51 protein-coding genes, 1 tRNA gene, 1 pseudogene and 1 riboswitch (2 of these 54 only partly in view) are annotated in these 55,901 nt (G+C 72.1%); of the genes and pseudogenes, 31 read left to right on the forward strand and 22 right to left on the reverse strand.

The features are described from left to right. Nucleotides 1-394, forward strand: partial view of a sacsin N-terminal ATP-binding-like domain-containing protein gene (locus tag ACFV9Q_RS20360; RefSeq protein ID WP_377235898.1) — the 3' portion only. 2,981 nt of this gene lie to the left of the window's left edge; the window shows 394 of its 3,375 coding nt (coding positions 2,982-3,375); its start codon lies off the left edge, out of view; it ends in the stop codon at nt 392-394. Nucleotides 395-448: 54 nt separating this feature from the next. Here the strand turns inward: ACFV9Q_RS20360 and ACFV9Q_RS20365 are convergent, their stop codons facing one another. The 3 genes from ACFV9Q_RS20365 to ACFV9Q_RS20375 all read right to left on the reverse strand — a co-directional run bounded on the left by ACFV9Q_RS20365 (nt 449) and on the right by ACFV9Q_RS20375 (nt 2,653). Continuing rightward, a complete protein-coding gene (locus tag ACFV9Q_RS20365; protein ID WP_377229816.1) occupies nt 449-685 on the reverse strand; it encodes a DUF2530 domain-containing protein in 237 nt (78 codons plus the stop codon). 73 nt (nt 686-758) lie between these two features. Next, on the reverse strand, nt 759-1,712 hold the full coding sequence (locus ACFV9Q_RS20370; protein WP_377235899.1) for a hypothetical protein: 954 nt from the start codon (nt 1,710-1,712) through the stop codon (nt 759-761). Then, entirely contained in the window at nt 1,709-2,653 is a 945-nt protein-coding gene (locus ACFV9Q_RS20375) for a sulfotransferase family protein (protein WP_377235900.1), read from the reverse strand. The genes ACFV9Q_RS20370 and ACFV9Q_RS20375 overlap by 4 nt, the downstream gene beginning before the upstream one ends. A 236-nt stretch (nt 2,654-2,889) precedes the next feature. Between ACFV9Q_RS20375 and ACFV9Q_RS20380 the strand changes: the two genes are divergently transcribed. From ACFV9Q_RS20380 to ACFV9Q_RS20400, 5 genes are all read left to right on the forward strand, one after another. Further along, nucleotides 2,890-3,732, forward strand: a complete 843-nt coding sequence (locus ACFV9Q_RS20380) for a CAP domain-containing protein (RefSeq protein ID WP_377235901.1) — start codon at nt 2,890-2,892, stop codon at nt 3,730-3,732. A gap of 73 nt (nt 3,733-3,805) precedes the next feature. Then, the gene (locus ACFV9Q_RS20385) at nt 3,806-4,336 is read left to right on the forward strand and encodes a CAP domain-containing protein (protein WP_377230146.1); all 531 of its coding nucleotides are present in this window, start codon (nt 3,806-3,808) and stop codon (nt 4,334-4,336) included. A 179-nt stretch (nt 4,337-4,515) separates the two neighbouring features. After that, entirely contained in the window at nt 4,516-6,582 is a 2,067-nt protein-coding gene (locus ACFV9Q_RS20390) for an acyltransferase family protein (protein WP_377235902.1), read from the forward strand. A 37-nt stretch (nt 6,583-6,619) separates the two neighbouring features. Next, nucleotides 6,620-8,083: an NCS2 family permease gene (locus tag ACFV9Q_RS20395; RefSeq protein ID WP_377235903.1), complete on the forward strand. Its 1,464-nt coding sequence runs from the start codon at nt 6,620-6,622 to the stop codon at nt 8,081-8,083. Nucleotides 8,084-8,434: 351 nt separating this feature from the next. Then, nucleotides 8,435-9,454 (forward strand): hypothetical protein, encoded by a 1,020-nt coding sequence (locus ACFV9Q_RS20400; RefSeq protein WP_377235904.1) that lies wholly within the window; start codon nt 8,435-8,437, stop codon nt 9,452-9,454. 143 nt (nt 9,455-9,597) lie between these two features. On the opposite strand, the gene ACFV9Q_RS20405 is transcribed toward ACFV9Q_RS20400, so the two are convergent. The 4 genes from ACFV9Q_RS20405 to serC all read right to left on the reverse strand — a co-directional run bounded on the left by ACFV9Q_RS20405 (nt 9,598) and on the right by serC (nt 13,592). Further along, nucleotides 9,598-10,905, reverse strand: coding sequence for an MFS transporter (locus ACFV9Q_RS20405; RefSeq protein WP_377231926.1), 1,308 nt, complete (start codon nt 10,903-10,905; stop codon nt 9,598-9,600). Next, the gene (locus ACFV9Q_RS20410; RefSeq protein WP_377235905.1) at nt 10,902-11,357 is read right to left on the reverse strand and encodes a MarR family winged helix-turn-helix transcriptional regulator; all 456 of its coding nucleotides are present in this window, start codon (nt 11,355-11,357) and stop codon (nt 10,902-10,904) included. Before ACFV9Q_RS20410 ends, ACFV9Q_RS20405 begins: the two co-directional genes overlap by 4 nt. 154 nt (nt 11,358-11,511) lie before the next feature. Further along, nucleotides 11,512-12,363 carry an MHYT domain-containing protein gene (locus ACFV9Q_RS20415; RefSeq protein WP_377231924.1) on the reverse strand — a complete coding sequence of 284 codons (852 nt, stop codon included), beginning with the start codon at nt 12,361-12,363 and terminating at the stop codon, nt 11,512-11,514. A 119-nt stretch (nt 12,364-12,482) separates the two neighbouring features. Continuing rightward, a complete protein-coding gene (serC, locus tag ACFV9Q_RS20420) occupies nt 12,483-13,592 on the reverse strand; it encodes a phosphoserine transaminase (protein ID WP_377235906.1) in 1,110 nt (369 codons plus the stop codon). A gap of 82 nt (nt 13,593-13,674) precedes the next feature. Between serC and ACFV9Q_RS20425 the strand changes: the two genes are divergently transcribed. The 3 genes from ACFV9Q_RS20425 to ACFV9Q_RS20435 all read left to right on the forward strand — a co-directional run bounded on the left by ACFV9Q_RS20425 (nt 13,675) and on the right by ACFV9Q_RS20435 (nt 16,676). After that, nucleotides 13,675-14,391, forward strand: a complete 717-nt coding sequence (locus ACFV9Q_RS20425; protein WP_036964626.1) for a metal-dependent transcriptional regulator — start codon at nt 13,675-13,677, stop codon at nt 14,389-14,391. A gap of 151 nt (nt 14,392-14,542) precedes the next feature. Beyond that, nucleotides 14,543-14,735: riboswitch (cyclic di-AMP (ydaO/yuaA leader) on the forward strand. A 152-nt stretch (nt 14,736-14,887) separates the two neighbouring features. Further along, nucleotides 14,888-15,532 carry a C40 family peptidase gene (locus ACFV9Q_RS20430; RefSeq protein ID WP_377231922.1) on the forward strand — a complete coding sequence of 215 codons (645 nt, stop codon included), beginning with the start codon at nt 14,888-14,890 and terminating at the stop codon, nt 15,530-15,532. A gap of 163 nt (nt 15,533-15,695) precedes the next feature. Next, nucleotides 15,696-16,676, forward strand: coding sequence for a universal stress protein (locus tag ACFV9Q_RS20435; protein ID WP_377235907.1), 981 nt, complete (start codon nt 15,696-15,698; stop codon nt 16,674-16,676). 74 nt (nt 16,677-16,750) lie between these two features. On the opposite strand, the gene ACFV9Q_RS20440 is transcribed toward ACFV9Q_RS20435, so the two are convergent. From ACFV9Q_RS20440 to ACFV9Q_RS20455, 4 genes are all read right to left on the reverse strand, one after another. Next, a complete protein-coding gene (locus ACFV9Q_RS20440; protein ID WP_377232079.1) occupies nt 16,751-18,028 on the reverse strand; it encodes an aminotransferase class I/II-fold pyridoxal phosphate-dependent enzyme in 1,278 nt (425 codons plus the stop codon). Nucleotides 18,029-18,044: 16 nt separating this feature from the next. Next, nucleotides 18,045-19,592, reverse strand: a complete 1,548-nt coding sequence (rocD, locus tag ACFV9Q_RS20445; RefSeq protein ID WP_377235908.1) for an ornithine--oxo-acid transaminase — start codon at nt 19,590-19,592, stop codon at nt 18,045-18,047. An 84-nt stretch (nt 19,593-19,676) separates the two neighbouring features. Next, nucleotides 19,677-20,456, reverse strand: a complete 780-nt coding sequence (locus ACFV9Q_RS20450; protein WP_377235909.1) for a hypothetical protein — start codon at nt 20,454-20,456, stop codon at nt 19,677-19,679. Between the two features lies 1 nt (nt 20,457). Next, nucleotides 20,458-20,937 carry an OsmC family protein gene (locus ACFV9Q_RS20455; protein ID WP_377235910.1) on the reverse strand — a complete coding sequence of 160 codons (480 nt, stop codon included), beginning with the start codon at nt 20,935-20,937 and terminating at the stop codon, nt 20,458-20,460. Between the two features lie 190 nt (nt 20,938-21,127). Between ACFV9Q_RS20455 and ACFV9Q_RS20460 the strand changes: the two genes are divergently transcribed. From ACFV9Q_RS20460 to ACFV9Q_RS20470, 3 genes are read left to right on the forward strand one after another with little or no spacing between them, the layout of a single operon-like run. Then, on the forward strand, nt 21,128-21,715 hold the full coding sequence (locus ACFV9Q_RS20460) for a hypothetical protein (RefSeq protein ID WP_377235911.1): 588 nt from the start codon (nt 21,128-21,130) through the stop codon (nt 21,713-21,715). Nucleotides 21,716-21,768: 53 nt separating this feature from the next. Further along, on the forward strand, nt 21,769-22,572 hold the full coding sequence (locus ACFV9Q_RS20465; RefSeq protein WP_377235912.1) for a thymidylate synthase: 804 nt from the start codon (nt 21,769-21,771) through the stop codon (nt 22,570-22,572). Beyond that, nucleotides 22,572-23,087: a dihydrofolate reductase gene (locus ACFV9Q_RS20470; RefSeq protein ID WP_377232085.1), complete on the forward strand. Its 516-nt coding sequence runs from the start codon at nt 22,572-22,574 to the stop codon at nt 23,085-23,087. Before ACFV9Q_RS20465 ends, ACFV9Q_RS20470 begins: the two co-directional genes overlap by 1 nt. 30 nt (nt 23,088-23,117) lie before the next feature. Here the strand turns inward: ACFV9Q_RS20470 and xylB are convergent, their stop codons facing one another. Both xylB and xylA read right to left on the reverse strand, forming a co-directional pair. Further along, nucleotides 23,118-24,599: a xylulokinase gene (gene xylB / locus ACFV9Q_RS20475; protein ID WP_377235913.1), complete on the reverse strand. Its 1,482-nt coding sequence runs from the start codon at nt 24,597-24,599 to the stop codon at nt 23,118-23,120. Nucleotides 24,600-24,736: 137 nt separating this feature from the next. Then, nucleotides 24,737-25,891: a xylose isomerase gene (xylA, locus tag ACFV9Q_RS20480; protein ID WP_377235914.1), complete on the reverse strand. Its 1,155-nt coding sequence runs from the start codon at nt 25,889-25,891 to the stop codon at nt 24,737-24,739. 90 nt (nt 25,892-25,981) lie between these two features. On the opposite strand from xylA, the gene ACFV9Q_RS20485 reads away from it, so the two are divergent. Beyond that, nucleotides 25,982-27,211: an ROK family protein gene (locus ACFV9Q_RS20485; protein ID WP_377235915.1), complete on the forward strand. Its 1,230-nt coding sequence runs from the start codon at nt 25,982-25,984 to the stop codon at nt 27,209-27,211. Between the two features lie 6 nt (nt 27,212-27,217). Here ACFV9Q_RS20485 and ACFV9Q_RS20490 read toward each other — a convergent pair whose 3' ends face one another. Continuing rightward, nucleotides 27,218-27,985 (reverse strand): GntR family transcriptional regulator, encoded by a 768-nt coding sequence (locus ACFV9Q_RS20490; RefSeq protein WP_377235916.1) that lies wholly within the window; start codon nt 27,983-27,985, stop codon nt 27,218-27,220. A 238-nt stretch (nt 27,986-28,223) separates the two neighbouring features. Between ACFV9Q_RS20490 and ACFV9Q_RS20495 the strand changes: the two genes are divergently transcribed. Genes ACFV9Q_RS20495 through ehuA form a run of 4 tightly spaced genes read left to right on the forward strand, consistent with a single transcriptional unit; the run spans nt 28,224 to nt 31,306 of the window. Beyond that, entirely contained in the window at nt 28,224-29,153 is a 930-nt protein-coding gene (locus ACFV9Q_RS20495; protein ID WP_377235917.1) for a transporter substrate-binding domain-containing protein, read from the forward strand. Nucleotides 29,154-29,173: 20 nt separating this feature from the next. After that, the gene (gene ehuC, locus ACFV9Q_RS20500; protein ID WP_377235918.1) at nt 29,174-29,896 is read left to right on the forward strand and encodes an ectoine/hydroxyectoine ABC transporter permease subunit EhuC; all 723 of its coding nucleotides are present in this window, start codon (nt 29,174-29,176) and stop codon (nt 29,894-29,896) included. After that, nucleotides 29,893-30,534, forward strand: coding sequence for an ectoine/hydroxyectoine ABC transporter permease subunit EhuD (ehuD, locus tag ACFV9Q_RS20505; RefSeq protein WP_377235919.1), 642 nt, complete (start codon nt 29,893-29,895; stop codon nt 30,532-30,534). Before ehuC ends, ehuD begins: the two co-directional genes overlap by 4 nt. Continuing rightward, the gene (ehuA, locus tag ACFV9Q_RS20510) at nt 30,527-31,306 is read left to right on the forward strand and encodes an ectoine/hydroxyectoine ABC transporter ATP-binding protein EhuA (protein ID WP_377230017.1); all 780 of its coding nucleotides are present in this window, start codon (nt 30,527-30,529) and stop codon (nt 31,304-31,306) included. Before ehuD ends, ehuA begins: the two co-directional genes overlap by 8 nt. A gap of 135 nt (nt 31,307-31,441) precedes the next feature. On the opposite strand, the gene ACFV9Q_RS20515 is transcribed toward ehuA, so the two are convergent. Beyond that, the gene (locus ACFV9Q_RS20515) at nt 31,442-31,891 is read right to left on the reverse strand and encodes a MarR family winged helix-turn-helix transcriptional regulator (RefSeq protein WP_377235920.1); all 450 of its coding nucleotides are present in this window, start codon (nt 31,889-31,891) and stop codon (nt 31,442-31,444) included. A 158-nt stretch (nt 31,892-32,049) separates the two neighbouring features. Between ACFV9Q_RS20515 and ACFV9Q_RS20520 the strand changes: the two genes are divergently transcribed. Continuing rightward, on the forward strand, nt 32,050-32,946 hold the full coding sequence (locus ACFV9Q_RS20520; RefSeq protein WP_377235921.1) for an aldo/keto reductase: 897 nt from the start codon (nt 32,050-32,052) through the stop codon (nt 32,944-32,946). A gap of 60 nt (nt 32,947-33,006) precedes the next feature. Continuing rightward, complete coding sequence (locus ACFV9Q_RS20525) at nt 33,007-34,260, forward strand: MFS transporter (RefSeq protein ID WP_377235922.1); 1,254 nt, start codon at nt 33,007-33,009, stop codon at nt 34,258-34,260. A gap of 1 nt (nt 34,261) precedes the next feature. Here ACFV9Q_RS20525 and ACFV9Q_RS20530 read toward each other — a convergent pair. Beyond that, a tRNA-Arg gene (locus ACFV9Q_RS20530) sits at nt 34,262-34,334 on the reverse strand. Between the two features lie 239 nt (nt 34,335-34,573). Between ACFV9Q_RS20530 and ACFV9Q_RS20535 the strand changes: the two genes are divergently transcribed. The 5 genes from ACFV9Q_RS20535 to ACFV9Q_RS20555 all read left to right on the forward strand — a co-directional run bounded on the left by ACFV9Q_RS20535 (nt 34,574) and on the right by ACFV9Q_RS20555 (nt 40,311). Next, nucleotides 34,574-36,343 (forward strand): ABC transporter substrate-binding protein, encoded by a 1,770-nt coding sequence (locus ACFV9Q_RS20535; RefSeq protein WP_377235923.1) that lies wholly within the window; start codon nt 34,574-34,576, stop codon nt 36,341-36,343. A gap of 3 nt (nt 36,344-36,346) precedes the next feature. Next, nucleotides 36,347-37,342: an ABC transporter permease gene (locus ACFV9Q_RS20540; RefSeq protein ID WP_377235924.1), complete on the forward strand. Its 996-nt coding sequence runs from the start codon at nt 36,347-36,349 to the stop codon at nt 37,340-37,342. An 85-nt stretch (nt 37,343-37,427) separates the two neighbouring features. Continuing rightward, a complete protein-coding gene (locus tag ACFV9Q_RS20545) occupies nt 37,428-38,366 on the forward strand; it encodes an ABC transporter permease (protein ID WP_377235925.1) in 939 nt (312 codons plus the stop codon). Beyond that, nucleotides 38,366-39,316 (forward strand): ABC transporter ATP-binding protein, encoded by a 951-nt coding sequence (locus ACFV9Q_RS20550; RefSeq protein WP_377235926.1) that lies wholly within the window; start codon nt 38,366-38,368, stop codon nt 39,314-39,316. Before ACFV9Q_RS20545 ends, ACFV9Q_RS20550 begins: the two co-directional genes overlap by 1 nt. Further along, nucleotides 39,316-40,311 (forward strand): ABC transporter ATP-binding protein, encoded by a 996-nt coding sequence (locus tag ACFV9Q_RS20555; protein ID WP_377235927.1) that lies wholly within the window; start codon nt 39,316-39,318, stop codon nt 40,309-40,311. Before ACFV9Q_RS20550 ends, ACFV9Q_RS20555 begins: the two co-directional genes overlap by 1 nt. 13 nt (nt 40,312-40,324) lie before the next feature. Here the strand turns inward: ACFV9Q_RS20555 and ACFV9Q_RS20560 are convergent, their stop codons facing one another. Continuing rightward, on the reverse strand, nt 40,325-41,191 hold the full coding sequence (locus ACFV9Q_RS20560; protein WP_377235928.1) for a L,D-transpeptidase: 867 nt from the start codon (nt 41,189-41,191) through the stop codon (nt 40,325-40,327). A gap of 213 nt (nt 41,192-41,404) precedes the next feature. On the opposite strand from ACFV9Q_RS20560, the gene ACFV9Q_RS20565 reads away from it, so the two are divergent. Further along, on the forward strand, nt 41,405-42,739 hold the full coding sequence (locus ACFV9Q_RS20565) for a winged helix-turn-helix domain-containing protein (protein ID WP_377235929.1): 1,335 nt from the start codon (nt 41,405-41,407) through the stop codon (nt 42,737-42,739). Between the two features lie 173 nt (nt 42,740-42,912). On the opposite strand, the gene ACFV9Q_RS20570 is transcribed toward ACFV9Q_RS20565, so the two are convergent. Further along, nucleotides 42,913-44,154, reverse strand: coding sequence for an MFS transporter (locus ACFV9Q_RS20570; protein WP_377235930.1), 1,242 nt, complete (start codon nt 44,152-44,154; stop codon nt 42,913-42,915). A 472-nt stretch (nt 44,155-44,626) separates the two neighbouring features. On the opposite strand from ACFV9Q_RS20570, the gene ACFV9Q_RS20575 reads away from it, so the two are divergent. Then, nucleotides 44,627-48,688 (forward strand): hypothetical protein, encoded by a 4,062-nt coding sequence (locus tag ACFV9Q_RS20575; RefSeq protein WP_377235931.1) that lies wholly within the window; start codon nt 44,627-44,629, stop codon nt 48,686-48,688. A 113-nt stretch (nt 48,689-48,801) separates the two neighbouring features. After that, nucleotides 48,802-49,044, forward strand: a complete 243-nt coding sequence (locus ACFV9Q_RS20580; RefSeq protein WP_377235932.1) for a hypothetical protein — start codon at nt 48,802-48,804, stop codon at nt 49,042-49,044. A gap of 26 nt (nt 49,045-49,070) precedes the next feature. Here ACFV9Q_RS20580 and mscL read toward each other — a convergent pair whose 3' ends face one another. Beyond that, complete coding sequence (mscL, locus tag ACFV9Q_RS20585) at nt 49,071-49,508, reverse strand: large conductance mechanosensitive channel protein MscL (RefSeq protein WP_377235933.1); 438 nt, start codon at nt 49,506-49,508, stop codon at nt 49,071-49,073. 163 nt (nt 49,509-49,671) lie between these two features. Beyond that, nucleotides 49,672-50,538 carry a Flp pilus assembly protein CpaB gene (locus ACFV9Q_RS20590; protein WP_377235934.1) on the reverse strand — a complete coding sequence of 289 codons (867 nt, stop codon included), beginning with the start codon at nt 50,536-50,538 and terminating at the stop codon, nt 49,672-49,674. Between the two features lie 294 nt (nt 50,539-50,832). Between ACFV9Q_RS20590 and ACFV9Q_RS20595 the strand changes: the two genes are divergently transcribed. Next, on the forward strand, nt 50,833-51,141 hold the full coding sequence (locus ACFV9Q_RS20595) for a hypothetical protein (RefSeq protein ID WP_377235963.1): 309 nt from the start codon (nt 50,833-50,835) through the stop codon (nt 51,139-51,141). 14 nt (nt 51,142-51,155) lie between these two features. On the opposite strand, the pseudogene ACFV9Q_RS20600 reads toward ACFV9Q_RS20595, so the two are convergent. Beyond that, nucleotides 51,156-51,302 (reverse strand): annotated as a pseudogene (locus ACFV9Q_RS20600) (FmdB family zinc ribbon protein); the annotation flags it as partial. Nucleotides 51,303-51,616: 314 nt separating this feature from the next. On the opposite strand from ACFV9Q_RS20600, the gene ACFV9Q_RS20605 reads away from it, so the two are divergent. Next, nucleotides 51,617-54,151: a penicillin acylase family protein gene (locus ACFV9Q_RS20605; RefSeq protein WP_377235962.1), complete on the forward strand. Its 2,535-nt coding sequence runs from the start codon at nt 51,617-51,619 to the stop codon at nt 54,149-54,151. A gap of 95 nt (nt 54,152-54,246) precedes the next feature. Here ACFV9Q_RS20605 and ACFV9Q_RS20610 read toward each other — a convergent pair whose 3' ends face one another. After that, complete coding sequence (locus ACFV9Q_RS20610; protein ID WP_377235935.1) at nt 54,247-54,891, reverse strand: 5-formyltetrahydrofolate cyclo-ligase; 645 nt, start codon at nt 54,889-54,891, stop codon at nt 54,247-54,249. Between the two features lie 227 nt (nt 54,892-55,118). On the opposite strand from ACFV9Q_RS20610, the gene ACFV9Q_RS20615 reads away from it, so the two are divergent. Together ACFV9Q_RS20615 and ACFV9Q_RS20620 are read left to right on the forward strand one after the other, a co-directional pair. Next, nucleotides 55,119-55,730, forward strand: a complete 612-nt coding sequence (locus ACFV9Q_RS20615) for a GNAT family N-acetyltransferase (protein WP_377230813.1) — start codon at nt 55,119-55,121, stop codon at nt 55,728-55,730. A gap of 60 nt (nt 55,731-55,790) precedes the next feature. Then, nucleotides 55,791-55,901: the beginning of a hypothetical protein gene (locus tag ACFV9Q_RS20620; RefSeq protein ID WP_377235936.1), read on the forward strand. Its footprint extends 1,056 nt past the window's final position; the window shows 111 of its 1,167 coding nt (coding positions 1-111); it begins with the start codon at nt 55,791-55,793; its stop codon lies off the right edge, out of view.

Raw genomic sequence — 55,901 nt, forward strand, 5'->3', positions numbered from 1 at the left:
GGCCCAGCTCGGCCCGGTGGTCCCCGCGCCCGCCGACGTCGCCGAGGCTCTCGCCGACCTGCTCGACCTCCCGCTGGAGGCCGGCGCCGACGTGGGACCGGACGCGCCCGGGGAGCCGGTCGCGCTCGACCCGCGGGTCCGGGCGGTCGTGCCGGCCGCGCCGGAGACCTGGCGCCGCCACACGACGTTGACGGTGGAGGGCCGGCCGGTCACGTGGTGGGTGTCCGCCGGCGCACCGGGCGAGGGGTCCGCAGCCGTCGCGCACGCAGTCTCGGTCGAGGGCCTCGCTCGGGCGCTGGCCGAGATCGGCGGGGCGGACCCGCTGCTGCTGGAGGCGGTCCTGCGGGACCCGGCCCGCGCGGCGGTGCTGGCCGCGGAGCGGGCCTGGGGCTGAGGTTCAGCCCGGCGGCTGAGGTTCAGCCCGGCGGGGCTGGGCGTCAGCCCGGCGTCACCGGTGGCGGCGCGCCCAGAGCAGGCCGAGCCCGCCGAGCACCACGCCCGTGCCGCAGATCGCGACGTTCTCGACGCCGCCGCGCCCGGCGAGGAGCAGGATCAGCGCGACGACCAGCCCGATCGCGAACAGCCCGATACCCGCGCCGAGGACTCGGAAGAGATCGGCGTGCGGGGCCGGCGGGCTGGGCCGACGCTCCTCGGGATGGGCCAGCAGGGTGCGGATCGTTGGCACCTTGCCAGTGTACGGACCGGGCCTCGCCGAGCCCGCTGAGGCGGGCAGCGCCCGGGGTGAGTTCGGTCGCACCTCAGCCGGCGTACGGCGCACGCCGCAGCATGCCCGCCATGCTCGCCCGGACCGACGGCGGGACCACCGCGGGCGGCACGATGCGTGCGATCCGCCGCGCGGGCGACGTCGTGACCTTCCGGTGCACGTAGGGGTACAGCGCGCGGAGCCGGTCGAACTCCGCCCGGGTCACGGCGTCGTCATGGTCGGGAAGGGTGTCGAGGGCGGCCCAGGTGTCGTTCGCCAGGGCACGCAGCGGGGCGGGGACCGGCATGTCGTCCCACCGCACCTCGACCCGGTGCAGCGTGTGGTCGACGAAGGCGTCGACCCGCTCGACGGCGCTCGTGTCGTGCGGGTCGACCATCGGCAGGTCGAGCGCGGTGGCGGCGTCGAACACCGGGCCGTCCCAGTCGTGGATCAGGTCCCAGTAGCGCACGAAGGCCCGCGGGGTCGCCCGGGTCGCGAGCTCGGTGCCGAGCATGACGTTGACCCACCCGGCCAGCCTGTCCACCAGCCAGTCCCGGTGGTCGGTGACCATGCTGCCCACCATCTCCCCGGGCGGGCGCAGCACGGTGAGGCACGACGCCGTGGCGCCCGCGGCGGCCGCCGCCCGCTGCCAGTGCTCGAGGAACCACAGCAGCCGCGGGTCCTTGATCACGAGGTCGCCGTGCTCCGCGGTCCGGGTGGCGAGCCAGGCCGCGATCCCGCCGGACGCGTCCGCCTCGGCGCTCGCCCGGTCCACCAGGTGCCAGGCGAGGGGGCGCGGGTCCGTGGCCTGTACGTCGGCCGACCGGAGCAGGGCCTCGTGGAGGTCCACCACCCACCGCGACTCCGACGGGCGCCGGGGGTTGGCGGCGTCCGGCTCGACCTCGGGGCGCGGGACGGTGAGCCCGAACTGGCGCAGCGCCCCGGCGAGCGTGCTCGTGCCGCTGCGTTCGGGACCGGTGACGAAGACGACGCGGGGGCCGCCGGTCATCGGGCGTCCACCGTCGGGCCCACCTGCGCCGGGGCCCACGGGGCCGCCCGGTCCAGCACGTCCAGGTCGTAGCCGTGGGCGCGGATGCGCTCGCCGAGGTGCTCGCTCACCACGCTGCGGTAGCGGGGGAGTAGCGCGACGTCGGTGACGTCGCGCACGAGGTCACCCCGGGGTGTGCCACGACGTGACCCGATGTGCGCGAGGTGGTTGCGCACCCGGCCCGCCAGGTGGCCGCGGCCGCCGGTCTCCCACAGCTCGGCGTAGCGGTTGCCGCCGTCCGCGTCGACGGCGCGGACGCCGGCGTCCGGGAGCTCCAGGTCCAGGAACCGCGCGACCCGGTCGAGCTCCCGCGCGGGCTCGCGCATCAGGTGCTCGTACCGCAGCACCAGCAGGTTCTCGATGTGGAGCGCGTCCTGCGCGAAGACGTCGTGCGCGTGCACCCAGTGCTCGACGAGCCGCGGGAACCCGTACGTGAACCGGCCCCGGGTCCGGGTGGCCCACTTGCGCACCGCCAGCGCCTGCACCACGGGGTGCCGGGTGACGACGACGAACCGCGCCCGCGGGAAGACCTCCTGCAGGTAGCGCATCTTCGTCAGGTTGGGCGTGGACCGCTCGACGAGCACCGTGCGGTCCAGGGCCCAGTAGGGCGACCAGCTCTGCCAGAGGCGCGCCGCCGCGTCCGGGGTCCGTTGCGCGTCTTCTTCGGTCAGGTGCGCCTGCGGATGAAACGACCATTGGGATGTATTACCCAGACCGCCGACATAGGCGTCCTGAATGTGTTGTCCCTCGTCCATGGGGGCGCCCGTTCCGGTGAGTCCGGAGGCGTCGTGGCTGGAACCGATGATGCGGGCCACAAGGGCGGTACCGCTGCGATGTAGCCCGCCCACGAAGGCGAGGCGATGGTCGTTCCAGGGCGCGCCAGTCGTACTCGTTCCGGACATGTGGGGAAACCTCGGCTGCTCGACTGACAAGTGGTCGCTGTGCCCCGCAAAAATATGCGATGAATGTACCGCGTGCGACCCGAATCGACCGATCGCCAGGATATGCGCCGGAGAATTCATCCGGGCGGGTTTGGCGCATTGTGTGAGCGGTGATGGCCGGTGCCCGGCCTTTGTTCGCACTGATAAGACTTTTCAGGCATTCCATACCATCGTGATTGCCGGTATTGTCCCGGCTTGTGTCCCCAGCACCCCGTCCGACGTCGTCCGTGGCTCAGCCCGGGCGCGCTCCGCGTGGGGTCCTGGCGCCCCGGTTCCCCGGGCCCCGGTCTCTGGCGCGCGGCGCGCTGGCCGTCGCGGTCGGCGTCTGCCTGACGGCGTGCGCCGGCCTGCTCGCTCCCGGCGCCGAGCCGATGCCCGCGCCGGGGATCGCGCCCGGCGTGGTCGGCGTGGCGGTGCCGGTCGAGCGGGCGCAGTCCCCGCACCCGACCTCGGTGGGGGCCATCTACGGCGAGCACGCCCAGGAGTCCGCGGCCGTGGACGTGCAGCCGGCGCCCAGCGACTCGGCGTCGCGCGGTGAGGACCGTGAGCCGCTCCCGGGAGCGGGCGACGGGACCGGTGCCGGATCCGGGGGTGGCGCCGGCTCCGGCGGCACGGGCTCCGGCGAGGGTGCGGGTGGAACGGGCGGCGCGGCGCCCGACCTGACCGACTCGGTGCAGTACGCCCAGGCGCTGGAGGACGCGGTCAACGGCCACCGGACGGCGAACGGGCTGGCTGCCCTGGCCCACGACGACTGCGCGTACGACGTCGCGCTGGAGCGGGCCCAGGCGCTGGTCGGCCAGGAGCTGGCGCACGCGCCGCTCGGCCCGATCTTCGACGTCTGCCCGACCACGGCCGTCGCGGAGAACCTCGCCAAGGGCGGTTGGACGCCTGCGGAGGCGGCGCAGGGCTGGATGGACTCGGAGGGCCACCGCGCCAACATCCTGAACGGCGACCTGACCCGCGGCGCCGTCGCCTGCGTGCCCGACGGCGGCGACCCCGCGGCACCCGTCATGATCTGCGCGCACGTGTTCCTGGCCTGACGCCGCGGAACCTCCGGGTCCCCCGGGAGCGCCGCGGTTGTGGCCGGCCCGCGCGTCGTGTCGAATCGTCGTCGTGCCCCGCAACCCGATCCGCCTCGCCGTCACGCTCGTGACCGCCGGGGCGCTGCTCACGGCCTGCTCGGACCTCACCGGGCGGGACGCCGGCCCGGAGCTGACGGCGACGCCGCAGGCGACCTGGACCGCGCCCGGCGACGTGGACCTCACCGACCCGGGGCAGTACGCCGCCGCCCTGGAGGACGGCGTGAACGCGGCCCGTGCGCAGGTGGGCGTGGCCGAGCTGGACCACGACGACTGCCTCCAGCCGGTGGCGGTGGAGCGGGCCGCGGCGCTGATCGGCGCACCGGAGCTCACCCACGCCCCGCTGCCGCCCGTGCGGCAGAGCTGCCCTGGCGGGCTCGTGGCCGAGAACCTCAGCCGGACCGCCAACCCGCCGCAGACCGTGGTGCAGGCGTGGCTGGACTCGCCGTCGCACCAGGAGAACCTCGTCAACGAGGAGCTGCGGCGCGGCGCGATCGGGTGCGTGGTCGACGGCGGCACGGCCACGGCACCGGTGCTGGTCTGCTCGCACCTGTTCCTCGACTGACGGAGCGCCGAACACTCTCCCCAGACCCTCCCCGATACCGGGGCAACCTGGCCAGATGCGCCCGTTATGGTGTGACGCGCGCATGAGTGCGCGTGTCAGACGTACAGGTCCCCCGGGTGACCTGTACGTCTGACACGTGACGGAGCAGAGCACCCGCCCGGAACGACCGCAGGAGAAAAATGGCCCAGGCGACGACCGCCGTCGACCGACCTTCCGGACCACCCTCCGAGCCCCGCGGCGGGGCCGGCCGGGCCCCGGCGGCACCGGGCACGGGGCACGCGTTCCGCACCGACATCAACGGGCTGCGCGCGGTCGCGGTGCTCGCCGTCGTCGTCTACCACGCGGGGATCGCGATCCCCGGCGGGTTCACCGGCGTCGACGTCTTCTACGTGATCTCCGGCTACCTCATCAGCTCGCTGCTGCTGCGCGAGGTGGACCGCAGCGGGTCCGTCGACCTCGTCGAGTTCTGGACCCGCCGCATGCGCCGGCTCGTCCCTGCCCTCGCGCTGGTCGTCACGGTCACGCTCGCCGCGTGCCTCCTGATCCTGTCGCCCCTGGTCTGGGGGCGCCTCGCGTGGCACGGCGCGTCGGCCATGCTGTTCGTCTCCAACCTGCTCTTCCCGTACCAGGGGCAGGACTACTTCTCCGACTCCGTCACGCCGAGCCCGTACCTGCACACCTGGTCGCTCGGCATCGAGGAGCAGTTCTACATCTTCTGGCCGCTGCTGATCCTGCTGGCCGTCGCCGTGGCCCGGCGTACCCGGATCCCGGCCCGCCGCATGCTGCAGCTCCTGTTCGCGGGGACGTTCGTGGTCTCGCTGGCCACGTCGGTGTGGCTCACGGCGGCCGTCCCCGAGTGGGCCTTCTACGTGCTGCCGACGCGTGCCTGGGAGTTCGCGGGCGCCGCCCTCGTCGCGACCCTGCCGTGGGGCCGGCTCGCCGAGCTCTCCCGCCTGCGCCCGGCCCTGCTGCGGGCGCTGCTCGGCACCGCCGGGTTCGCGCTGCTCGCGCTCTCGTTCGCGGTCGTGCGCGAGACCGACCCGTTCCCCGGCACGGTCGCCCTGCTGCCGGTCGGCGGCGCGCTGCTCGTGCTCGCGGCGGGCAGCGTCTCCGCGCCCGGCACGTGGGTGGACCGCGTGCTCGACCTGCCGGTGCTCCAGCGGCTCGGCGACGTCTCCTACTCCTGGTACCTCTGGCACTGGCCGTTCGTGGTGCTCACCACGGCGGCCGTGCAGGACGACGCGATCTGGATCAAGGTGCTCGCCTCGGTCGCGGCCCTCGGCGCCGCGTTCGCGACCTACCGCTGGGTCGAGAACCCGATCCGGTTCAGCAGCGCGATGCGGTCCTGGCGCCGCACCGCCGCGGTCACGCTGGTGATCGGGCTCGCGGTGGGCGGCCTCACGGTCGGCACAAGGGTCGCGACCAGCGCCGTGCTGGAGCGCGAGCCGTACGCCACCGCCGTCGCCACCCGTGCCGAACCGGCGTCGTACGGGTGCACCGACACCACCGAGACGACGTCGGGCACCGAGGTCTGCCTGCTCGGTGACGTCGACGCCACCACCACCGTGCTGCTGCTCGGCGACTCCCACACCATGCACTGGATCCCCGCCTTCGACGCCGCCGCGGCGGACGCCGGCCTGCGGCTCGCCGTCCGCTGGCGGCACGGCTGCCCCGCCGCCGAGGTCAAGGTCGAGCAGCCCACCGATCGTGGCCCGTGCGCCGGCTTCCAGGCCGAGTCCCTGCGCGTCGTCGACGACCTGCGGCCCGACGTCGTCGTCGTCAGCCAGGCGCAGATCTACGGCGACCGCATGCAGCACGAGGACGGCACCCTGATGACCGAGGACGAGGTGCGCAGCACCTGGGAACGGGCGAACGACGAGCTGTTCGCGCACCTCACCGAGGTGTCCCCGTCCGTGGTGGCGGTCAAGGACAACCCGCAGCTCGACGTCGACCCGCTCGAGTGCCTCACCCGGCCCTGGTCCGCGCTGGGCGACTGCGGTATGCCGCGCGCGGACGCCGAACGCTCCAACGGCGACCTGCCCGGCATCAGCGCCGAGGTCTGGGACAGGTACGACGTCCAGGTGTGGGACGGCGTCTGGTCGGAGACGTGCGACACGCAGACCTGCCGTGTGGGTGATGTCAGTCACCCCGTCTACCGTGACTTCCACCACCTCAGTGCCGAATACGTGCTGACCAAGGTGCGCTCCGTGGAAGAGATGCTCCAGACTGCGGTGCGCGGCAGCTAGCCGGCCAACACCAGGTAACGAAGGGGACATCGAACCCATGGCTCACGACCAGGCCCAGGCGCGGAGCGCCGTCGACCGGTTCTTCAAGATCAGCGAACGCGGGTCGACGGTGTGGACGGAGGTCCGCGGCGGTCTCGTCACCTTCTTCACGATGAGCTACATCGTGGTGCTCAACCCCCTCATCCTCGGGAGCGTGCCCGACGGCACCGGGCAGTTCCTCGGCGGCGGCACCACGGGCGGCGACCAGGCGGCGATCGCCGCCGCGACCGCCCTCGTCGCCGGCGTCATGTCGATCCTCATGGGCGTGGTCGCCAACTTCCCGCTGGCGCTCGCGGCGGGGCTCGGGCTGAACGCCGTCGTCGCGTTCTCCGTCGCGGCCCTGCCGGGCATGACCTGGGCCGACGCCATGGGCATCGTCGTGCTGGAAGGCATCGTCATCCTGATCCTGGTGGTCACCGGGTTCCGCGAGGCCGTGTTCAAGGCCGTGCCCCGCGAGCTCAAGATCGCGATCAGCGTGGGCATCGGTCTGTTCATCACCTTCATCGGCGTGTACGACGCCGGCTTCGTGCGCATCCCCGCCTCCCTGTCGACGCCCACGGAGCTGGGCATGGGTGGCTCGCTCGGCGCCTGGCCGCTGTTCGTCTTCGCGTTCGGTGTGCTCCTGGCCGCCGTGCTGATGGTGCGCAAGGTACGCGGTGGCATCCTCATCGCGATCGTCGCCTCCACGGTGCTCGCCGTCGTCATCGAGGCCGTCGGGCAGATCGGCAAGCGCACCGACGACAACCCGAGTGGCTGGTCGCTCAACGTGCCCGCGCTCCCCGACTCGGTGGTCGCGCTGCCGGACTTCTCGCTGATCGGCCAGTTCTCGCTCTTCGGGTCGATCGAGAAGATCGGCCTGCTCGCCGTGGTCCTGCTGGTGTTCACGCTCCTCATCGCCGACTTCTTCGACACCATGGGCACGATGGTCGCCATCGGCGGCGAGGCGGGGCTGCTCGACGAGAAGGGCAACCCGCCCCGAACCAAGCAGATCCTGATCGTCGACTCGATCGCCGCCTCCGCGGGCGGCATGGGCTCGGTGTCGTCCAACACGGCGTACGTCGAGTCGGCGTCCGGCGTCGGCGACGGCGCCCGGACCGGCCTCGCCGCCATCACGACCGGCGTGGCGTTCCTGCTGACCACGTTCCTGTCGCCGCTCGTCGAGGTGGTGCCGCACGAGGCGGCCACGCCCGCGCTCGTGATCGTCGGCTTCCTCATGGTGGTCCAGGTGACCGGCATCGACTGGAAGAACCTCGAGGTCGCCATCCCCGCGTTCCTCACCATGGTGCTCATGCCGTTCGCCTACTCGATCACGGTGGGCATCGGGGCGGGCGTGATCTCGTTCGTGCTGCTGAAGCTGGCCGTCGGCAAGGTGCGCCAGATCCACCCGCTGCTGTGGGTCGCGGCGGCGCTGTTCCTCGTCTACTTCCTGATGGGCCCGATCCGCACTGCGGTAGGCATCTGACACTGCGGTTGCGGGGCGCGCGGCTCTGTCGTCGCCCGGTGGTGCGCTTCTACCCAGTCATTGCGCCCGGAATCACGCTGATTCCGGGCCCAATGACTGGGGAGAAGCGCACTTTTCGTTGGGGCGGGGTCGACGACGGCGGCCACCGTGCAGTCAGCGATCACTACAGGGTCGGTCGGATCGGCGGATACGTCAGGTCGGCGGAGATGGCGATCAGTGCAAGGTCGGCGGAGACCGCGGGCACGGAGATCACTGCAGGCGAGTGCGACCACAGGGGGCAGCTTTCGGCGGTTGTGCACAGGCAGGCCAGGCGACGACGACCGCACGGCCCCCGGCTGCTGAGGTGGGTCCATGCCCAAGACCTACGTGATCCCGCCGGACGCCGGGCCGCTGCTGCGGCGGCAGGCCGGCCTCCTGTCGACCGTCCAGTGCGAGGAGCTCGGCATCGGCCGAGAGGTTCGACGGCGCATGGTCGGGCAGCGTCGCTGGACCAGCCCCGCACGCGGTGTGTACGACACCGAACCTGTGCCGCTGAACAGCAGGATCAGGGACGACTGGTTCGAGCACGCCGCGCGCTGGCGTACCTGGTTCGCTCTTCTCGTGCACGGCCCGGACGCCGTCGCCACCGGCTGCTGCGCGCTCGTGCTCCACGGGGTCTCGGGGCTGCCGCGCGACTTTCCGCTGGAGGTCGTGCGGGAGGACCGGTCGCCGCGACGGACCCGGCACGACGTCGTGGTCGTGGACTACCCGGCCTTTCCCACGGAGCCGGTCGGCGACCGGGCGGTCGCGCGGCTCGACCATGCCGCCGCGCAGGCACTCCCCAGGCTGTCGCGACCGAGCGCCCTCGCCGTGCTCGACGACCTCGCGCGGCGGCACGGCTTCACGCCGACCCGTCTCGCCGAGCTGCACGACCTGGTCCGACGGCGGCACGGCGCTGCCCCGCTCCACGAGCTGTTCGGGCTGGTCGACGCACGCTCGGAGTCACCGGCTGAGTCGGCCGCCCGGCTGTCGTGCCACGACAACGAGGTGCCGCCGGACGATCTCCAGGCGCGGATCGTGGTCGACGGCGCCGTCGTCGCGCGCGTCGACCTCGTCTGGCGACTGCCCGACGGGCGCTGGCTCGTCGTCGAGATCGACGGCGTCGGGCCGCACAGCACCACGCAGGCGCTGGTCCGGGACGCTCAGCGGCAGAACCAGCTGCTGGCCTCGGGTCAGGTGATCATGCTCCGGTTCAAGCCGGCGGACAACGACCTGCCGGGCGGCGTCGGCGCGAAGATCGCGAAGGTGCTCGCCGGTCACGGATGGCAGCCGGCCAGGTACGCGGCGTCGGGCGCCCTGATCAATCTGACCCCCGCGACGCTTGCTCGGTAGGGAGACGAAAAGTGCGCCTCTACCCAGTCATTGGGCCCGGAATCACGCTGATTTCGGGCCCAATGGCGGGGTAGAAGCGCACCTTGGGGTGGTGCCGGTGTCGCGGCCGGTGTCGGCACCGGCCACCGCATCCGCGGCGTCGGCTACGCCGCCAGGGCCTGCCGTTCCGGGGTCGGGTCCGCCAGGGGCGGGTAGTCGACCTGGAGGTACGGGCGCGGGATGCGGTGCTCGCGGGAGAGCCGCGCGCGGACCCGCACGTGCCACGTCCGGTACGCCCAGACGGTCGCGACCGCCGCGACCAGCAGCGTCGCCACGGCCCCGATGAGCACCGCGTACCGCGGGCCGAACGTCTCGCCGATCCAGCCGACCACGGGCGAGCCCAGCGGCGTGGTGCCGAGCAGCACCATCATGTAGATCGACATGACCCGACCACGCATCTCGGGCGCCACCGAGAGCTGGATCGCCGCGTTGGCCGACGTCAGCATGGTGAGCGACGCGAAGCCGACGGGGATGCACATGAGCAGGTAGCCCAGGTAGGTCGGCATGACGGCCTGGATGCCCATGGAGATCGCGAAGGCGAACGCCGCGCCCAGCACGAGCCGCACGCGCGGCCGCTCCCGCCGGGCCGCCAGGAGCGCGCCCGCCAGCGAGCCGATGGCCAGCACGGATCCGAGGATCCCGTACTCGCCCGCGCCCCGCCCGAACTCGACGCGCGCCATCATGGCCGACGTGAGCTGGAAGTTCAGGCCGAACGTGGAGACCACGCCCATCACGACCATGATCACCACGATGTCGCTGCGCCCGCGGATGTAGGCGAGCCCCTCGCGGATCTGACCTTTGGCGCGCGAGGCGGTGGGCTGCACCCGCAGGTCGCGCATCCGGGTCAGGGCCAGGATGACGGCGCCGAACGCGATGCCGTTGATGATGAACACCCAGCCGGTGCCGACGGCGGCGATGAGCAGGCCCGCCACACCGGGACCGATGAGGCGTGCGGCGTTGAAGTTCGTCGAGTTGAGCCCGACGGCGTTCGCGAGCCGCTTGGTCGGCACGAGTTCGGCGACGAAGGTCTGCCGCACGGGTCCGTCGATGGCGCTCACCACACCCAGCAGGGTGGCGAACACGTACACGTGCCACAGCTCTGCCGCGCCGGACAGCACCAGCGCACCGAGCCCGAGGCCCAGTACGCCCATGCCGCCCTGCGTGAGCATCAGGAGCTTGCGGCGGTCGACGCGGTCGGCCAGCAGGCCGGCCCACGCGGACAGGAAGATGTGCGGGATGAACTGCAGCGCGGTGACGATGCCCACGGCGACGCCGGAGTTGTTGGTCAGGAGGGTCAGTACGACCCAGTCCTGCGCCACGCGCTGCATCCAGGTGCCGATGTTGGCGACGAGAGCGCTGGCGAACCAGAGACGATAGTTACGATATTTAAGGCTGGCGAAGGTTGCGCTCATCGAGCGGCGATCCGGATCAGGAGCTCGCTGGCTCCTGCAAGGATCTCTCTCTCCTCTACGGTCAGTGTGGACAGCTGTTTGGTGAGCCAGGCGTCGCGACGACGCCGGGTCTCGGCGACCTCGCGCTCGCCCGCCGCGGTGAGGCGGACGACAACCTGTCGCCTGTCGGTCGCGTGCTCGACCTTCTCGACGAGGCCGAGCTCAGCCAGGGTGTTCACTGCTCGGGTCATCGACGGCGGCCGGACGCGCTCGTGCTCGGCAAGGGAGCCGGGGGACATCTCGCCGTGCTTGTGCAGCACCGTCAGGATCCCGAACTGCCCCTCAGGAAGGTCGGCCTCGCCGCGCTCGGCGCGCAGGCGACGGGACACTCGGGTGAGGGCGACACGGAGGTCGCCCCCGACGGTCGCCGGGCTTCGGCTGGACCTGCGGGAGCTCGACGGCACCCACGACATTCTAGATCATTAGCCTTGCTAACGGTACGTGGGTGCGGTCACACCACCGGCGTCCGACGGCGCCGCCTGGCGGCGGAAAGCACACGGCCCGGAGAACGACGAAGCGCCCGACCCCGGACGGGGGCGGGCGCTCCGAGGCCGGAACGGCCGAGGGTCAGCGCGCGCGGTTCGACTGCGCGAACTGTGCGACGCTCGGCTGGAGCTCCTGCTGCACGCTCTCGAACCGCTGCCCCTGCTCGCTGTGCGCCTTGAGCCGGTTCTCGAACTCGGCCTGCGTGCGCAGCTCGTCCTCGGTGGGCCACAGGCCGATCCCGAGGATGAGGAGGAACGTGACCACGCTGACCGCCATCACGAGCGGCACGAGCAGCTGCATCGTCGACGCGCCGGCGGGGACGGTGTCGACGGGGTTGACGACGGAGACGCCGGCCATGCCCGTGTAGTGCATGCCGGTCACCGCGATCCCCATCACCAGGGTGGCCACGATGGTCGCGAGCATGCCGCGGATGTGGACGGTGCACCACAGCGCCGCGGTCGCCGCGACGATCGCGATGGCGACCGACGTGATGACGTAGACCGGGTTGTAGACGACCTGCGCGGACATCTCCATCGCTTCCATGCCCATGTAGTGCATGGCCGCGACGCCCGAGCCGGCGAGCGCGCCGCCGACGAGCATCGCCGGCAGCTTGCGCTTGCCCAGCTCGGTGATGAACAGGCCGGCGCCGACCACGACGATCGCGATCGCCGCGCTGAGGAGGGTCTCGGGGATGTTGTACCGGATGGTCACGCCCGAGGCGGAGAAACCGAGCATGGCGACGAAGTGCATCACCCAGATCCCGGTACCGCCGAGGGCGATGGCGCCGAAGACGAGCCACGCCGCACGTGCGCCGCCCGAAGCCGCTCGGGCTCTGGACGTGCACGCAAGGCCCGTCGCTGCGCCGGTGCACGAGATCGCGTACGCCAGGATGGGCGTCACGATCCCGAAGGTGAAGTGGTCGATCACTGGCATCTTGTTGAACAGCCCCTCAGAATGGTTCCCTCTGTTGCGGAAACGTTACAGAGTCCCTGTGTACCGGACAATAGGCAGAACTCCCCGTCGAAGGGGTATTGCGGACGTGATCAGGCTGGTCAGAAGCGTTCGACGAGATAGTCGATGCACGCGGTGAGCGCGGCGACGTCGTCGGGCTCGACGGCGGGGTACATGCCGACGCGGAGCTGGTTGCGCCCGAGCTTCCGGTAGGCGAACACGTCCTGGACGCCGTTGGCGCGTAGCTCGGAGAGTACCCGTCCGGCGTCGATCTCGTCGGTCAGGTCGATGGTGCCGACCACCGTGGACCGCTCCTCCGGGCGCCGCACGAACGGCGTCGCCCAGGGGCGGGCGTCGGCCCAGGAGTAGAGGGTCTCGGCCGACGTCGCGCACCGCTCCGCCGACCACTTCAGGCCGCCCTGCTCCAGGAGCCACTCCACCTGGTCGGCCAGGAGCAGCAGCGTCGCGATGGCCGGCGTGTTCAGGGTCTGGTCCAGGCGCGAGTTCTGGATCGCGGTGGTGAGGGACAGGAACTCCGGCACCCAGCGGCCCGACGCCTCGATCCGCGCCGCGCGCTCGACGGCCGCGGGGGAGAGGACCGCCAGCCACAGGCCGCCGTCGGCCGCGAACACCTTCTGCGGGGCGAAGTAGTAGGCGTCGGTCTGGCGCAGGTCGACCGGCAGCGCGCCGGCCCCGGACGTCCCGTCGGTGAGCACGACGGCGCCGTCCGGCCCGGACGGGCGCAGCACCGGGGCCATGGCCCCGGTGGAGGTCTCGTTGTGCGGGGTGGCGTAGGTGTCGACGTCGTCGGCGGCCTGCAGGTAGGCGACCGTGCCCGGCTCCGCCTCGATCACCTGGGACGGCTCGAGGAAGGGCGCCCGCGACGTGGCGGTGGCGAACTTGGCGCCGAACTCGCCGAACGACGCGTGCTGCGCCTTGCGCTCCACGAGGCACAGCGTGGCGACGTCCCAGAAGGCGGTGGAGCCGCCGTTGCCGAGGGCGACCTCGTACCCGTCGGGCGCGCCGAGCAGCTCCGTGACACCCTCGCGAATGCGGCGGACCACGTCCTTGACGGGCGCCTGGCGGTGCGAGGTACCGAGCACGTGGGCGTTCGCCACGAGATGATCTACCTGTCCCGGGCGCACCTTGGAGGGGCCTGAGCCGAAACGGCCGTCGGTGGGCAGCAGGTGTGTCGGGATTGTCAGTGGCACAGAACTAGACTAGAACCTGGGCCGACGCCCGGGGCGCCGAGCCCAGGGCGACTGGACGGCTGCGCGCATGACGGGAGCTGACGTGACGGATCTGATCGACACCACCGAGATGTACCTCAAGACGATCTACGAGCTCGACGAGGAGGGCATCACCCCTCTGCGCGCGCGCATCGCGGAGCGCCTGGGGCATTCCGGACCGACGGTGTCGCAGACGGTCGCGCGCATGGAGCGCGACGGACTCGTGATCGTGACCGGGGACCGCCACCTGGAGCTCACCGAGCTCGGGCACGACAAGGCGATGCGCGTGATGCGCAAGCACCGCCTCGCGGAGCGCCTGCTGACCGACGTGATCAAGCTCGACTGGGAGCACGTGCACGTCGAGGCCTGCCGCTGGGAGCACGTGATGAGCGACCTCGTGGAGAAGCGCCTCGTCGGCCTGCTCGACCACCCCCACCACGACCCGTACGGCAACCCGATCCCCGGCCTGTCGGAGCTCGGCGAGGCCTACACGGACGTGCCGTTCCTGGCCGGGGTCATCTCGCTGCCCTCCGCGTTCGAGGCGGCGGCCAAGAAGGGCGTGAAGGGCGAGCCGCTCGCGGCGTCCCTCACCCGGATCGCGGAGCCGCTGCAGACGGACGTCGAGCTGCTGGCCCGCCTGTCCGACGCCGGCCTCGTGCCCGGCTCGCGGATCACGGCCGAGCTCAGCGACGGGACTTACACGGTGACCGTCGACGGCGCCGGGACGGCGCTGGAGCTCGGTGAGGACCTGGCGCGCCACCTCTTCGTCGCGACCGCCTGAACCGCACCCGAGGGTGTCCCAAACCTTCCGCTTTGTCGGAAAGGTGAGGCCACGTTCCCGACACGCCATGACATTCGTTGCCGGAACGTGACATCGGGGGTGAGGTCGGGTACGTTCAGATCGCTCTCACGGAGTCTTTTTCGTGAGAGTCCTCGGACGGACGCCGAACTCTGTCACCGGCCGGGGCCCCAAGACGACCGCATGACAGAGGCGGGGGACCCACCGTTGGGCGCCAGGGTGCGTCCTAGGGGTGAAGCCGGGTAATCCTTCGGGAATGCACGGCCGGGTGATTTCTCCCACCCGAACCCGACAGCTGACCTCGAAGGCGTACAAGGAGAGGTACTACGTGACCGCACGTACCACCCGCGCACGCCATCGTGCTGCGCGACGCCCCGTGACTCCGCTCACCGAGCTTGCTCAGAACGCCGCCGTTGGTCGTCGTACCGCGGTTGCCGCCGCAGGTGGCGCGCTCCTGGTCTCCACGTTCGGTGGCGCGATGGCAGCGCAGGCCGCTCCGATGGAGACCGGCCACGCCAAGATGAACTCGGTGGACCTCAACGCGCTGACGTCCCAGGCTCGCGAGTCCCTGTCGAACGCACCTGTCGTGACCGTCGCGCCCGACGCCGAGCTGAGCGTCGAGAAGTCCGCCGTCTCGGTGGTCTCGGCCGCCGACAACGAGGACTACCAGGCCGAGCTGGCCGCCCAGGAAGCCGAGGAGGCCGCTGAGGCGGCCGCCGCCGAGGCAGCAGAGGCCGCGGCCAGCGCCGTGTCGACCGCCTCCTCGTCCGTCGACATCCCGGCGTCGGCGATCGGCAACTCCGTGATCTCCATCGCCAGCCGCTACATCGGCGTCCCGTACGTCTCCGGCGGCTCCAGCCCGAGTGGTTTCGACTGCTCGGGCTTTACTTCGTACGTCTTCGCGCAGCTCGGCATCTCGCTGCCGCACTCCTCGTCGGCGCAGGCCGGCTACGGCACCCAGGTGCCGGCGTCGCAGGCCCAGCCGGGCGACCTGATGTGGACCCCCGGTCACGTCTCGATCTACGCCGGTGGCAACACCATGATCGACGCGTCCAAGCCGGGCACCGTGGTCGACTTCCGCACCATCTGGCAGTCGAACCCCACGTTCATCCGCCTGGGCTGACCGCAGCCACGCAGTACCGCAGCAGAGCGCCTGTCCGGGGAGATTCGGGCGGGCGCTCTGCTTTGCCATCTTTCTGCCGTCTTTTTGCCTCCGGATACCCACGACCGGCGCCCCGCCGGTAGCGTTGGAGGGCAAAGATGCACTGCTGAGGAAAGGACTGGCGATGACACGATCCGAGGTCGTACTGGTCGGGGTGGACGGATCGGCCGCGAGTCTGCACGCGCTGGACTGGGCTACCGCCTACGCGCACCGCGTGGGCTGGGCGCTGCACATCGTGTGCAGCTACTCCCTGCCGTCGTTCACCGCCGCGTCGCTCGACGGCGGGTACGCCGCGCTGGACGACACGACGATCCAGGAGGGCGCCAAGGCGGTCCTGGTCGAGGCGGAGAACCGCGTGGCCGACGCCGGGGTCCGCGCCACGACGGAGGTCGCGACCGGTGACGCCGCGGGCGTGCTCGTGGAGCTGTCCACCGACTACGGGCTCGCCGTGGTCGGGACGCGGGGCCGGGGCGGGTTCACGGAGCGGCTGCTGGGCACGGTGTCGTCCGCGCTCCCCGCGCACGCGAAGTGCCCGGTGGTGGTGGTGCCGCTGCGCGCCGAGACCAACCGCGGCGTCTCCTGGACGCCGCCGGACCTCGAGTCGGACGAGCCGGCCGCTGCGCCGGCCGCGTCGGACGTCGAGGCGGGCGGGGTCGCCGAGATCCGGGAGGTGCGCCGGATCGTCGTCGGCGTGGACGGGTCGCCGCAGGCCGAGCGGGCGCTGCAGCACGCGATCGTGCAGGCCAACGCGTGGGGTGCGGAGCTGACAGCGGTCACGGGCGTGCCTGTGGGGAACGCCGGGATGCTGGCGTGGCTGCCGTCCTCGATCGACCGGGAGCAGGTGCTGGCCGATATCGGGGCGGGCATGGACGTGCTGATCGACCGGTACGAGGCCCTGAACCCGGGCCTGCGGATCCGGCGGATCGTGCTCGACGGCACGGGCGCCGAGCTGCTGACGGAGTTCTCGACGGCGTCGGACCTCGTGGTCGTGGGCTCACGCGGTCGCGGCGGCTTCCGCGGCCTGCTGCTGGGCTCGACGAGCCAGGCTGTGCTGCACCACGCGGCGTGCCCGGTGCTCGTGGTGAACAAGCACTGCCCGGACTGACCGCGCGGTCCCGGAACGAGTCAGACCCTCAGGTCACCCGGGTGGCCTGAGGGTCTGACACGTCGGCGTGTCGGTCAGGCCTGCGCGGCCTCGGCGGCCGCGAGGAGCACGCAGGTCGCGACGCCGTCCATCGCCGTGCGGACCTCGTCCAGCGGCGGCATCGACGGCGCGAGGCGCACGTTCTTGTCCTGCGGGTCCTTGCCGTACGGGTGGGTGGCGCCGGCGGGGGTCAGGGCGATCCCGGCCTCCTTGGCGAGCTGGACCACGCGGGCCGCCGTGCCCGGCGCGACGTCGAGCGACACGAAGTAGCCGCCCTTGGGCTCGGTCCACGACGCGATGCCGTAGCCGCCCAGGCGCTCGGTCAGGATCTCGACCACGGCCTCGAACTTGGGCGCCAGGATCGCGCGGTGCTTGCGCATGTGCTCGCGCACGCCGTCGGCCGAGCCGAAGAACATTCCGTGCCGCAGGTGGTTGATCTTGTCGGGGCCGATCGAGGCGACCGACAGGTGCTTCTTGAACCAGGCGATGTTCGCCGGCGAGCTGCCCAGGAACGCGACGCCCGCGCCCGCGAACGTGATCTTGGACGTGGAGGCGAACAGCAGCACGCGGTCGGGGTGGCCGGCCTCGGCGGCCAGCGCGATGGCGTTCGGGCTGGTCACCTCGTCGTCGGTCAGGTGGTGCACCGCGTAGGCGTTGTCCCACAGGATCCGGAAGTCCGGCGCGGCCGCGGGCATCGAGACCAGTGCGCGGGCGACCTCGGCGCTGATGACCGCACCGTCCGGGTTGGAGTAGGTGGGGACCACCCACATGCCCTTGATGGTGGGGTCCGCGGCGACGAGCGCGGCCACGGCCTCGGCGTCCGGGCCGTCCGCCGTCATCGGGACGGGGATCATCTCGATGCCGAAGGCCTCGCAGATCGTGAAGTGCCGGTCGTAGCCCGGCACCGGGCAGATCCAGCGCACCTTCTCCTCGCGCGACCACGGCTTCGGCGAGTCGGGGAAGCCGAACAGCTCCGCGAACGCGACGACGTCGTGCATGGACGTGAGCGAGGCGTTCCCGCCCGCGAGGAGCTGCTCCACGGGCACGTCGAGCAGCTCGGCGAAGATGCGGCGGATCGTGATGCCGCCGTCCAGCCCGCCGTAGTTGCGCGTGTCCGTGCCGGACTCGTCGGCGTGCACGCCGACGCCGGGCAGGGCCAGCATGGGCTCGGCGAGATCGAGCTGCTCCGCCGACGGCTTGCCGCGCGTGAGATCCAGCTTCAGGCCCTTGGCCTGAAGCTCGGCGTAAGCCTGCTGGAGCTCCGCGAGTGCGGGCAGTGTTGCGGTGTTGTGGGACGACGTCGTAGTGGTCACCCCCGGGAGCCTACGCTCAGCCGGCGGCCGGTGACAGCCGGGACCGGCGACGCTTCCGCGGCGGGGCCGGCTTGTCCTCCGGCTTCTCGTCCGGGATGTCTGCCGTGTCCGTGGACGGGGTGGTTTCGACGACGGCCTCGGCCGTCTCGGTCGCGTCCTTGTCGGTGTCGGACGGCGGTTCGGCGGCCGGCTTCTCGGCGGCTCCCGGCGGTTCGGTGGCCGGCGCCTCGGTGTCCGGCTCCTCGGCCGGCGTCGGCTCCTCGGTGTCCTGGCCCGGCTCCTCCGCCTGGGCCTCGCCGTCCGAGCCGCCGTCGTCGGAGCCCTCGCCCGGGCCGCCCCCGGGCCCGCCGTCCCGCAGCGCCACGAGCGACTCCTCCAGGATGTCCAGCGCCATCTCCAGCTCGGGCTGCACGATCGACAGCGGCGGCGACAGGCGGATCGTCGCGTCGTGCGTGTCCTTCGCGAGGACGCCGCGCTCCAGCAGGGCCTCGCACAGCTCGCGGCCCGTGCCGAGCGACGGGTCGACGTCGATCCCCGCCCAGAGCCCCACGCAGCGCGCCCCGGTCAGCAGACCCTGGTCCACGAGCGCGTCGAGCCGCTCCTGGAGCACCTTGCCCGACGCCGCCGCGCGCGCCTGGTACTGCCCCGTCGAGAGCAGGTCGAGGGCCGCGACGCCGACCGCGCAGGCCAGCGGGTTGCCGCCGAACGTCGAGCCGTGGGTACCCGGCGTCAGGACGCCCAGGATCTCCGGCCTGCCGACCACGGCCGAGACCGCGACGATGCCGCCGCCCAGCGCCTTGCCCAGACAGACCAGGTCCGGCCGCACGTCCCAGAGCTCGCAGGCCAGCGTGGTGCCGGTGCGCCCGAGGCCGGACTGGATCTCGTCGGCGACCAGCGCGATGTTCTTCTCGGCGGTGAGGGCGCGCAGGCCCGGCCAGAAGTCGTCCGGCGGCACCACGACACCGGCCTCGCCCTGCACCGGCTCCATCAGCACGGCCACCGTCGTGTCGTCCACGGCGTCGGCCACCGCGGCCAGGTCGCCGAAGGTCACCCGCACGAAACCGGGGGTGAACGGGCCGAACCCGTCGCGGGCGGCCGGGTCGTCCGACAGGCCGACCAGCGTGGTGGTGCGGCCGTGGAAGTTGCCGCCGGCGACCACGATCGTCGCCTGGTCCTCGGGCACGCCGCGCACGTCGTAGCCCCACTTGCGGACCGCCTTGATCGCGGTCTCCACGGCCTCGGCGCCGGTGTTCATCGGCACCACGAGGCTGTCCTCGCCGCCGGTCGTCAGCGGCCCCACGACCTCGACGAGCCGCTGGGCGAACTCCTCGAGCCGGTCGTGGTCGAACGCACGGGACGTGAGCGTCACCTGGCGCAGCTGCGTCATCGCGGCTGCCACCAGTCCTTGGTGCAGGTGCCCGAAGTTCAGGGCCGAGTACCCCGACAGGAAGTCGAGGAACTCGTTGCCGTCGGTGTCCCATACGTGTGTACCGTGCGCCCGCGCGATCGTGACCGGCAGGGGGTGGTACGTCGGGGCGAGTGCGCCGTGCGTCGTGTCCGCCATGACCCGCAGCCTAGGTCGGGTCCCTTGATCCTGCCGGTCCGGTCGCGGATATTGACACCCGGCCGCCCAGTGTCCAGGGACGGCCTACTTCTGCTCGATGACGCGGGGGAACCGCTCCGGCGGGGGGCCGAACGCGGCGCGCGACTGCGCGATCACGGTGTGGCCGAGCGCGCGGGCACCGATCAGGCCGACCACGGCGCCGATGCCGAACGGCAGGATGCGGCCGAGCAGCAGGCTGCCCTGCTTGGCGATCTGCTTCTTGATGAACTGGTGCGTCAGCGCCTTGTTCACGCGCTGCAGCGTGCCGCGCGGCATGCTCGTGAGCAGCACCTTGCCCCAGGCGACGCCCGACCCGCCGATGGCGTCCTCGACGTCCTTGGCGCCCTTGTCGCCGAGCACCGTGGCGAGCAGCAGTGCCCGGCGGCGCGGGACGTCCTGCACGTCGATCCCGTGCACGTCGGCCACCGCGAGCGAGAACGCCGCGGACGACGCGAAGAACGTCGCCACGTCGCTCGTCGACAGCGCGACGCTCGCCGCCGTGCCGACCGCCGGGATGGCGGCTGCCGCGCCCACCGCGCTGCCCGTGGTCTGGATGACCCGCAGGTACTCCTTCTCCAGCAGCCGGATGATCTCCGCCGGCGAGGCGCCGGGGTTCCTGGCGCGCACCTTGTCCACATGCTTGTGGATGGTCGCCGACGGAATGGTCACCGCCCGGTCGACCAGGTGGTCCAGCGGCCCGTCCGGCTTGTAGTTGAGCCAGTCCGCCTTGGTGACCTGCAGCGAGTCGTCCGGCTTGACCAGGGCGTCGCCCGGCGTGGCCCGGCCGTTGGACTCGGCCGCGGTCAGCTTCTTGTCGTCGGTCATGTCAGCCCTCCGGCTGGTTGAACTGCGCGTCCGGGATCTGGGCGCCCGCCTTGAGCGTGCGGCCCACCGTGCATGCCTTGTCGATCGATCGCTGGGCGATCGTCAGGAGCTTTGCCCGGTCCTCGTCGTCGAGGGCGGACAGGTCGATCTCGAACTTCTCGGTGAGCACCGGGTACCGGTCCTCCGCCATGTTCTTCGGGTCCTCGACCCGGATGGTGGTCTTGTAGTCGTCACCCAGACGGCGCGAGAACGCACGGTCGCTGCTCATCCCGGCGCACGCCGCGAGCGCGATCTTCAGCAGCTCACCCGGCGTGAACACCGCGCCGGCGCTGGCCGGCCCGATCTCGACGCGGGCACCGCGGGCCGAGAAGCCCGTGTATGTCCGCGTGCCGTTGCGCTCCACCCACAGCGGGTCGGTGGGCGAGGGGGTCACGGCGTCCTCGCTGCGCGCGGCGTCCGGGGTCGTGGTCTGCTCCGTCATGGGGGTAATCCTTCCACTGGTCACCGACACGGTCACGGAGCTGGGCGCTGCGGGTCCCGGTCGGTCGGCCTCGTGGTCAACGCGGACGGCGCCCGCGACGTTCCCGTTCGCGCGCGCGGCCCGGCCCGCCGGCCGCGCGGACCGGCCCGTTCGCCGCGCAGACAGGCCCCTGCGCTGCGACGATTCTGCGATGGGGGAGAACGTGAGCGGCACGCCGGCGGCGCCCGGCCCGGCGTCGGACAGCGGGAGCACGACGCCGGACGGCGGGAAGAGCCGGTGGACGCCGGACTGGCGGGACATCGGCAAGCGGCTGCTCGGCGTGGCGGGCGTGATCCTGGCCGTGTGGCTGATCTACCTGTTCCTCGACGCCTTCCTGCCGCGCTGGTGGGCGCAGGTGATCGGCAACGCCGTGGACGGGTCGTTCGCCGCGGGCGCGTGGTGGGGGCTGCTGGTCGGCGCCGTGTTCACGCTGCTCCCGGTGCTGTTCCTCGCGCAGGCGGTGCTCACCCGGCGGTCCTGGCAGGTGCGCAGCGGGCTGCTCGCGCTGGCGGTGGTGTTCGCGGTGCCGAACCTGATGACCCTCGGCATCGTCCTGGGCACGTCGGCGGCGGCGCACGCCGGCGAGCGGATCCTCGACGTGAACGGTCCAGCGTTCCGCGGCGGGTCGGCGTGGGGTGCGGTGGCCGGCGGCGTCGTGGCGCTCGTGATCGTGACGATGACCGTGCTGTACCGCCGGCGCGGGGCCCACCTCAAGGAGCTCCGGGCCAAGCAGGGCTGACGGCGGCAGGCCGCGGCTTGCCCGGGGCGCCGACGTAGGCTTGGCTTGCCCCCATGACCGAGATCGACACCCCGTACGAGGGCCTGCTCCGCGACGTGCTCGCCACCGGGACCCGCAAGGGCGACCGGACCGGCACGGGCACCCGCAGCGTGTTCGGGCGGCAGATCCGGTACGACCTGGCGCAGGGGTTCCCGCTGATCACCACCAAGCGCGTGCACCTCAAGTCGGTCGTGTACGAGCTGCTGTGGTTCCTGCGCGGCGACTCCAACGTGCGCTGGCTTCAGAAGCACGGCGTCAAGATCTGGGATGAGTGGGCCGACGAATATGGTGATCTCGGCCCTGTGTACGGCGTCCAGTGGCGATCCTGGCCCACGCCCGACGGCGGGCATGTGGACCAGATCGCCAAGGTCGTCGAGCAGATCCGCACCAATCCGGACTCGCGGCGGCACATCGTCACGGCGTGGAACCCGGCCGAGGTGGACGACATGGCCCTGCCGCCGTGCCACGCCCTGTTCCAGTTCTACGTGGCCGACGGCAAGCTGAGCTGCCAGCTCTACCAGCGCTCGGCCGACCTTTTCCTCGGCGTCCCGTTCAACATCGCTTCGTACGCGCTGCTCACGCACATGGTCGCGGCGCAGACCGGGCTCGAGGTCGGCGAGTTCGTGTGGACCGGCGGCGACGTGCACATCTACGACAACCACGTGGAGCAGGTCGAGACGCAGCTCGCGCGCGACCCGTACCCGTACCCGTCGCTGCGGCTGGCCCCGCGCGACTCGATCTTCGAGTACGAGTACGAGGACGTCGAGGTGCTCGACTACGTGTCGCACCCCACCATCAAGGCCCCGATCGCCGTCTGATGATCGGGCTCATCTGGGGACAGGCGCGCGACGCCGCAGGCCGGCCCGTCATCGGCGCGGGCGGCGACATCCCGTGGCACGTGCCGGAGGACTTCGCGCACTTCAAGCGGACCACGGCGGGGCACCCCGTGGTGATGGGCCGGCTCACCTGGGAGTCGCTGCCCAAGCGCCCGCTGCCGGGCCGGACCAACATCGTGGTCTCGTCGCGCGGCTCCCGCGGGGTGCCGGACGCCGCCGACGGCGTCGTCGCGGCCGGGACGCTCGGCGAGGCCCTCACGGTCGCCGCCGACGCACCGGGCGGGGACGAGATCTGGGTGATGGGCGGGTCGCAGGTCTACCACGAGGCGATGCCCGTCGCCGACGTCCTGGAGGTCAGCGAGATCAACACGGAGGTCGAGGGCGACGTCTACGCCCCGGAGATCGGCCCGGAGTGGGCGGTCGCCTCAGCGACGGACTGGACGACGTCGTCCTCCGGGCTGCGGTTCCGGCACCTGACCTACCGCCGCGCGGCGTAGCGCCGCGCGGCGGTAGGTTCGCGCCGCAGGTCAGACCAGGTCGCGCACCGCCGCGTACTGCTCGCGCACGACCGGCTTCGGGTCGGCCGCCAGCGTGGTCGCGATCGTCGTCGACCAGGCGGGGGGCGCGACGTCGTCCGACCCGCCCGAGGCCGCCAGCGTCCACGCCGCCTGACGGGCGGCGCCGTCGGCCACGTACTCGCCCGGCTCGGGGATGCCGATGGGGAGCCCGAAGACCTGCGGGGCGATCTGCTGCACGGCGGGGGACTGGGCCGCCCCGCCGATCAGCATCACGCGCTCCACCGAGACGCCCTGCGCCCGCAGCGCGTCGAGGCCGTCCGCGAGCCCGCACAGCATGCCCTCGATGTAGGCGCGGGCCAGGTGGGGGCGGGTCGACGTCGCCAGGCGGATGCCGTGCAGCGTGCCCGTCGCGTCGGGCCGGTTGGGCGTGCGCTCACCCTCCAGGTACGGCACGAGCACGAGGCCGTCCGAGCCGGGCGGGGCCTGCAGCGCGAGGTCGGCCAGCTCGTCGAAGTCGACGCCGAGCACCTCGCGGGCGGCGTCGAGCACGCGCGCCGCGTTGAGCGTGACGGCGAGCATGAGGGCGTTGCCGGTCGCGTCGGCGAAGCCGTTGATCGCGCCGGAACCGTCGGCGGTGCGCTTCGGGGCGACGGCCGAGACGACGCCCGACGTGCCGATCGAGATGGCGATGTCGCCCGGCGTCATGCCGAGCCCGATGGACGCGCCCGCGTTGTCGCCCGCGCCGGGCCCGATCAGGGCCCCGCCGTCGACCGCGGAACCCGCGACGTCCGGGTGTGCGACGGCGCCGGCCTCGGCCGCGCCCACGACGCGCGGCAGCACCACGTCGGTGCGGCCCAGGGCGCGTTCCAGCAGGTCGGGGCGGTACTCGCCGACGGCGGCGTCGTAGTACCCGGTGCCCGAGGCGTCCGAGCGGTCCGTGAACAGCTTGTCGAGCTGCGGCCCCAGGGGCGCCGTCGGGTCGCCTGCGGGGCCGTAGCCCGCGATGCGCCAGGACAGCCAGTCGTGGGGGAGCGCGACGGCGGCGACGCGCGCCGCGTTGTCCGGCTCGTTGTCGTGCAGCCAGCGCAGCTTGGTGACGGTGAGGGAGGCGACGAGCACGGAGCCGACGGCGTCGGCCCAGGCCTGGGCGCCCGTCGCGCGGTCGCCGTCGCCCAGCTCGGTGATCAGGGCCTCGGCCGACGGCGCGGAACGGGTGTCGTTCCAGAGCAGCGCCGGGCGGACGACGTTGCCGTCGGCGTCGAGCGTGACCATGCCGTGCTGCTGGCCGCCCACGGAGATCGCGGCGACGTCGGCCAAACCGCCCGCGGCGGCGGCTGCCTCCTGGAAGGCGTCCCACCAGTGCCGCGGGTCCACCTCCGTGCCGTCGGGGTGCTTGGCGGAACCGGTCCGGACCAGCGCGCCGGTCTCGGCGTCGCGCACGACGATCTTGCAGGACTGCGTGGACGTGTCCACACCGGCGACGAGGGGCATCGGTGCTCCAGGGGGTGGTTCGTGGGAAGAGGCGACAGACACGCTACCGCGCGCCGCACAGCACACGTTGAGTGCTGGCTATCTGTTGGTTTTCCCGGGTCAGGGCAACAAATAGCCAGCACTCAACGAGGGGTTGATCAGCCGATCAGGTGGTTCAGCGCGAGCTGGTGGAGGCGGACCAGGCCGTAGTCGCGCTCGGCCAGGGCGTCGACGTCGGGGTCGGCCTCGGCGAGGAAGGAGTCGAACGACTCGCCCTCGGCCAGCGTGGACTCGCCCAGCTCGAAGATCCCGGCGTGCTTGAAGGCGGCCTGGACCTCGGGGTCCTCGCGGTACTGCTTCGCCTTGGCGGCGAGCAGGTCGTAGGTCTTCATGTTGGCCGCGGCCGACTCCCACACGCCGTCGAGGTACTCGGTGCGCGAGGGCTTGTAGTCGAAGTGGCGCGGGCCCTCGTAGCGGGGGCCGCCGTTCGGGAAGCCGTTCTCCAGCAGGTCCACCGTGAAGAACGCGGAGAGCAGGTCGCCGTGACCGAACACGAGGTCCTGGTCGTACTTGGGCCCGTGCTGACCGTTCAGGTCGATGTGGAACAGCTTGCCGACGTGCAGCGCCAGGGCGATGCCGTGCGTGTAGTTCAGGCCGGCCATCTGCTCGTGGCCCACCTCGGGGTTGAGGCCCACGATGTCGGCGTTGTCGAGCGAGTCGATCAGCGCGATGGCGTGGCCGATCGTCGGCAGGAAGATGTCGCCGCGCGGCTCGTTGGGCTTGGGCTCCAGGGCGATCTTGAGCCCGTAGCCCTTCTCCTTGATGTACGAGGCGACGGTGTCGATGCCCTCGGCGTAGCGCGCGTGCGCGGCGTTGAGGTCCTTCGAGTTGTCGTACTCGGTGCCCTCGCGGCCACCCCACATGACGAACGTGGACGCGCCCATGTCGGCGGCCAGGTCCACGTTGCGCAGCACCTTGCGCAGGCCGAAGCGGCGCACGTCGCGGTTGTTGGAGGTGAACGCGCCGTCCTTGAAGACGGGGTGCGTGAACGTGTTGGTGGTGACCATCTCGCAGACCAGGCCGGTGTCGGCGGAGGCCTTCTTGACGGAGTCGATGTGCTTCTGGCGCTCGGCGTCGTCCGAGCCGAAGGGGTAGACGTCGTTGTCGTGGAACGTGAAGCCCCAGGCACCGAGGTCGGCGAGCTTGCGGACCGACTCGGCCGGGTCCAGCTCGGGGCGGGTCGCCGTGCCGAACGGGTCGGCGGCAGGCCAGCCGACGGTCCACAGGCCGAACGAGTACTTGATGTCGCTCACGGGGTCTCCTCATCGAGGGCGGCCCCGGCATGCGGCGCCGCATTTGTTGTACGGATGAACTATTACGCGAGGCTCGGCTACAGTCAAGGCGTGACCACCGCCGGGACCGCACACGAGACCACGACGCGGACGGGCTCCGCCGCGGCCCGCCAGCACTCCTTGCGCGAGCACAACCTGGAGCTCGTCGCCCGCGCCGTGTTCGAGGTGCCGGAACCACTCTCACGCGCGGGAGTGGCAGCCGCGACCGGTCTGGCCCGCGCCACGGTGTCCACGCTGGTGGACCAGCTCGTCGCCGCCCGGCTGGTGCGCGAGCTGCCCGCCGTGACCGGCGGGCGTGCGGGACGGCCCGCGGTCCCGCTCGTCCCGGCGCCGCGGTCCGTCGTGGGCCTCGGGCTCGAGGTGAACGTCGACTACCTCGGCGTGCGTGTGCTCGATCTCACCGGGGACGTCGTGGTCGACCGCGTGGTCCCCGGCGCGCTCCACGACAGCGACCCGGCCGTGGTGCTGCGGCAGCTCGGCGAGCTCGCCCGTGAGGTGTCCGACGGCGTCACCGCCGCCGGCATGACGGTCGCCGGCGCGCGGCTCGCCCTGCCCGGCCTGGTCGACCCGCGCACCGGCCTCCTGGAGGTCGCGCCCAACCTGGGTTGGTCCTCGCTCGACCCGGTCCCGCTGCTCGGCCTCGGCGAGCTGCCCGTCCGCATCGCCAACGAGGCCAAGCTCGCGGCGCTCGCGGAGCTCGCCGGCGGCTCCGACGTCGCGGCGCCGGACTCGTTCATCTTCGTCTCGGGCGACGTCGGCATCGGCGCCGCCATCGTCGTCGACCGGGCGCTCTTCCTGGGGGAGCGGGGCTGGAACGGCGAGATCGGGCACGTTGTCGTCGACCCCGCCGGGCCGCGCTGCTCCTGCGGCGCGTTCGGCTGCCTGGAGCAGTACGCCGGCAAGGAGGCGATGATGCGCGCGGCGGGCCTGCCGCCGGACGCGCCCCTCGCCGCGCTCGTCGCCCTGCTCACCGGGCAGGACGCCGCCGTGGGCGCCGGAACAGGCGGCGCAGCCCTGCCCGCCGGCCGGGCCCTCGGCTCGGCGCTCGCGGACTTCGTCAACCTGCTCGACGTGTCCACCATCGTGCTGGGCGGCGCCTACACCGAGCTGCTGCCGTGGCTCCGGGCCGACGTCGAGGCCGTGCTCGCCGACCGCGTGCTCGCGGCGCCGTTCGTGGACCTGGAGGTGCGGGCGGCCCAGGCCGGCCCGCAGGCCGCGCTCACGGGCGGCGCGCGCGAGGTGCTGCGCGCGGTGCTCGCGGACCCGGCGGCCTGGGTCTGACGCCGGCTACATCTCGTCGGGCGCGTCGATCGGGCCGAGCGTGATCGCCGGTGCGTCGGCGGGCTCCTCCAGCGTCTCGACGGGCTCGGCCTCGCGCCCCAGCAGCCGCGCGACGGCGCCGTCGAGCATCTCGGTGATGACCGTGACCAGGCCGTCCTCGTCCCGCGCCTCCAGGCGCTCGACGATCACCGCGTGCGCGTCGGCCGTGTCCTTGCGCACCACGTACTCGTCGCTCACGGAGAACGTGGCCATCCGCACCTCGACGATGAGCGTGGTCATCCAGCGGGTGAGCCACGGGTTGCCCGTCGCGGCGACGAGCGCCCAGTGCAGGTTCAGGTCGGCGCCCCCGACGCGGCGCGCGTCGCCCGTCCGGTTGGCGTCCACGAGCTCGTCGTGGGCGCGGCGCACGGTCGCCAGGGCGGCGTCGTCCCCCGACCGGACGAGCAGGCGCGCCGCGGTGATCTCCACCGACTTGCGCGCCTCGTAGAGGGCCGGGAGCCGCTCCCGGGAGATGGTCGCCACGCGCATGCCGCGCCCCGGTGTGGCGACCAGCAGACCCTCCTGGACCAGGCGCTGGGCGGCCTCCCGCAGGGGGCCGCGGCTCACGCCGAGCTGGGTCGCGACCTCGACCTCGCGGATCGGCGAGCCGACGGCGAGCACGCCCGCGTACACCGCGTTGCGCAGCTCGGTCTGGATCAGGTCGACGGTCGAGGGACGCGTCACACGCGAGAAGGACGGCGCGGTCGCCAGGGAGGCCCGTGGCGGGTGGGACATCAGTGCTCCTTCCGTGAGCGCAACGTCGATGACGACCATCATCGCCGCTGCGCGGACATCTGGGTGGCCACGGCGGTAGCAGGGGTGGCGCCGGCCGGGTGAACTTGCAGATTGTAGACAATCCTAATGTCGAACGCTAGATTGTCTGAACGTCGTCAGCCCGCTACGGTGGCGAGTCGTCCGTGAACTCCAGCCCACCCGGCCTTTGCCAAATCTGTCGGGTGGCGTGAAGGGAACCATGTCTAGATCAAGCGTCCGCCCGCTCCGCCGAGCCGTCCTCGCCGCAGGGTCCGTACTCACCCTGGTCGCGCTGGGCGCGTGCACGTCGACAGCCCCGGAGGATGCCGGTGGCGCCCTGCAGCAGCTCCAGGACGACGGCGCCATCACCGTGGCGTTCAACGGCGAGGAGCCGTACTCCTACGAGGACGGCGGCGAGCTGACCGGAGCCACCATCAAGCTGAACGAGGCGATCTTCGGCGAGCTCGGCATCGACACCGTCGACGGCGTGCAGACGGAGTGGAACTCGCTCATCCCCGGCCTGACCGCGGGCCGGTACGACGCCGTGAGCGCGGGGATGTCGATCCTCCCCGAGCGTTGCTCGGAGGCCATCTTCTCCGAGCCCGAGATCATGTACACGACGGCGTTCCTGACGCCGAAGGGCAACCCCGACGGCCTGACGGACATGCAGTCCGCCAAGGACGCCGGCGTGAAGCTCGCCGTGCTCAGCGGCGCCATCGAGGAGGGTTACACCAAGTCCCTCGGGATCGAGACCGTCAAGGTCGGCTCGCCGCAGGACGCGCTCGACGCGGTCACCTCGGGCCGCGCCGACGCGTCGGCGCTGACCGCCATCTCGCTCAACGCGTTGGTGGCCCGTTCGAACGCCGACGTCGAGGTCACCGACTCCTTCGTCGCGGTGATCGACGGCGTGCCGCAGATCGGTGCGGGCGCCACGGTCTTCCCGAAGGGGGAGGAGGACCTCCGCGACGCCTACAACGAGAAGCTCGCCGAGATCGTCTCCGACGAGGACCGCTGGCTGGAGATCGCAGGCCCGTTCGGCTTCACCGCCGCCGAGCGTCCCGTCGAGGGCCTGACCGCCGACAAGCTCTGTGAGGGCGACCTCGAGTCGCTGGCCAAGGACCTGGCCCCGGAGCTCGGCCTGGACGGCTGACCCGGCACGTGTCCGACAACATGCAAGAACTCGTCGATCTGCTCCCGCAGCTCGGCGAAGGAATTCTCGTCACTCTCGAGCTCACGATCGCCGGTGCGGCACTCGCGCTGATCATCGCGTTCATCCTGGGGCTGGGCTCTCGGGCCCGGACCAGCTGGGCGCGGGTGCCGTCCCGGGTGGTCGTGGAGTTCTTCCGCGGCACCTCGCTCGTGGTGCAGATCTTCTGGCTGTACTACGTGCTGCCGCTCCCGCCGTTCTACGTGGAGCTCGACCCGCTGGCCTGCGGCATCCTCGCGCTCGGCCTCAACTACGGCGCCTATGCCGCCGAGGTGGTGCGCGGCTCGATCAACTCCGTGCCCACCGGTCAGTGGGAGGCGGCCACGGCGCTCGACCTGGGTGGTGTGCACCGGCTGCGCCGTGTGATCCTGCCGCAGGCCTGGCCGCTGATGATGCCCATGTTCACCAACCTGCTGATCCAGCTCGTCAAGGGTTCGGCCCTGGCGGCCTACATCACGCTGCACGACCTCAACTTCTTCATCGGGGAGCTGCGCAAGGGCACGACGGACACGGTCTTCGCCTACACGGTGGGCCTGCTGCTCTACTTCGTGTTCGCCTACGCGCTGACGCTGATCATGAACGCGCTCGAGGCCCGCGCCAAGAACAAGGTCGGTCAGGGACCGTCGCTGCGCGAGATCCTGCGTCTGACCCCCGCGAGGACCGCAGGGACGGAGGTGCGCTCATGAACGACTTCTGGAGCTGGGACCACGCCGCCGCGGTGTTCCCCGACCTGATCAAGGGCCTGGGCATCACGGTCCTGGCGACCGTCGTGGGCATGATCATCGCCGCGGTCCTGGGGCTCGTGGTCGCCGTCGTGCGCCGGTCCCGCGTCCGCGCCGTCACGATGCCGGTGGGTTTCCTGGTCGAGTTCATCCGGTCGACGCCGCTGCTGGTGCAGCTCGTGTTCGCCAACCTGATGTTCACGCAGTTCCCGTCGCTCGCCGTCGGCTGCGTGGTGCTCGGCATCCACTACGCCACGTACATGTCGGAGGTCTACCGGGCCGGCATCGACGCGGTGCCGGGTGGCCAGTGGGAGGCGGCGGTCGCCCTCGACCTGCCGAGGAGCCGCACCTGGCGTGCGGTGATCCTGCCGCAGGCGATCCGGAACACGCTGCCCGGCCTGGGGAACTACGCGATCTCGATGTTCAAGGAGACGCCGTTCCTGGCCTTCATCTACGTGGTCGAGATGTACGCCGCCGCCCAGGCCTACGGCGGCGCGAACTTCCGCTACATCGAGGCGATCACGCTGGCCGGCCTGCTCTTCCTGCTGGTGAGCTACCCGACCTCGCTGCTCGTCCGCCGAATGGAGAACCGCCTTGCCTGACAACGACCTCACCCCTGCCATCGAGTTCCAGGGCGTGGGCAAGCGCTTCGGGGACAACGTGGTGCTCGACGGCCTGGACTTCACGGTCGCCAAGGGCGACCGGGTCACGCTGATCGGACCGTCGGGCTCCGGCAAGACCACGATCCTGCGCCTGCTCATGACGCTGGAGGAGGCGAACGACGGCCTGATCCTCGTGGACGGGCAGCCGTACACGCACGAGATCCGTGGCGGCAGGCGCGTCGCGATCTCGGAGAAGCGGCGCAGCCTGGTGCGGCGCCGCGTCGGGATGGTGTTCCAGCAGTTCAACCTGTTCCCGAACATGTCGGTGCTGGAGAACATCATCGAGGCGCCCGTCCACGTGCTCGGCATCTCCCGCGCCCAGGCGGTCGCCCGGGCCGAGGACCTGCTGGACAAGGTGGGGCTGGCCGACAAGCGCGACGCCCGGTGCACCCAGCTCTCCGGCGGGCAGCAGCAGCGGGTCGCCATCGCGCGGGCCCTGGCCATGGAGCCGGAGATCCTGCTCCTGGACGAGGTGACCTCCGCGCTGGACCCGGAGCTCGTCGCCGACGTGCTGGGGGTGCTCCGGAACATCGCCGAGACCACGGACATCACCATGCTGATCGTGACGCACGAGATGCAGTTCGCCCGGGAGGTCTCCAACCGGGTGCTGATGTTCGACGGCGGCAAGATCATCGAGGAGGCCGACCCGGAGACGATCTTCACGTCGCCGGAGAACGAGCGGACCCAGGAGTTCCTCCGCGCGGTCCTCTGACGAACCACCCGCCTGACTCGCCACCCCGCTGACTCGCCACCTCTGGTGGGCCGAGTCAGCGGGGTGGTCCGACCGGACGACTGACTCGGCGCGGTGCGCGTCGCGAGTCAGTCGTTCGGTCGTCTCCCGGCCGGTTTAGACTCCCGCGCCCACGCCGCCGAGCGTGCCCACGAGCACGGCCAGCTCCGGCACCTGCTCCGCCTCCTGCAGCGCCTCGTGCAGCGCGCGGTCGTGCGTGGGGCGCGCGGCGAGCAGCAGCTTCTCGCCGGCCGCGGTGAGCTCGGTGTAGATGCCGCGGCGGTCGTCCTGGCACAGGACGCGCGTGAGCAGCGCGCGGTCCTCCAGGCGGTTGACCAGGCGCGTCGTGGCGCTCGGCGAGAGCGCGGTCGCGCGGCCGAGCTGCTGCATGCGCATGTGCCAGCCGTCCTGCCGGGACAGCGCGTCCAGCACCGTGTACTCCACGACGGACAGGCCGTGCTCGGCCTGCAGCGCGCGTTCGAGCGCGGTGTCGATCATGCCGTGCAGTGCGGCGAGCGTTCGCCAGCCCTGGGCACGGATCTCGACGGCGTCGTCGGCGATTCCCATGGGCCCTCCTCGTCGGGCGTGATTCCGGTCTCCAACTATAGCGCTTGTGCAACTAGTGCGCGCGTGCAACTATCTAGGAGGCGCGTGCAACTAAACGCGTCCGCCAGGTGTCCGCGTACGCACAGCGGGCACTGTTCGGAGAACAGCTAGGAGCCCTCATGTCATGCCCCGTCGAGACCCGCGCCACCGCGGCTGCCTCCACCGCAGAGACCCCCGCCGCAGAGACCCCCGCCGTCGCGCTGCCGAACGCCGCCCACGCGGGCGCGACCATGCCGCAGGTCGGGTTCGGCGTCTTCCAGGTGCCCGACGCCGAGACCACCCGCGCCGTCGGCCACGCGCTCGAGGCCGGCTACCGGAGCGTCGACACCGCCGCCGTCTACGGCAACGAGGCGGGTGTGGGCCGCGCCCTCGCGGAGTCCGGGCTGGCCCGCGACGACCTGTTCGTCACCAGCAAGCTGTGGACCGACTCGATGGCGCGCGACGCCGTCCGACCCGCGCTGGAGCGCAGCCTGGAGCTGCTCGGCCTCGACGCCCTCGACCTGTACCTGATCCACTGGCCCGCGCCGGGCCGCGGGCAGTACGTCACCGCCTGGGAGGGCCTGATCGAGGCGCGCGAGGCCGGTCTGGTCCGCGAGATCGGCGTCTCCAACTTCCAGCCCGCGCACCTGGACGCGCTCGTCGCGGCCACCGGCGTGCGTCCCGTCGTCAACCAGGTGGAGCTGCACCCGGCCCTCCAGCAGCGCGAGCTGCGCGCCCACCACGCGGGTCTCGGCATCGTCACCGAGGCGTGGAGCCCGCTCGCGCAGGGCGCCGTGCTCGACGCCGCCCCCGTGACCGACGCCGCCCGGGCGCACGGCGTCTCCGCCGCGCAGGTGGTGCTGCGCTGGCACCTGCAGCACGGCACCGTCGTGATCCCCAAGTCGGTCACGCCGGCCCGCATCGCGTCGAACCTCGACGTGCTCGGGTTCGAGCTCACCGCCGAGCAGGTCGCGGCGATCGACGCCCTGGACCGGGACGGCCGCACCGGCCCGCACCCGGACCGCTTCGACGGCTGACGACCCCCCGCCGGCACGAGCCGGCCACCCCGCACCACCCGCACCTCAAGGAGCACTGTCATGCCTGTCGCCCTCTGGGCCCTCGCCATCGGGGGTTTCGGGATCGGCCTCACCGAGTTCGTGATCATGGGCCTGCTGCCCGAGGTCTCGGCCGACTTCGGCGTCACCGAGACCGTCGCCGGATACCTCATCTCCGGCTACGCGCTGTCCGTCGCGGTCGGCGCGGTCGCCCTCACGGCGGCCCTCACCAAGGTGGACCGCAAGAAGGCCCTGCTCGGCCTGATGATCCTGTTCATCGCGGGCAACCTGGTGTCCGCGATCGCGCCCACCTACGAGCTGATGATGCTCGGCCGGGTCGTCGCGGCGCTGTGCCACGGCGCGTTCTTCGGCATCGGCGCGGTCGTCGCGGCCGACCTGGTCGCCCGCGAGCGGCGCGCCGCCGCCATCTCGATCATGTTCGCCGGCCTGACCGTCGCCAACGTGCTCGGCGTGCCCTTCGGCACCCTGCTCGGCCAGGCCGCCGGCTGGCGCTCGACCTTCTGGGCGATCACCGGCATCGGCGTGCTCGCCTTCGTGGGCATCGCGCTCCTGGTCCCGGCCCGGGTCGGGGTGCCGGACGGCGTCGCGGGGCCGAGCGGGCAGCCCGGCCCCGGCCTGCGCGGCGAGCTCGCGGCCTTCCGCGCCCCGCAGGTGTGGCTGTCCATCGCCGTGACGGTGCTCGGCTACGGCGGCATGTTCGGCGCCTTCACCTACATCGCGTTCACGCTCACCGAGGTCAGCGGGTTCGCGAGCTCGACGGTGCCGTGGCTGCTGATCCTGTTCGGGGCGGGCCTGTTCGTGGGCAACCTCGTGGGCGGCAAGGCCGCGGACAAGAACCTCGGGGCCACCCTGCTCACCCTGCTGGTGCTGCTCACCGTGGTCCTGACGGTCTTCGCGCTGACCGCCACCAGCCAGGTCGCGACCATGATCAGCCTGGTGCTGATGGGCGCCGTCGGCTTCGCGACCGTGCCGGGGCTGCAGATGCGGGTCATGCGGCACGCGTCGGCCGCGCCCACGCTCGCCTCGGGCGCGAACATCGCGGCGTTCAACGTCGGGAACGCGCTGGGCGCATGGGTGGGCGGGCTGACGCTCGCCGCCGGGCTCGGCTACACGTCGCCGCTGTGGGCGGGTGCCGTCGTGACCCTCGCCGGGCTGGCGGTCATGGTGGTGGCCGCGCTGGTCCGGGGCGGGGAGCGCGGCGAGCGCGCGGCGGCACGCCGCGAGGCCGTGGGCGAGGAGCGCCCGGCGGTACCCGCCGGGCAGCTCGTCGAGTAGGTGCGCCTGGGCAGACTCGAACTGCCGACACCCGCTTTAGGAGAGCGGTGCTCTATCCACTGAGCTACAGGCGCCCGCGTCTCTCCGGGAGGAGATGCGCGTGCGGCGGCCGGGTGAAGCCCGGACCGCGCCACACAGCCTACCGGCCGCCCGGCCCGGCGCGCTAAGCGCCCGGGTCGGGCGTAGGTGTCAATTGCGCAACATAGGTGACAAACCTTGACCAATCCCTCTCCGACCCACAACGATGCTCAGCAACCCGGCGCGACGACGCGCCTGGTCCGCACGACGGCCGTGCGGGCGGAGAGGATCGACGATGTTCCTTCGACAGACCAGGTCCCGGGGCGTGGTGGCCCTGGCGGCGGCCACGGTCGCCGGCGTGCTGCTCGCCGGCTGTTCCGGTGGCGGTGGGAGCGCACCCACGACGTCCAACCCGTACGCGTCCGCGGAGGGCATGGACTCGGCCAACGCCCTCGTGGCCGAGTACCCGCGCGAGGAGACGCTCTTCACGAGCGGCACCCAGTGGGGCCCGCCCACGTCGTGGAACCCGATCCCCAGCTCCGGGCACGCCACCGGTGCGCGCGGCCTGCTCTACGAGCCGCTGTTCCAGTTCGACCCGATCACCCTCGAGCTGACGCCCTGGCTCGCCGAGGGCGGCGAGTGGACCGGCGACAAGACCTATGAGCTCACGCTCCGCGAGGGCCTGACCTGGCAGGACGGCGAGACGCTCGACGCCGACGACGTCGTCTTCACCACCGAGCTCGGCAAGGTCGACGCCGTGCCGTACAGCAACCTGTGGACCTGGCTCGACAAGGTCGAGGCGACCAGCCCCACCACGGTGAAGTTCACGTTCTCCGACCCCCGCTACCAGGAGTGGGACAACTGGCTCTACAGCACGATGGTCGTCCCGGAGCACATCATGGGCGACTGGTCGGACGAGGAGCTGCTGTCCAACCCGAACGAGGACCCGATCGGCTCGGGCGCGTTCAAGTTCTCCGCCGTCGCCCAGGACCGCATGGTCTGGGAGCGCAACGACGACTGGTGGGCCCGCGGCGAGCTCGGCCTCGAGATGCCGATGAAGTACATCGTCGACGTCGTGAACACCTCCAACGAGGTGGCGCTCGGCCTGATGCTGTCCGGCGGCCTCGACCTGAGCAACAACTTCCTGCCCGGCGTCAACCAGCTCGTCGACACCGGCCAGGTCAGCACGTACTACGAGGGTGAGCCGTACATGCTGGCGGCGGCGTCGGCCAACCTGATCCCGAACCAGACGCGCCCGCCGATGGACGACGTCGACTTCCGGCAGGCCCTGGCGCGCTCGATCGACGTGGACAAGATCGTGACGAACGCCTACGGCGGCCTCGTGGCGAAGGCGCACCCGTCGGGCCTGGTGCCGGCGTTCGAGGAGTACTACGACGAGGACGTCGTGGCCGAGTACGGCTTCACCTTCGACGCGGACGAGGCCAAGTCGATCCTGGCCGACGCCGGCTACGAGGACACCGACGGTGACGGGTTCGTCGAGACGCCGGACGGCGAGGCGATCGACCTGAAGCTGATCGTCCCCGCGGGCTGGACCGACTGGATGGAGGCCGCGCGCGTCATCGCGGAGGACGCCTCCGCCGTCGGCATCAAGGTGACCGCCGACTTCCCCGACGCGGGCGCCGTCGACGACGCGCGGGCCACCGGCGACTTCGACCTGGTCATCAACGGCAACGCGGGCGTGAGCAACACGCCGTGGACCTACTACAACTACGCGTTCTACCAGCCGATCCAGGAGCAGATGCTGGCGGGCAACTTCGGCCGCTACGAGGACAAGGAGGCGTGGGACCTCGTCGAGGACCTCTCGCGCACCGAGAGCGGCACGCCCGAGTTCTCCGAGACGCTGTCGAAGGTCCAGGAGAAGTTCATGACCGACCTGCCGGCGATCCCGCTCTGGTACAACGGCGCGTGGGCGCAGTACAACGAGTCGCAGTGGACCAACTGGCCCAAGGAGGGCCGCGAGGACGCGTACTTCCCGATCATGTGGAACGGGTACGTGCAGATGGGTGGCATCAACACGCTGCTCGCCCTCGAGCCGGCCTCCTGACGTATGCGCGGCTATCTCGCTCGCAAGACCGTGATCTACGGCCTGACGTTCGTCGTCGCGGTCACGCTGAACTGGCTGATCCCCCGGCTCATGCCGGGGGATCCGGTCCAGCGGATGGTGGCGCGCGCCGCCGTCCAGCACCCCGAGACGATCGCGGCCATGACCGCGTACTACGAGCGGACGTTCGGGCTCGACCTGCCGCTCTGGCAGCAGTACCTGAACTACTGGGCCGCGCTGTTCCGCGGTGACCTGGGCACGAGCGTGTGGCTGTTCCCCGCGCCCGTGAGCCAGGTGGTGCTCGACGCGGTGCCCTACACGCTGGGCATCATGATCCCCGCGATCCTGTTGAGCTTCGTGATCGGCAACACCGTGGGGGCCATGGCGGCGCGCAGCCGGTGGCTCGACAACGTGGCCCTGCCCGTCGGCTACCTGATCACGGCGATGCCGTACATGTGGCTGGCGATCCTGCTCGCGTGGGGCCTCGGCGTCGCGCTCGGCTGGTTCCCCGTGGCGGGCGGCTACGACTTCGGGATGGTGCCGCAGTGGTCGTGGGCGTTCGCCGGCGACCTGCTGCAGCACTGGGTGCTGCCGTTCCTGTCGCTGTTCCTCGTGTCGCTGGGCGGCTGGGCGATCGGCATGCGCAACCTGATCATCTACGAGCTCGAGTCCGACTACGCGAACTACCTGTCCGCGCTCGGCGCGCCCAAGCGGCTCGTGCGGCAGTACGCGTTCCGCAACGCGATGCTGCCGCAGATCACGGGCCTGGCGCTGCAGCTCGGCACCATCCTGGGCGGTGCCCTGGTGACCGAGATCGTGTTCGCCTACCCGGGCCTGGGCAAGCTCGTGCTGTCCGCCATCCAGAACCAGGACTTCTTCCTGCTGCAGGGCACCCTGCTGTTCGTGGTGATCGGCGTGCTCCTGGCCAACTTCGTGATCGACATCGTCTACGTGCTGGTGGACCCCCGCACGCGGACCGGACTGACGGGGGCCACCGCATGAGCCGGAGGGGCAGAGGAGCGTGGGGGCCGAGGAACGAGGCACCCGCGCGGAACGGAGCCGCAGGCTCATGCGGAAGGAGCGGAGTATGACGGCGACACAACCGGCCGCGGCACCGGGGACCGAGGCGGCCGAACCGCCCGGGGCGACCCCGGCGCCGTCGGCCGCCCGCAAGCCCGGGGGAGACGCACGCGAGACGCTGTACTTCGCGCTGCGCAACCCCAAGGTCGTGATCGGCTCGGTGGTGGTGCTCGCGTTCCTGCTGCTGGGGCTGCTCGGGCCGCTGTTCCTCAAGTTCGCGCCGATGGACTACGCGGGGCCGCCCATGGCCCCGCCGTCCACGGACTTCCCGTTCGGCACGACGACGTTCGGGCAGGACGTCTTCGCGCAGTTCGTCGCCGGCCTGCGGTCCACGTTCCTCGTGGGCCTGCTGGGCGGCGGGGTGGCCGCCGTCATCGGGATGACCATCGGGTTCGTCGCGGGCTACCGCGGCGGCCTGATCGACGAGCTGCTGAACATGCTGACCAACGTGGTGCTGGTGATCCCCGGCTTCGTGGTGCTCATCATCATCAACGCCTACCTGGGCGTGCGCAGCGTGCCGATGCAGGCGCTGTACATCGGCGTCTTCAGCTGGCCGTGGGTGGCCCGCGCGGTGCGGGCGCAGACCCTGTCGCTGCGCTCGCGGGACTTCATCGACCTGGCGCGGCTGTCCGGCGTGGGGGTGGGCACGATCCTGCGGCGCGAGGTGGCGCCCAACATGTACTCCTACCTGTTCATGACGTTCGTGCTGCTGTTCGGCGGGTCCATCCTGACGGCGGCGTCGCTCGACTTCATCGGGCTCGGACCCACCAACGCCATGTCGCTCGGCCTGATGATGAACCAGGCCGTGCAGTGGAGCGCGCTCCATCTGGGGCTGTGGTGGTGGTTCATCCCGCCGGGGCTGGGGATCACGCTCATCGTGGGCTCGCTCTACATCATGAACGTGGGCCTCGACGAGGTCTTCAACCCCAAGCTGCGGGAGATGTGATGACCCTTTCCGTGACCGACCTGAGGGTCCACTACCGCACCCTGCGCGGCCCCGTGAAGGCCCTCGACGGCGTCAGCTTCGAGGTGGCCGACGGCGAGATCATGGGCATCGCCGGCGAGTCCGGCTGCGGCAAGACGACGCTCGGCAAGGCTCTGATCCGCCTCGACACCCGCATGGAGCACGTGGGCGGCACCGTCGCCCTCGACGGGGAGAAGCTCCCCATCGCCGACGACGGCGCGATGCGCCGCCACCGCTACCGCGAGGTGTCCCTCATCCCGCAGTACGCGATGTCGGCGATGAACCCGACCCGCAAGATCGGCCGGATGATCCGTGACCTCCTCGCGGCGCACAACGTGCGCTACGCGGAGGTGCTGCCGGAGCTCGAGCGGCGTCTGGAGCTCGTCGGCCTCGACACCGACGTGCTGAAGCGGTACCCGATCGAGCTGTCCGGCGGCATGAAGCAGCGCGTGGTGCTCGTGCTGTCCACGCTGCTCAACCCGTCGCTGCTCATCGGCGACGAGGTGACGTCCGCGCTCGACGTGTCCTCGCAGAAGGCCGTCGCCCGGGCGCTCGTCGAGTTCCGCGACCACGGGTTCGTCCGGTCCATGATCGTGATCACGCACGACATCTCCGTGCTGTTCCAGGTCGCCGACACGATCCTGGTGATGTACGCCGGGCACCTCGCCGAGAAGGCGCCGGCCCGGACGATCATCGACGAGCCCCTGCACCCGTACACGAAGATGCTCATCGGGGCGCTGCCCAAGGTGGGCGACCGGTACGAGGAGCAGCGGCTGGAGGGCATCGAGGGGCGGCCGCCGTCGCTCCTCGACCCGCCGACCGGCTGCCGGTTCCGCGACCGCTGCCCGCTGGCGCACGACCGGTGCGCCGAGGCCCCGCCCTTCCGCGAGGTCGCCGAGGGGCACCAGGTCGCGTGCTGGGCGGTGAGCTGATGCTGACGCTCGACGCGCTCGACAAGGTCTACAAGACCGGCACCTTCGGCACCTCCGACCTGCACGCCGTGCGGCACGTCAGCCTCGACGTGCAGCGGGGCGAGGTGGTCTCGCTCATCGGGGAGTCCGGCAGCGGCAAGTCGACCATCGGCAAGATGGTGCTCCACCTGCTCGACTCCACGGGCGGCAGCATCACGTTCGACGGCCGCGACGTCACCCGGCTCGGGTACCGGGGCCGTCGCGACTACTACCGCAAGGTCCAGGGCGTGTTCCAGGACCCGTTCAGCTCGTTCAACCCGATCTTCAAGGTGGACCGGACGTTCGAGACGCTGCGGCGCTCGTACTTCCCCCGGGTGTCCGGCGCTGCCTGGCGGGAGAAGCTGGAGGAGGCCCTGGGGGCTGTCACGCTCGAACCCGGCGACATCCTCGGCAAGTTCCCGCACCAGCTCTCCGGCGGGCAGCTCCAGCGGCTCCTCATCGCGCGGGCCCTGCTGCTCGACATCGAGCTGCTCGTGGCCGACGAGATCATCTCGATGCTCGACGCGTCGACCCGCATCGACGTGCTCAACCTGCTGGGCGAGCTCAAGTCGCGTGGCCTCGGGATCCTGTTCGTCACGCACGACCTCTCGCTCGGCAACTACGTCTCCGACCGGGTGGTCATCCTCTACAAGGGGCGCGTCGTGGAGCGCGGCGTCACCAGCGCCGTCTTCGACGACCCGCTGCACCCCTACACGCGCGACCTGCTGGCCTCGGTGCCGCACCTGGACCGCACGTGGGAGGAGGTCGAGGCCGAGGAGTCGCAGCGCAGCGCGCGCCTGGCCGGGCGGTGCCTTTACCACGAGGCGCTCGCGGCCCAGGGGCGGTCGCTGGGCGACGAGGCCGAGGCGGGCTCGGCGAGCGGCACGGCCGACGACCTCGGGCTGGTCGAGCACGCGCCCGGCCACTTCGTGGGGTGCTTCCGCAAGGCGGCGGACGAGGAGTGCCCGGCGGGATGACCCGGACGCCTCGCTAGCCCCGGACCAGGACCGGTACACCCGGGTCGAGGCCGGCGAGGCGCTCGAAGTCCCCGCTCGCCAGCCGGATGCAGCCGTTGCTGACCGACTGGCCCTGACCCTCGCCCACGTGCAGCGCGGTGGCGGCGTAGTCGGTGCCGTAGAAGCCGTCGAGGGACTCGCTCTGCATCGACAGGAACACCGACATCCCGGTGTTCACCGCCTCCGTGACGGTGAAGACCTGGGTGAGGCCGCGCGGCGTCGGCGTCTCGGCCGCGCCGACGCCCGCCGGGAGCACGTCCCGGGAGCCGTCGTCGTGCGTGACGGTCACGGTGCGGTCCGACAGGTCGACCACCACCGAGCGCCGCTCCTTCTCCAGCACGACGTCGCCCCCGCGCAGCCAGCCCGAGACGCCGTTGACCCGGTCCGGGTCGTCCGACGGGAGCGCTCCGCGCCCGTAAGGGACGAGCACCTTGACCCAGCCCGGCTCGCGCTCCAGCACGAGCCAGCGGGCGTCGGCGTCGTAGTAGTCGGCCTCCAGGGCGAGCACCGGCGCCTCCGTCACGTCGGGCGCCGCCCAGACCGGGATCCGGGCCTTCCTCGGCTCGGCGACCGAACCCGGCAGCCCCTTGAGCGTGTCCAGCTTGGTCACGGGCAGCTCGGCCGGGAGCAGCCCGTCGATGTCCGGCCGGGGCAGGGCGGCGAGCGAGTAGCCGGCGGGCTTCGGCGTCGGCTCAGGCGTGGGGCTGGCGGACGGCGACGGGCTCGCCGACGGCGCGGCCTCGGCCGGGTCGATGCCGGCCCGCAGCCCGAACCAGGCCGCCGTGCCGACGAGCGCGGCCACCACGACCCCGGCCACCCAGATCCAGGCCCTCTGCGACATGCGTTGTCTCCCCGTGCGTCCGTGCCACCCGCCTGGTCCAGGCGGCGTGCCCATCGTGCCCCGTGCGAGCCGCGCACGCAGCCGAGCCGTCGACGATACCGGGTTGTCACAGTTGTCCGATATCTTCGTGCCCGCCCGCATCGCCGTCCGAACTGTTGTTCGGCTCCGCCGCGGGATCCAGTCCGACAGGCACCTGACGAAGGAGAGATCACCGTGGCCCCCGCCGACCGGGCGTTCCCCGTCACGACCGTTCCCACGCGCCGTTCCCGCAACCTGGTGCTCACGGGCGCGGTGTCCGTCGCCCTCATCTCGACCGGGTCCGCGTACCTGGCGATGGTCCAGTTCGGCATCGACGTGCTCGCCATGAGCCAGGGCACCGCCTACGCGACCGCCGGCGTCTTCGAGCTCTCGCTGGTGACCGTCGCCCTCCTGGCCCGCGAGGCCGCCCGCGACAACCGGCCCGGCGGCACCCTGCTCGCCCTGACCTGGGCACTCTCGTCCGCCTCCGGCGTCTTCGCCGCCTGGCACGAGGCCTACATCGGCCACCCCGTGGGCGCCGTCGTGTTCCGGTTCGTCGTGCCCCTGCTCGCCGCGCTCATGTGGCACCTCGCCCTCATCGGCGACCGGCACCTGGCCACCGGCACGTCCTGGTCCGCGCTGCGGCAGTCCGCCCGCATGCACGCCCTGTTCCTCACCACCGAGGACCTGTTCCGGGCACAGAGCCTGAACGACGGGTCGCGCACCGCCCGCCGTCGGCTCGCCCGCGCCGAGGCCGGCCGCCGTCGGGCCCGCTCCGTGGCGCTGCGCACCGTGCCGCCCACCGAGATGCGGGCGCAGGTCGCCGCCTGGTGCGAGGCGCTCGCGGCCGTGGGCGACGGGACCGCCGACGTCGCCCGCCTGCACCTGGCCGACCGGCAGCGGCTGACCGGCATTCTCGTCGACGAGCCGGTGGACGGCCGTGCCGGTGGCGCGAGTTCCGAGGTCGGGGTGCTCGACTACGAGCGCTGGGCCGCGGACGCGGTGGCCGCCGAGTTCGCCGGGGAGCCCCGCGGCGACGTCGAGCCGGAGGCTGTTCCTGGTGCGGGCGCCTGGGACGGTGCTGGTGCTGGTGCCGGTGCCGGTGCTGGTGCTGGTGCTGGTGCTGGTGCCGGCGTCCAGGACGGTGCGGAGCGCCGGCCTGCCTACGCCAATCTGGCGGCACCGCGCGACGAGGTGCGGGAGCGCGCCCCGCAGCCGGACGGGATCTTCGACCAGGCGGCGACCGACGGCGACGACGCCGGCCGGGCCGCTGCGGAGGCGCCCGTGGAGCCCGCCGAGGCCGCGGCCCGCGCCACGGCCAACGTCCGGGACGGGATTCCCCGCCGTCGGGCGCCGCGTCGGAACACCCAGCTCGGCACGCAGGACGCCGAGCGCATGATCGACCTGCGGACCAAGGGCCGCACGTACCGCGAGATCGCGGAGGAGGTCGGCGTCAGCCGGTCGACGGTGGGCAAGCGCATGCGCGAGTTCACGGAGACGGGCTCGATCCCGATCGTGAAGGCCCGCTGAGCTCGCGGCGGCGCCGTCGGCCCGGCGTCGTCCGAGCAGCCGGCGTCGCCCGGGCTGCCGGTGTCGCCCTGGCTGCCCAGGTGATCACCTTTGAGGCCCGGGTTTCTTGTCTTTGGAGCCGTCCAAAGACAAGAAACCCGGGCCTCAAAGGGGAGTGGGGACAGGCCGGTTCGCTAGTCCGTGGCCTGGGCGTGTGCCACGTTGCCCAGGGACCGCCAGACCAGCGCGAGGGTGATCCCGGCGCCGGCGCACGCGAACCACCACGGGGCGACGAGGCCCCAGTGCTCGGCGATGAGGCCGCCGATACCCTGCCCGAGGACGAGACCGCCGAACACGCAGATCATGTTGATGGAGGCGACGCGGCCCTGGAACGCCTTGGGCACCGCGCGCTGCCGCACCGTGGTGGACAGCGTGCCCCAGACGAAGGCGTAGACGCCGAACTCGAACATGATGACGATCGCGACCCAGCCCGTGGTGGTCAGTGCGAACGCCCCGTGGGTGAGCACCTCCAGCGTCAGGCAGACGCGGATGAGCGTCGCCAGGTTCACGTGCCGCTCCAGCCAGCCGTACGAGAGGACGCCGACGACGCCGCCCACCGCGCTCGCCGTGGTGAGCAGGCCGTAGCCGACCTCACTCATGTGCAGGTGGTCCAGCGAGTACTTCACGAGCACGCCCCACGGGGCGGCCCAGGTGATGTTGAAGACCAGGATGACGATGCACAGCGTGCGCACGGGCGGGTTGCCCCAGACCCAGCGCAGGCCCTCGGCGATGTCCTTGCGGACGTGGGTGTCGGCGTCGCGCACGTTGACGAACGACACGCCGGGCAGGGCCGTGATGCGGGAGACGAGCACGATCGCCAGGGCCGCGCAGACCACCTGGATCGCGAACGGCCAGACCATGCCCGCGGCGAAGAAGAACGCGCCCAGCGGCGGGCCGATGAGCTGGTTCGCGCCGAGGAACCCGGCCTGCATGCGCTGGTTGCCCGCGCCGAGGTCGGCGGGCGCCACGAGGGTGGGCAGGAGCGTCTGCTGGGTGGTGTCCGCGAAGACCTCGGCGGTGCCGTAGAGGAACATCGCGGCGAGCACCATGCCGATGCTCACGGTGCCGGTCCCGATGAAGACGCACAGGACGGCGATGACCAGGGCTCGGAACGCGTTGGCGACGATGACGACCCGGCGCCGGTCCAGCCGGTCGGCCAGCGCCCCGGCCCAGAGGCCGAACAGGAGCCACGGCAGCCGCTGGAGCATCGCGGCGAGGGCGACGAGGAAGGCGGAGTCGGTCTGTGACGCGACCAGCAGGGGTCCGGCGGCGAGCGCGATGCCGTCGCCGATGTTGCTGGTCCACGACGCCGAGACGAGCCAGCGGAACGGCCGGCCCAGCCGGCGGGGGAAGACTGCCTCGACGAGTGCGCTCACAAACGTTCGAGTCTAGGAGGCGCCGTCCAGGCTTTTTTCCGGGTCCGACCGAAGGGCCCCGGAACGGCGATATGTCGCGGTTGAGAGGGCCCTGAGCGAGGCGAAAACTTGCACCTCGACAACGTTCTTGTGACCTGTTTGCCGCAACCTGGACGATCGTCCGAGTCGGTGTTGACGTCCGCCTGGAACAGGTGCAGACTCTCACAAGACGGTGCGCATCGCCCGCCCCCTGCGCGGTGCGCACCGTCATTACCCCGGTGGACTTCGGTCCACCTGCTGAGCCCCTTCGGACCCCCTGCCGGAGGGGCTTTTGCATGCCCGGCGCCACCTCCGCACCACCCCGCAGAACGGGTCGGACACACAGGTCACCCGGGTGACTTCTGGGTCTGACACGCCGCGGACGGCGGGGGCGCGGCGTGTCGCGCGGCGTGGCGTCCGGCCCTTGCGGACACCGCGCGGTTAGTTTGCTGGGGTGAACGCTGCACGCCGCCAGACCGCAGCCGCTCCCGAGATCTCGGTCGACCTGTCCGAGGAGCTCTCGGCCGCGCTGAAGGACGAGAACGTGGACCCAGCCGCTGAGCTGGCCGCGTCGGAGGCCCCGGGGTCCACGCCGGACGCCGTCCGGGACCCCATGGCCGAGTCGGTCGCGCAGTGGCGCGCCGGGCTCGTCCGGCTCGCCGGGGGATCCTCCCTGGCCGACGTCGGACTTCTCGGCGAGGCCGTGATCGACCTGTCGGCCGCCCATCCGTCGGGTGTCGCCCAGCTCTTCGCGGGCCGGCCCACCCGGCTGTCCAACCTCGTGCGCGAGGCCGGCGCGCTGCCGACCGCCCGCCGTCGGGCCCGGGCCGTCGCCGCGCGCTCCGCGGAGCACGCGCAGCGCTACGGGGTCTCGCCCACCTACCTCGCGATCGGCGTCGCGACCTGGACGGAGCGGCCCACCGCGGGCGGTGGCACGAACGCCGCCTCGGACGACATGGAGGCCCTGACCCGGGTGCTCGGCCCGTCGTCGGCGAGCTCGGCGGCCTCCGCCGCCGAGCCGGGCGGGGACTCGGCCGACAGCCCGGCCGACGCGCCGGCCCTGACCGGGTCCGTGCCGATCGTGACGCTGGCGATGCCCGCGGGCGGCGCCCCGGCGTCGGACGAGGACGACCAGGAGCCGCGCGTGGTGCGCGCGCCCGTGATCCTGCGGCCGGTCATGCTGACGCCGCGGAGCGACGGCGAGGGCGACTACGACATCACGCTCGACCCCACGGCCGAGATCAACCCCGTGGTGGCGCGTACGCTGCGCGCGCACGGCGCCCTGCTCGACCCGGTCGCGCTGGCCAAGGCGACGTTCACCCTCGCGGGCTTCAACCCGACCGACGTGCTGGACCGGGTCGCGAGCCTGGGCTCCGCGGTGCTGGGCGAGTTCCGGCTCGACCGGCGGGTGCTCGTGGGCACCTTCGTGCACCCCGGCCAGGTGCTCGTCGACGACCTCGACGAGCTCGCGCCCAGCCTGGGCGACCACGAGGTGGTCTCGGCGCTCGGCGGCGTGGACGCATCGGTGACCAAGCTCGGCAAGGTGGAGCTCCCCGAGCCGCGCGTGGGCGACGCCGACCCGGCGCACGAGCGCGGCGTCGGCGACCTGGACCCGCACCAGCGGCACGTCGTCGACGCGCTCGCGACGGGCAGCCACCTGTTCGTGGACGCGCCCGTCGGGTCGGACGTCGCGGGCACCCTGTCCGCCGTCGTCGCCGAGGCGAACGCGAGCGGCCGGTCCGTGCTGTATGTGCCGGGGCACCGGCGGGCCGCCGACGCGCTGGCCGCCCGGCTGGACATGCTCGGCCTGGGCGGGCTGCTGCTGGACATCGCGCCCGTGCCGACCTGGCGCACCTCGACGTCGCGCCGTCTGCTGGAGGCGATGGCGCCCGCGCAGGAGCGCATCGACACGGACGAGGTCGCGCGCGTCCGGGACGCCCTGATCGGGTCGCGGGCGCAGCTCTCCGGCTACATCGGGGCGCTGCACCGGGTGCGCGAGCCGTGGCGGGTCTCGGCCTACGACGCCCTGCAGGCGCTGGCCCGGCTCACGTCCGAGCGGCCCGCGCCGGCCACGCGCGTGCGGCTCGGCTCGGAGTCGGTGCTGGCCCTGGGCGCGGAGCGGCGCACCGAGCTCGCGGCCGACCTCGAACGGGCGGCCGAGCTGGGGGCGTTCACGCTCAGGTCGACGTCGAGCCCCTGGTTCGGCGCGCACATCCTGACCGACGACGACGCGCGCTCCGCGCTCGCCCGCGTGACCCGCCTGGGCGAGCACACGCTGCCGGAGCTGCGCAAGCAGATCGAGTACGTCTCGAAGGTGACGGGCCTGGTCGAGGCCTCGACGGCCCGGCAGTGGGGCGAGCAGCTCGCGATGCTCGGCGGCATGCGGGGCACGCTCGACGTGTTCCAGCCGATGGTCTTCGAGCGTACGGCGGCCGACATGGTGCAGGCCACGGCGTCGCGCAAGCAGCGCGCCGACCAGGGCGCCGAGATGGGCTGGCTGGAGCGGCGCAGGCTGAAGCGGCGCGCCCGCGAGATGGTGCGACCAGGCGTGCGCGTGCCGGACATGCACGCCGCGCTCGTCGAGGTGCAGCGGCAGCGCGAGGTCTGGCAGGCGCAGTGCCCGCGCGGCGGCTGGCCCACCCTTCCCGAGGGGCTAGCGGGCGTCGAGGAGACCTACGAGGCGGTGCGCATCGACCTCGAGGCGCTCGAACCCGTGCTGCGGTCCTCGCAGGCGGGCGGCGAGCTGCTCGACCTCGACCTGTTCGCCCTGGTCCAGCGGCTCGCCTCGCTGTCCGAGACGCAGGACGCCCTGGCCCCGCTCCCCGAGCGGACGGCGGTGCTGCGGCGCCTGCGCGCGTCCGGCCTCGGCGAGCTGGTCGACGACCTCGGTGAGCGCCGGGTCGAGGCCGACCTGGTGGGCCCGGAGCTGGAGCTGACGTGGTGGTCGTCCGTGTTCGAGCAGATCCTGGCCGTGGAGCCGGACCTCGCCGGGCAGGACGGCGCCGGGCTGGACGCCCTCGCGGGGCGGTTCCGCGAGCTCGACCGGCGGCACGTCGACTCGCTGTCGGCGCCCGTGCGGGCGGCGGTGCGGGCGCACCTCGGCGCGGCGATGCGCGACGAGCGGGAGGACGCCGAGGGCCTGTACGCGACGCTGGTCGGCGGCGGCCTGAGCTCCATGCGTGACCTGGTGACCGGGCACGGCTCGACCGTGCGGCGGCTGCGGCCCACCTGGGTGTCGACGCCGACGATGGTGCCGCACCTGCTTCCCCCCGAGCGCAGCGCCGACCTGGTGATCCTCGACGCGGTGCAGCACGTGCCGGTCGAGGTCGTCGTCCCCGCGCTGGCGCGTGGCCGGCAGATCGTCGTGGTCGGCGACCCGCGGTCGGCGTCGGGCACCGCGGTGCGCGACCTCGCGCGGCTGCTGCCTCGCGTGACGCTGCAGCCGGAGCCCGCCCGGCGGGACCCGCGGCTCACGGCCCTGCTGGCCGAGCACGGGTACGAGGGGATCATGCGGCCGGCGCCGCTGCCGCGCACCGAGGCCCTGGTGCACTTCTCGCTCGTGGACGGGACCGGCATGCCCGACCCGGTCTCCGGCACCGTCGAGTCGACGAGCGCCGAGGTGGAGCGGGTGGTCGACCTGGCGATCGAGCACGCGATGACCCGGCCCGAGGAGACCTTCGGCATCGTGACCGTCACGGCCGCGCACGCCGACCGCATCCGGGAGCGGCTGCTCGCCGAGGTCCGTGCCAACCCGGCGCTGGCGCCGTTCTTCGCGGGCTCGCGCCCCGAGCCCGTGGTGGTCGCCGACGTCACCGGCGTGGCCGGCCTGGCACGGGACACGATCGTGCTCACCCTCGGTTTCGGGCGGACGCCGCACGGGCGCGTGCTGCACCGGTTCGGCGTGCTGGGCGAGGCCGGCGGCGATGCGATGCTGCTCGGTTCGCTGGGAGCGGCGCGCAAGCGGCTGCACGTCGTGTCGTGCTTCCCGGCCTCCGACCTGGACGCCGAGCGGCTGCGCGGCCCCGGGCCCCAGATGCTGGCGCGGGTGCTGTCGTTCGCCCAGGAGCGCTCCGGCCTCGCCGACCAGGTGGAGATCGGCAACGGCGTGGACGTGGCGCGGTCCGTGGACCGGCTGGTCGTGGACCTGGGGGAGCGGCTGTGGCGCTCGGGCCTCGTGGTCGAGACCGACTACGGCCTGCCCGGCGGCGACCGCATCCCGCTCGCCGTCGGACACCCCGACCTGCCGGGCGAGCTGCTGGTGGCGGTCCTGACCGACGACGCCGCCTACGTGGCCGAGCCGTCGATCCGCGTGCGCGACCGGCAGCTCGCCGAGCGGCTCGAACGGCTGGGCTGGGTGGTGGCGCAGGTGTGGTCCGCGGCCGCGTTCCTGGACCCGGACGCGGAGGGCGAGCGGCTGCGCCGAGTGGTGCTCGCGGTCCGGGACGCCCGGGTAGGCCTGTCCGGGGGCGTGCCGCCGGCCGCGGAGCTGATAGTCCCGCAGGTCCTGGACGACTAACGCCGCTGCTCGGCGACCCGTTGAGTGCTGGGTATTCGCGCTCTCGGAACGTTTCGACAGCGCAAATACCCAGCACTCAACGGGGCGGGCGGGGCGTAGGCGAGAATGGTGCGGTGAGCGAGTCCGAGAAACGAACTGCAGAGCCCGCACCGGCCGGCGCGACGGCCCGGCGGCGCGGGCCTCGGCGGGCCGTGCGGCGCGGGACCGAGCGGGAGGCCGTGCTCGGGGTGAGCGCCGACGAGCGTCCGGCCGGCTGGGGCGACGGGGCCGACGGCGGTCCCGGCTCGTCCGACGGCGGCGGGCACGGATCGAACGACGACCAGCTCCGCCGCGACGTCCCGCCGCACTGGGGCTGACGCGCGGGACGCGTCGTGCGGGCGGGTCAGTTGGAGCTGTTGTCCGACCGCGCGCCCGACGAAGCGCCGGCCTGGACGCGGAGCAGGTCGCGGATCTCGGTGAGCAGCACGACCTCCTCGGCGAGGGCCTCCTCGACGACCTCCTCCTCCGCGGGCTTGCGCAGGGACTTCAGCTTGTTGATCGGGAGGACGACCAGGAAGTAGATCGCCGCGGCGACGATCAGGAAGTTCAGGACTGCCTGGAGAAAGTCGCCGATGCTGAAGTTGGCATTGTTGATCGTGAAGTGGCCGACGCCGGAGATGTTCGGCTGTCCGAAGACGGCCGCGATCAGCGGGTTGATGATGCCGTTGAGCAGGCCGGACACGACCGCCGTGAACGCTGTGCCGATCGCGATACCGACCGCAAGGTCGATCACGTTGCCGCGAGCGATGAAGTCTTTGAAGCCGTTGAGCAGGTTGCGCATGGGATCCCCCTGGGTGTCTCACGTTGGTGTGGGTCGGCGATGGCCGGAACCTCGACGGAGATTGTGGTGGAAATTCCGGTTAGGCGCATGTGCAACCGGACATTCGCTCCGCATGAGCGGTGCCGTTCTTGGCCAAATGTCCCTGACCGATTACGCGATTCGTCTACGGCACCAGCACCGCTGTCACCGAGCCCCAGCCCGAGACCGCCGACAGCTCCGGAGCCTCCTCGGGTGTCACCGCGACGAGCGTGACCGGACCCTCGCCGTCGGACACGGGGCCGAGCAGCCCGCCGGCGTCCTTCGGCTCGCGCCCGGCGGGTACGGGCAGCACGCGCGCGTCCCGGGCGAGGTATCGGGGCTCGCCGTCCGGCTCGCTGCCCGACGTCGTCCCAGCGAGCAGGTCCACGCGGTCGCCGGGTCGGAGCAGGGCGGCCACGGCGTCGTCGGACAGACGGACCGGCACCACCACCGTGCCGCGCGGGGCGGCGGCGGAGACGCCGTCGTCGGACACGAGGGAGGCGTGCAGCGGAGCACCCTCCGGCAGCCCGACGACGGCGGCGCGGCCCAGCAGCTCCCGCACCGAGTGCAGGGCGCCGGGCGGGGCGAGGTCGGCCGCGACGGCGCGCACCGCGACGTCTTCCCTGGTCAGCTGGGTTCCGGGCGCTACAGCACGGGCCGTGACGGCCACGTCGACCGTCGGGGGCGGCGGCGGGCGCAGCAGGTGGACCGTCAGGGTTGCGGCGAGGCCGAACAGGGCGGCCGCGAGGGCGAACCGCCAGCGCCACAGGATGCGCCGTGCCCGCCGGGTTGTCGGCGAACCGGGTCGGCCACGACGAGGCGGGCCTGGCCGGGACAGCAGGACGGCGAGGCCGGTGCGCGGCGGCCGGCGTGATGTGCCGGCCCGGTTCCACGAGGCGCTTGGGTCGGCGTCGCGCGGAGCAGCCCGTGCGCCCCACGGCGTGCGCTGTCCGGTGCCGCGCGGTGCGCCGTGGCGTGCGGACGGTTCGGCGAGCGTGTCGAGAAGTCCCATGCCGCCGACGTTAGGCAGGCGGTACGGGGTCGCGGGGCCGTCGTCGGGCAACCTGTGCACGAAGGAGCGAAAACCGCGCCTGTGGTCGGGCTCGCGCGCCTGGAAACCCGTCAGGCGTGCCGGTCGACCGGCCGCAGCACGTCTGGATCAGAATGTTGGCCACGGCGTCGGCCTGTCGCCGCGGTATTGGCGCGTCGTTGCGATGCCAGGACCTCGCGCCGAGGTCGGCAGGTCGCTGCCAGGTCGGCAGTCGGCATCGAGGTCGGCACAGCACTGTGCCGACCTGGATGCGAAGTGCCGACCTCGGCGGACCTGCCTGCTCGAACTGCCGATCTCGCGGGGTCCGGGCGCCCGGACTGCCGGCGGCGCCGCCCCGACGGGCGGCGCCCCGGATCACCTCAGGACGAGGCGGCCTTCGACGAGCTCGAACCGCTCGACCCGGTGGACGAGGAGCTCGACGAGCTCGACGACGAGCCCGAGGACGACCCGGAGGAGCCCGATCCCGAGTCCGAGGACGAGGACGACGAGCCCGACGAGGACGACTCCGACTTGCCCGCCTTCACCGTGCTGCTCGTCGACGTGCTGCGCGAGTCGGTGCGGTAGAAGCCGGAACCCTTGAAGGTGACCCCCACGGAGCTGAACACCTTGCGCAGCCTGCCCTGGCACTCGGGGCAGACGGTCAGCGACTCGTCCTTGAACTCCTGGTGGATGTCGAACGCGTGGCCGCAGTCGGCACACCGGTACGCGTAGGTGGGCACGTGCACTCCTCTGGGACGTCAGGGCGGCCGGGGCGTCGCGCGCTCACAGGACCGTCGCCTGGCACTCGGGGTTTCCGAGTGCCAATAGTAACGGTCGAGCGGCGGGGGATAGTCCCAGGATCTCCCGAGGCTGTTCACCCAAGCACGTTCACCCAAGCCCTGGGGCGGACGGTAGTCTCCACTGCGTGTCCGCGACCACTCCCGCCGAGCCAGTAGAGCCCGTCGAAAAAGCCCCGTCCACCGGTGCACGGCCCGCCAAGCGCCGTCGGACTCGCACCACCCGTGTCCGCCAGTTCCTGGTCGGAACCACGGTCGTCGTCCTGCTGGCGCTGGTCGCCGTGACGACCTTCGGATGGCTCACCGCACGCCGTCCGCTGCCGGAGCACTCCGGGGAGGTGCAGGTCGAGGGGCTGAGCGCGGACGTGCGCGTGAGCCGCGACGCCCAGGGCGTGCCGCAGATCTATGCCGACACCGCCGAGGACCTGTTCCGGGCGCAGGGCTACGTGCACGCGCAGGACCGCTTCTTCGAGATGGACTACCGCCGCCACGTGACCGCGGGCCGCCTGGCCGAGCTGGTCGGCAACAACGCCGACGCGATCCAGGCCGACAAGGTCACACGCACCTTCGGCTGGCGGCACGTCGCCGAGGAGGAGTTCAACATCCTCGACGACGAGACCCGTCAGTACCTCCAGGCCTACGCGGACGGCGTGAATGCCTACCTCGAGAACCGCAGCCCCGGCGAGACGGCCGTGGAGTACACGGTGCTCGACGTCAGCGTCGAGGTGAACGAGCCGGAGCCGTGGGACCCGATCGACTCGCTGGCCTGGCTCAAGGCCATGGCCTGGGACCTGCGCAGCAACTACGACGACGAGCTCGACCGGGCGCTGGCCTACAGCACGCTGGACGACGCCTCGCGCGTGGCGGAGCTGTTCCCGGCCTACTCCGGCACCGGCAACGCGCCGATCCTCGACGCGGCCGAGGCGGGGGCGCAGGCGAACGCGCCGGCGGGCACCGAGACGGCGTCCGCCACCGAGGAGGTCTACGGGAGCACGGACCTCGCCGACGCCCTCGCATCGGCGCAGAAGGCGCTCGACGCCGTGCCGGTGCAGATCGCACGCGGTGAGGGCACGGGCTCGAACTCGTGGGTGGTCTCGGGGCAGTACACGGAGTCGGGCAAGCCGCTGCTGGCCAACGACCCGCACCTCGACCTCGCCGCGCCCGGCATCTGGGCGCAGGTCGGCCTGCACTGCAACCAGGTGGGCCCGGAGTGCCCCTACGACGTGTCCGGCTTCTCGTTCTCCGGCTTCCCGGGCGTGATCATCGGCCACAACGCCGACATCTCCTGGGGTCTGACCAACATGGGCGCCGACGTCACCGACTTCTTCATCGAGCGCGTCCGCAACGACACGTACCTGCGTGGCGCGGACGAGTGGGTCCCGATGGAGAAGGAGACGGAGGTCATCCGGGTCGACGGCGGCAGCCCGGTCGACCTGGAGGTCAGGCGCACCGTGCACGGCCCGATCATCTCGACCGTGATGGACGAGGCGCAGATGGACGCCGTGCGCAGCTCGCCCACGGAGACCGGCACCGAGCTGGGCCAGTACGAGATCTCGCTCCAGTGGACGGCGCTCCAGCCCGGCCACACCGCGGACGCCGTGTTCGCGATGAACCGGGCCAAGACCCCCGCCGACATGAAGGCGGCGGCCGCGAAGTTCGAGGTCCCGGCCCAGAACATCGTGTTCGCGACGACGGACGGGCACATCGGCTACCAGGCGCCGGGCAAGATCCCGGTGCGCGCGAGCGTCCCGGGCGCCGTCGAGTCGGACGGCACCTGGCCGCGTCCCGGCTGGGACGCCCGCTACGACTGGACCGGCTTCGTGGACCCGGCGCAGATGCCCGGCGTGGTGGACCCGAAGGAAGGGTTCATCGTCGCGGCGAACCAGGCGGTGCTGCCCGGCGGCAACGGCCCGTTCATCAGCCGCGACTGGGACTACGGCTACCGCTCGGAGCGCATCCGCACCCTGATCAGCGACCGGATCGCGGAGGGCCGCAAGCTGACGGCCGCCGACATGTCCGAGTTCCAGATGGACCAGTGGAGCGTGTTCGCCGACACCCTGGTGCCCGTGCTCCTCGAGGTGAAGGTCCCGGCGGGCTACGACTCGGACGGTCAGGCCCTCCTGGCCGACTGGGACTACTCCATGGACGAGGACTCCGCCGCCGCGGCCTACTTCGCGGCGGTCTGGCGCAACCTCCTGCGCACCACCTTCAACGACGAGCTGCCCCAGTCCATGTGGCCCGACGGCGGCAGCCGCTGGCTCGCCGTCATCCAGGGCATGCTCGACAACCCGAACGACGCCTTCTGGGACGACCAGTCCACGGTGGCGGTCGTCGAGAGCCGGGACCAGGTGCTGACGGAGGCGCTGACCAGCGCCCGCCAGGACCTCACGGTCGAGCTCGGCAAGGACACCAGCGACTGGGAGTGGGGCACGCTGCACCAGCTCCGGCTGCAGCACCTGGTGCTCGGCGGCCCGGGCGTCCCGGCTCCGATCTCGACCTACATGAACCCGGCCCCGGTCAAGGTCGGTGGCGGCTCCTCGATCGTGAACGCGACGTCCTGGGACGCGGCCAGCGGCAGCTTCGAGGTGACCAGCGGCCCGTCGATGCGCATGGTCGTCGACCTCGCCGACCTGGACGCCTCCACCTGGGTGGTCGTGACCGGCACGTCGGCGCACCCGGCGTCGCCGCACTACGACGACCAGCTCGGCGCGTGGGCGGCGGGGGAGACCTTCCCGTGGCCGTTCACCACCGAGGCCGTGGGGCGCGCCTCCGAGGACGAGCAGACCCTGACGCCGTAGCGGCGTCGGACGCCCGCCCTGACGCCGTCCGGCACCCGCCGGGCGGCGTCAGGCGCTTGCCGGACGGCGTCCGGCGTCGCCCCGCCGGAGCGGCGTCAGCCCAGCCAGCGCCAGTCGGTCGTGGTGGCGACGGCGTGGACCGGGATGTCGTGCTCCTCGCGCGGCAGCGGGTGGTCCGCGGCGTCGTACACCTCCTCGGGGAAGACGACGGCGACGACCTTCGCGCCCGGCCGCAGGTGGGTCAGCGCGCGGTCGTACCAGCCGCCGCCCTGCCCGAGCCGCACCCCGCGGGTGTCGACGGCGAGAGCGGGCGCCAGGACGACGTCGGCCAGCTTGACGGCGTCCGTGCCCAGCGCGGGGCCGCCGGGCTCCGGAGGGCGGCCGGGGGCGCGCTCCAGGAGGTCGTCCGGGCCCGTGTAGTCGGCCCAGTCGCGGGCGAGGCCGGCGCCGAGCACGGGCAGCAGGGCGCGGACGCCGCGGCCCGCCAGGCGGTCCAGGAGCGGCAGCATGCCGGGCTCGGCGCTGCGGGCCGCGTACGCAGCGACGCACCCGGCGTCGCGCACCTCGGGGATGGACTCGATGACGTCGGCGAACATCTCGGCGGCCTCCGCCCGGCGCCGGGCGGACCGCACGCCGCGCTGGGCGCGGATCGCGCGGCGGAGCTCCTCCTTGGCGTCGCCCGTCTCCATCCCGGGATGGACGGGGTAGGGCTGTGGCGTCGGAACAGAGATGCCGCTCATGACCGCTATTGTGCCAAGACTCCGAGACTGGATTGTTACGAACGGCGCACGAAGAAGGCGAGAACATGACCGAGCGGCTGCTCGACGGGTCACAGGCCACCGAGCGTGGTAGACCCTCCTCCAGCGAGGGAAACCTCACGGGGCGTGGCAGGGGGCGAACGATGTTGCCGTCGAGTAGGTCGGACGTGCCGGAAGGCACCACGGGAAAGTTTGTGAAGGGGTGGACGGTGGCCAAGCCATGGCCGGTGACGCTGCGTGAGGACACGCCGGCGGGAACTGTCGTGCTGCGCCCGCTGCGGCGTCGGGACGCGACCGACTGGTCGCGCCTGCGGGCCGAGAACGCGGCCTGGCTGGAGCGCTGGGAGGCGACGTCGCCCGGCGCGAACCGGTACATCGCCTCGACGTTCGGCGAGTACGTGCGGTCCCTCTCGGCGCAGGCCCGCGCCGGGACGTCGCTCCCCTTCGGCGTGGAGCTCGACGGCGCCCTCGTGGGGCAGCTCACGGTCGCGTCCATCACCTGGGGCTCCATGTGCTCCGCGAGCATCGGCTACTGGGTCAGCCAGTCCGTGGCCGGGCGCGGCGTGATCCCGACGGCGGTCGCGATGGCCACGGACTACGCCTTCTTCCTGGGGCTGCACCGCATCGAGATCAACATCCGGCCCGAGAACAAGCCGAGCCTGCGCGTCGTCGAGAAGCTCGGCCTGCGGGACGAGGGCGTGCGCGAGCGGTTCCTGCACATCCAGGGCCAGTGGCGGGACCACCGCACCTTCGCGGTCACCCGCGAGGAGGTTCCCGAGGGCCTGCTGGCGCGCTGGCAGCGTCTGCGCGAGGCGCTGTGACGGCAGGACACGCCGTGCGCGGTGCGGCGGGGCGCGGCGATGCTCGCCTACCGTCGTGTCGTGGAATCGACCGCGGGACTCACAGCCGTAGCGCTGTTCGTCCTGTGGCTGGGCTACTGGCTGCCGAGCATGGTGCGTCGACGGGCGGAGCTGGCCGACGCCCGGGTGCCG

The organism is Promicromonospora sp. NPDC059942, assembly GCF_042731755.1.
Classification (GTDB): Bacteria; Actinomycetota; Actinomycetes; order Actinomycetales; family Cellulomonadaceae; genus Promicromonospora.

Coding starts and splice junctions, on each gene's coding strand:
- ACFV9Q_RS20370 (WP_377235899.1), bottom strand. CDS start 1,712: ATGACCGGCGGCCCCCGCGTCGTCTTCGTCACCGGTCCCGAACGCAGC.
- ACFV9Q_RS20375 (WP_377235900.1), bottom strand. CDS start 2,653: ATGTCCGGAACGAGTACGACTGGCGCGCCCTGGAACGACCATCGCCTC.
- ACFV9Q_RS20390 (WP_377235902.1), top strand. CDS start 4,516: ATGGCCCAGGCGACGACCGCCGTCGACCGACCTTCCGGACCACCCTCC.
- ACFV9Q_RS20395 (WP_377235903.1), top strand. CDS start 6,620: ATGGCTCACGACCAGGCCCAGGCGCGGAGCGCCGTCGACCGGTTCTTC.
- ACFV9Q_RS20400 (WP_377235904.1), top strand. CDS start 8,435: ATGCCCAAGACCTACGTGATCCCGCCGGACGCCGGGCCGCTGCTGCGG.
- ACFV9Q_RS20405 (WP_377231926.1), bottom strand. CDS start 10,905: ATGAGCGCAACCTTCGCCAGCCTTAAATATCGTAACTATCGTCTCTGG.
- ACFV9Q_RS20410 (WP_377235905.1), bottom strand. CDS start 11,357: ATGTCGTGGGTGCCGTCGAGCTCCCGCAGGTCCAGCCGAAGCCCGGCG.
- ACFV9Q_RS20415 (WP_377231924.1), bottom strand. CDS start 12,363: ATGCCAGTGATCGACCACTTCACCTTCGGGATCGTGACGCCCATCCTG.
- ACFV9Q_RS20430 (WP_377231922.1), top strand. CDS start 14,888: ATGGCAGCGCAGGCCGCTCCGATGGAGACCGGCCACGCCAAGATGAAC.
- ACFV9Q_RS20435 (WP_377235907.1), top strand. CDS start 15,696: ATGACACGATCCGAGGTCGTACTGGTCGGGGTGGACGGATCGGCCGCG.
- rocD (WP_377235908.1), bottom strand. CDS start 19,592: ATGGCGGACACGACGCACGGCGCACTCGCCCCGACGTACCACCCCCTG.
- ACFV9Q_RS20450 (WP_377235909.1), bottom strand. CDS start 20,456: ATGACCGACGACAAGAAGCTGACCGCGGCCGAGTCCAACGGCCGGGCC.
- ACFV9Q_RS20455 (WP_377235910.1), bottom strand. CDS start 20,937: ATGACGGAGCAGACCACGACCCCGGACGCCGCGCGCAGCGAGGACGCC.
- ACFV9Q_RS20460 (WP_377235911.1), top strand. CDS start 21,128: ATGGGGGAGAACGTGAGCGGCACGCCGGCGGCGCCCGGCCCGGCGTCG.
- ACFV9Q_RS20465 (WP_377235912.1), top strand. CDS start 21,769: ATGACCGAGATCGACACCCCGTACGAGGGCCTGCTCCGCGACGTGCTC.
- ACFV9Q_RS20470 (WP_377232085.1), top strand. CDS start 22,572: ATGATCGGGCTCATCTGGGGACAGGCGCGCGACGCCGCAGGCCGGCCC.
- xylB (WP_377235913.1), bottom strand. CDS start 24,599: ATGCCCCTCGTCGCCGGTGTGGACACGTCCACGCAGTCCTGCAAGATC.
- ACFV9Q_RS20490 (WP_377235916.1), bottom strand. CDS start 27,985: ATGTCCCACCCGCCACGGGCCTCCCTGGCGACCGCGCCGTCCTTCTCG.
- ACFV9Q_RS20495 (WP_377235917.1), top strand. CDS start 28,224: ATGTCTAGATCAAGCGTCCGCCCGCTCCGCCGAGCCGTCCTCGCCGCA.
- ehuC (WP_377235918.1), top strand. CDS start 29,174: ATGCAAGAACTCGTCGATCTGCTCCCGCAGCTCGGCGAAGGAATTCTC.
- ehuD (WP_377235919.1), top strand. CDS start 29,893: ATGAACGACTTCTGGAGCTGGGACCACGCCGCCGCGGTGTTCCCCGAC.
- ACFV9Q_RS20515 (WP_377235920.1), bottom strand. CDS start 31,891: ATGGGAATCGCCGACGACGCCGTCGAGATCCGTGCCCAGGGCTGGCGA.
- ACFV9Q_RS20520 (WP_377235921.1), top strand. CDS start 32,050: ATGTCATGCCCCGTCGAGACCCGCGCCACCGCGGCTGCCTCCACCGCA.
- ACFV9Q_RS20525 (WP_377235922.1), top strand. CDS start 33,007: ATGCCTGTCGCCCTCTGGGCCCTCGCCATCGGGGGTTTCGGGATCGGC.
- ACFV9Q_RS20535 (WP_377235923.1), top strand. CDS start 34,574: ATGTTCCTTCGACAGACCAGGTCCCGGGGCGTGGTGGCCCTGGCGGCG.
- ACFV9Q_RS20540 (WP_377235924.1), top strand. CDS start 36,347: ATGCGCGGCTATCTCGCTCGCAAGACCGTGATCTACGGCCTGACGTTC.
- ACFV9Q_RS20545 (WP_377235925.1), top strand. CDS start 37,428: ATGACGGCGACACAACCGGCCGCGGCACCGGGGACCGAGGCGGCCGAA.
- ACFV9Q_RS20550 (WP_377235926.1), top strand. CDS start 38,366: ATGACCCTTTCCGTGACCGACCTGAGGGTCCACTACCGCACCCTGCGC.
- ACFV9Q_RS20555 (WP_377235927.1), top strand. CDS start 39,316: ATGCTGACGCTCGACGCGCTCGACAAGGTCTACAAGACCGGCACCTTC.
- ACFV9Q_RS20560 (WP_377235928.1), bottom strand. CDS start 41,191: ATGTCGCAGAGGGCCTGGATCTGGGTGGCCGGGGTCGTGGTGGCCGCG.
- mscL (WP_377235933.1), bottom strand. CDS start 49,508: ATGCGCAACCTGCTCAACGGCTTCAAAGACTTCATCGCTCGCGGCAAC.
- ACFV9Q_RS20590 (WP_377235934.1), bottom strand. CDS start 50,538: ATGGGACTTCTCGACACGCTCGCCGAACCGTCCGCACGCCACGGCGCA.
- ACFV9Q_RS20610 (WP_377235935.1), bottom strand. CDS start 54,891: ATGAGCGGCATCTCTGTTCCGACGCCACAGCCCTACCCCGTCCATCCC.